This is a genomic window from Salinivibrio sp. IB574, assembly GCF_001996205.1.
Classification (GTDB): Bacteria; Pseudomonadota; Gammaproteobacteria; order Enterobacterales; family Vibrionaceae; genus Salinivibrio; species Salinivibrio proteolyticus.
In genome coordinates this window covers 1-57,671 of the sequence record NZ_MUFN01000005.1, presented here as the reverse complement: position 1 = coordinate 57,671, position 57,671 = coordinate 1, and the positions used below count along the sequence as shown (strand labels likewise).

At 52.1% G+C, this 57,671-nt stretch carries 55 protein-coding genes, 2 tRNA genes, 2 rRNA genes, 1 pseudogene and 1 riboswitch (1 of these 61 running past the window's edge); of the genes and pseudogenes, 16 read left to right on the top strand and 44 right to left on the bottom strand.

Annotated elements, in window-relative coordinates; translation table 11 throughout:
- Positions 1-3 carry the end of a DUF1145 domain-containing protein gene (locus tag BZJ17_RS03685; protein ID WP_069590257.1) on the top strand. Its footprint begins 264 nt before the window's first position, so 3 of the gene's 267 nt are visible here — the last part of the coding sequence; its start codon lies beyond the left edge, outside the window; the stop codon is at positions 1-3.
- A 1-nt stretch (position 4) separates the two neighbouring features.
- Here the strand turns inward: BZJ17_RS03685 and BZJ17_RS03680 are convergent, their stop codons facing one another.
- The 4 genes from BZJ17_RS03680 to BZJ17_RS03665 form a co-directional block, all read right to left on the bottom strand.
- A complete protein-coding gene (locus BZJ17_RS03680; RefSeq protein WP_077639814.1) occupies positions 5-307 on the bottom strand; it encodes a DUF2007 domain-containing protein in 303 nt (100 codons plus the stop codon).
- A 9-nt stretch (positions 308-316) separates the two neighbouring features.
- On the bottom strand, positions 317-946 hold the full coding sequence (locus BZJ17_RS03675) for a lysoplasmalogenase (protein WP_077454998.1): 630 nt from the start codon (positions 944-946) through the stop codon (positions 317-319).
- Between the two features lie 133 nt (positions 947-1,079).
- Positions 1,080-1,439, bottom strand: a complete 360-nt coding sequence (locus tag BZJ17_RS03670; protein WP_069590252.1) for a DUF4145 domain-containing protein — start codon at positions 1,437-1,439, stop codon at positions 1,080-1,082.
- A 133-nt stretch (positions 1,440-1,572) separates the two neighbouring features.
- Complete coding sequence (locus tag BZJ17_RS03665; protein WP_077639813.1) at positions 1,573-2,583, bottom strand: acyltransferase; 1,011 nt, start codon at positions 2,581-2,583, stop codon at positions 1,573-1,575.
- 252 nt (positions 2,584-2,835) lie between these two features.
- Here BZJ17_RS03665 and BZJ17_RS03660 point away from each other — a divergent pair, with 252 nt between their 5' ends.
- The 3 genes from BZJ17_RS03660 to BZJ17_RS03650 all read left to right on the top strand — a co-directional run bounded on the left by BZJ17_RS03660 (position 2,836) and on the right by BZJ17_RS03650 (position 6,496).
- The gene (locus tag BZJ17_RS03660; protein ID WP_077639812.1) at positions 2,836-4,434 is read left to right on the top strand and encodes an AbgT family transporter; all 1,599 of its coding nucleotides are present in this window, start codon (positions 2,836-2,838) and stop codon (positions 4,432-4,434) included.
- Between the two features lie 129 nt (positions 4,435-4,563).
- Positions 4,564-5,583, top strand: a complete 1,020-nt coding sequence (locus BZJ17_RS03655) for an alpha/beta fold hydrolase (protein WP_157893153.1) — start codon at positions 4,564-4,566, stop codon at positions 5,581-5,583.
- A gap of 103 nt (positions 5,584-5,686) precedes the next feature.
- Positions 5,687-6,496, top strand: a complete 810-nt coding sequence (locus tag BZJ17_RS03650; RefSeq protein ID WP_077639811.1) for a Cof-type HAD-IIB family hydrolase — start codon at positions 5,687-5,689, stop codon at positions 6,494-6,496.
- A gap of 30 nt (positions 6,497-6,526) precedes the next feature.
- Here the strand turns inward: BZJ17_RS03650 and BZJ17_RS03645 are convergent, their stop codons facing one another.
- A complete protein-coding gene (locus tag BZJ17_RS03645) occupies positions 6,527-6,997 on the bottom strand; it encodes an EVE domain-containing protein (protein WP_077639810.1) in 471 nt (156 codons plus the stop codon).
- A 99-nt stretch (positions 6,998-7,096) separates the two neighbouring features.
- Between BZJ17_RS03645 and BZJ17_RS03640 the strand changes: the two genes are divergently transcribed.
- Positions 7,097-8,602: a hypothetical protein gene (locus BZJ17_RS03640; RefSeq protein ID WP_077639809.1), complete on the top strand. Its 1,506-nt coding sequence runs from the start codon at positions 7,097-7,099 to the stop codon at positions 8,600-8,602.
- A gap of 87 nt (positions 8,603-8,689) precedes the next feature.
- On the top strand, positions 8,690-9,379 hold the full coding sequence (locus BZJ17_RS03635) for a DTW domain-containing protein (protein WP_077639808.1): 690 nt from the start codon (positions 8,690-8,692) through the stop codon (positions 9,377-9,379).
- A gap of 57 nt (positions 9,380-9,436) precedes the next feature.
- Here the strand turns inward: BZJ17_RS03635 and BZJ17_RS03630 are convergent, their stop codons facing one another.
- Positions 9,437-11,317, bottom strand: a complete 1,881-nt coding sequence (locus BZJ17_RS03630) for a methyl-accepting chemotaxis protein (RefSeq protein ID WP_077639807.1) — start codon at positions 11,315-11,317, stop codon at positions 9,437-9,439.
- 1,067 nt (positions 11,318-12,384) lie between these two features.
- Here BZJ17_RS03630 and BZJ17_RS03620 point away from each other — a divergent pair.
- Positions 12,385-12,801 carry a hypothetical protein gene (locus tag BZJ17_RS03620; protein ID WP_077639805.1) on the top strand — a complete coding sequence of 139 codons (417 nt, stop codon included), beginning with the start codon at positions 12,385-12,387 and terminating at the stop codon, positions 12,799-12,801.
- 397 nt (positions 12,802-13,198) lie between these two features.
- On the opposite strand, the gene BZJ17_RS03615 is transcribed toward BZJ17_RS03620, so the two are convergent.
- The 4 genes from BZJ17_RS03615 to ftnA all read right to left on the bottom strand — a co-directional run bounded on the left by BZJ17_RS03615 (position 13,199) and on the right by ftnA (position 16,606).
- Positions 13,199-14,383, bottom strand: coding sequence for an NAD(P)/FAD-dependent oxidoreductase (locus BZJ17_RS03615; protein WP_077639804.1), 1,185 nt, complete (start codon positions 14,381-14,383; stop codon positions 13,199-13,201).
- Between the two features lie 76 nt (positions 14,384-14,459).
- A complete protein-coding gene (locus BZJ17_RS03610; RefSeq protein ID WP_077639803.1) occupies positions 14,460-15,581 on the bottom strand; it encodes a mechanosensitive ion channel family protein in 1,122 nt (373 codons plus the stop codon).
- A 96-nt stretch (positions 15,582-15,677) separates the two neighbouring features.
- Entirely contained in the window at positions 15,678-16,025 is a 348-nt protein-coding gene (locus BZJ17_RS03605) for a hypothetical protein (protein ID WP_069590232.1), read from the bottom strand.
- Positions 16,026-16,075: 50 nt separating this feature from the next.
- A complete protein-coding gene (gene ftnA, locus BZJ17_RS03600) occupies positions 16,076-16,606 on the bottom strand; it encodes a non-heme ferritin (protein ID WP_069590230.1) in 531 nt (176 codons plus the stop codon).
- A gap of 221 nt (positions 16,607-16,827) precedes the next feature.
- Between ftnA and BZJ17_RS03595 the strand changes: the two genes are divergently transcribed.
- Positions 16,828-17,253: a universal stress protein gene (locus tag BZJ17_RS03595; RefSeq protein WP_077479558.1), complete on the top strand. Its 426-nt coding sequence runs from the start codon at positions 16,828-16,830 to the stop codon at positions 17,251-17,253.
- Positions 17,254-17,394: 141 nt separating this feature from the next.
- Positions 17,395-18,294 (top strand): carboxylate/amino acid/amine transporter, encoded by a 900-nt coding sequence (locus BZJ17_RS03590; protein ID WP_077639802.1) that lies wholly within the window; start codon positions 17,395-17,397, stop codon positions 18,292-18,294.
- An 87-nt stretch (positions 18,295-18,381) separates the two neighbouring features.
- On the opposite strand, the gene fre is transcribed toward BZJ17_RS03590, so the two are convergent.
- The 6 genes from fre to trxA form a co-directional block, all read right to left on the bottom strand.
- Complete coding sequence (gene fre / locus BZJ17_RS03585; protein WP_077639801.1) at positions 18,382-19,098, bottom strand: NAD(P)H-flavin reductase; 717 nt, start codon at positions 19,096-19,098, stop codon at positions 18,382-18,384.
- Between the two features lie 113 nt (positions 19,099-19,211).
- Positions 19,212-20,681: a 4-hydroxy-3-polyprenylbenzoate decarboxylase gene (gene ubiD / locus BZJ17_RS03580; protein WP_077456811.1), complete on the bottom strand. Its 1,470-nt coding sequence runs from the start codon at positions 20,679-20,681 to the stop codon at positions 19,212-19,214.
- Between the two features lie 74 nt (positions 20,682-20,755).
- On the bottom strand, positions 20,756-21,022 hold the full coding sequence (locus BZJ17_RS03575; RefSeq protein ID WP_131826795.1) for a hypothetical protein: 267 nt from the start codon (positions 21,020-21,022) through the stop codon (positions 20,756-20,758).
- Positions 21,023-21,053: 31 nt separating this feature from the next.
- Positions 21,054-21,704, bottom strand: a complete 651-nt coding sequence (locus BZJ17_RS03570) for a hypothetical protein (protein ID WP_077639799.1) — start codon at positions 21,702-21,704, stop codon at positions 21,054-21,056.
- A 188-nt stretch (positions 21,705-21,892) separates the two neighbouring features.
- Positions 21,893-23,158 (bottom strand): transcription termination factor Rho, encoded by a 1,266-nt coding sequence (rho, locus tag BZJ17_RS03565; RefSeq protein ID WP_069590220.1) that lies wholly within the window; start codon positions 23,156-23,158, stop codon positions 21,893-21,895.
- 183 nt (positions 23,159-23,341) lie between these two features.
- On the bottom strand, positions 23,342-23,668 hold the full coding sequence (gene trxA, locus BZJ17_RS03560) for a thioredoxin TrxA (RefSeq protein ID WP_069590219.1): 327 nt from the start codon (positions 23,666-23,668) through the stop codon (positions 23,342-23,344).
- A 112-nt stretch (positions 23,669-23,780) separates the two neighbouring features.
- Here trxA and rhlB point away from each other — a divergent pair, with 112 nt between their 5' ends.
- Both rhlB and gppA read left to right on the top strand, forming a co-directional pair.
- Positions 23,781-25,073, top strand: a complete 1,293-nt coding sequence (rhlB, locus tag BZJ17_RS03555; RefSeq protein WP_069590218.1) for an ATP-dependent RNA helicase RhlB — start codon at positions 23,781-23,783, stop codon at positions 25,071-25,073.
- A 30-nt stretch (positions 25,074-25,103) separates the two neighbouring features.
- Positions 25,104-26,621, top strand: a complete 1,518-nt coding sequence (gene gppA / locus BZJ17_RS03550) for a guanosine-5'-triphosphate,3'-diphosphate diphosphatase (protein WP_077639798.1) — start codon at positions 25,104-25,106, stop codon at positions 26,619-26,621.
- 75 nt (positions 26,622-26,696) lie between these two features.
- On the opposite strand, the gene prlC is transcribed toward gppA, so the two are convergent.
- The gene (gene prlC, locus BZJ17_RS03545; protein ID WP_077639797.1) at positions 26,697-28,736 is read right to left on the bottom strand and encodes an oligopeptidase A; all 2,040 of its coding nucleotides are present in this window, start codon (positions 28,734-28,736) and stop codon (positions 26,697-26,699) included.
- A 294-nt stretch (positions 28,737-29,030) separates the two neighbouring features.
- Between prlC and gorA the strand changes: the two genes are divergently transcribed.
- Positions 29,031-30,386, top strand: a complete 1,356-nt coding sequence (gorA, locus tag BZJ17_RS03540; RefSeq protein ID WP_077639796.1) for a glutathione-disulfide reductase — start codon at positions 29,031-29,033, stop codon at positions 30,384-30,386.
- 45 nt (positions 30,387-30,431) lie between these two features.
- Here gorA and BZJ17_RS03535 read toward each other — a convergent pair whose 3' ends face one another.
- From BZJ17_RS03535 to BZJ17_RS03520, 4 genes are all read right to left on the bottom strand, one after another.
- On the bottom strand, positions 30,432-30,791 hold the full coding sequence (locus tag BZJ17_RS03535; RefSeq protein WP_069588212.1) for an Hpt domain-containing protein: 360 nt from the start codon (positions 30,789-30,791) through the stop codon (positions 30,432-30,434).
- Positions 30,792-31,129: 338 nt separating this feature from the next.
- Positions 31,130-31,423: a hypothetical protein gene (locus BZJ17_RS03530; protein ID WP_077639795.1), complete on the bottom strand. Its 294-nt coding sequence runs from the start codon at positions 31,421-31,423 to the stop codon at positions 31,130-31,132.
- Positions 31,424-32,203, bottom strand: a complete 780-nt coding sequence (locus BZJ17_RS03525) for a class I SAM-dependent methyltransferase (protein WP_077639794.1) — start codon at positions 32,201-32,203, stop codon at positions 31,424-31,426.
- A 35-nt stretch (positions 32,204-32,238) separates the two neighbouring features.
- Positions 32,239-35,421 (bottom strand): ABC transporter substrate binding protein, encoded by a 3,183-nt coding sequence (locus tag BZJ17_RS03520; protein ID WP_241836750.1) that lies wholly within the window; start codon positions 35,419-35,421, stop codon positions 32,239-32,241.
- Between the two features lie 95 nt (positions 35,422-35,516).
- Here BZJ17_RS03520 and asnC point away from each other — a divergent pair, with 95 nt between their 5' ends.
- A complete protein-coding gene (gene asnC, locus BZJ17_RS03515; protein ID WP_069588218.1) occupies positions 35,517-35,978 on the top strand; it encodes a transcriptional regulator AsnC in 462 nt (153 codons plus the stop codon).
- Positions 35,979-36,088: 110 nt separating this feature from the next.
- Here the strand turns inward: asnC and hemB are convergent, their stop codons facing one another.
- The 9 genes and pseudogenes from hemB to rmuC form a co-directional block, all read right to left on the bottom strand.
- On the bottom strand, positions 36,089-37,141 hold the full coding sequence (gene hemB, locus BZJ17_RS03510) for a porphobilinogen synthase (protein WP_069588220.1): 1,053 nt from the start codon (positions 37,139-37,141) through the stop codon (positions 36,089-36,091).
- A gap of 69 nt (positions 37,142-37,210) precedes the next feature.
- Positions 37,211-37,993: a TatD family hydrolase gene (locus BZJ17_RS03505; RefSeq protein WP_077639793.1), complete on the bottom strand. Its 783-nt coding sequence runs from the start codon at positions 37,991-37,993 to the stop codon at positions 37,211-37,213.
- Positions 37,990-38,742, bottom strand: a complete 753-nt coding sequence (gene tatC, locus BZJ17_RS03500; RefSeq protein ID WP_077639792.1) for a twin-arginine translocase subunit TatC — start codon at positions 38,740-38,742, stop codon at positions 37,990-37,992. The genes BZJ17_RS03505 and tatC overlap by 4 nt, the downstream gene beginning before the upstream one ends.
- A 15-nt stretch (positions 38,743-38,757) precedes the next feature.
- Entirely contained in the window at positions 38,758-39,114 is a 357-nt protein-coding gene (gene tatB / locus BZJ17_RS03495) for a Sec-independent protein translocase protein TatB (protein ID WP_069588226.1), read from the bottom strand.
- A gap of 2 nt (positions 39,115-39,116) precedes the next feature.
- Complete coding sequence (gene tatA, locus BZJ17_RS03490; RefSeq protein WP_069588228.1) at positions 39,117-39,365, bottom strand: Sec-independent protein translocase subunit TatA; 249 nt, start codon at positions 39,363-39,365, stop codon at positions 39,117-39,119.
- A gap of 54 nt (positions 39,366-39,419) precedes the next feature.
- Positions 39,420-41,066, bottom strand: a complete 1,647-nt coding sequence (gene ubiB / locus BZJ17_RS03485; protein WP_077639791.1) for a ubiquinone biosynthesis regulatory protein kinase UbiB — start codon at positions 41,064-41,066, stop codon at positions 39,420-39,422.
- Positions 41,066-41,677, bottom strand: coding sequence for an SCP2 domain-containing protein (locus BZJ17_RS03480; RefSeq protein WP_069588232.1), 612 nt, complete (start codon positions 41,675-41,677; stop codon positions 41,066-41,068). The genes ubiB and BZJ17_RS03480 overlap by 1 nt, the downstream gene beginning before the upstream one ends.
- Positions 41,678-41,686: 9 nt before the next feature.
- Positions 41,687-42,454: a bifunctional demethylmenaquinone methyltransferase/2-methoxy-6-polyprenyl-1,4-benzoquinol methylase UbiE gene (gene ubiE / locus BZJ17_RS03475; RefSeq protein WP_069588234.1), complete on the bottom strand. Its 768-nt coding sequence runs from the start codon at positions 42,452-42,454 to the stop codon at positions 41,687-41,689.
- A gap of 158 nt (positions 42,455-42,612) precedes the next feature.
- Positions 42,613-44,067: pseudogene (rmuC, locus tag BZJ17_RS03470) on the bottom strand (DNA recombination protein RmuC); the annotation flags it as partial.
- 133 nt (positions 44,068-44,200) lie between these two features.
- Here rmuC and BZJ17_RS03465 point away from each other — a divergent pair.
- On the top strand, positions 44,201-45,112 hold the full coding sequence (locus BZJ17_RS03465) for a DMT family transporter (protein ID WP_069588236.1): 912 nt from the start codon (positions 44,201-44,203) through the stop codon (positions 45,110-45,112).
- Positions 45,113-45,177: 65 nt separating this feature from the next.
- Here BZJ17_RS03465 and BZJ17_RS03460 read toward each other — a convergent pair whose 3' ends face one another.
- Positions 45,178-45,471: a hypothetical protein gene (locus BZJ17_RS03460; protein WP_069588237.1), complete on the bottom strand. Its 294-nt coding sequence runs from the start codon at positions 45,469-45,471 to the stop codon at positions 45,178-45,180.
- A 208-nt stretch (positions 45,472-45,679) separates the two neighbouring features.
- On the bottom strand, positions 45,680-46,885 hold the full coding sequence (locus BZJ17_RS03455; protein WP_077639789.1) for a multidrug effflux MFS transporter: 1,206 nt from the start codon (positions 46,883-46,885) through the stop codon (positions 45,680-45,682).
- Positions 46,886-46,983: 98 nt separating this feature from the next.
- On the opposite strand from BZJ17_RS03455, the gene BZJ17_RS03450 reads away from it, so the two are divergent.
- Together BZJ17_RS03450 and BZJ17_RS03445 are read left to right on the top strand one after the other, a co-directional pair.
- The gene (locus tag BZJ17_RS03450; RefSeq protein WP_077639788.1) at positions 46,984-47,964 is read left to right on the top strand and encodes a LysR family transcriptional regulator; all 981 of its coding nucleotides are present in this window, start codon (positions 46,984-46,986) and stop codon (positions 47,962-47,964) included.
- 63 nt (positions 47,965-48,027) lie between these two features.
- Positions 48,028-49,815 (top strand): aminopeptidase P family protein, encoded by a 1,788-nt coding sequence (locus tag BZJ17_RS03445; protein WP_077639787.1) that lies wholly within the window; start codon positions 48,028-48,030, stop codon positions 49,813-49,815.
- Between the two features lie 53 nt (positions 49,816-49,868).
- Here BZJ17_RS03445 and BZJ17_RS03440 read toward each other — a convergent pair whose 3' ends face one another.
- The 12 genes from BZJ17_RS03440 to BZJ17_RS03380 all read right to left on the bottom strand — a co-directional run.
- On the bottom strand, positions 49,869-50,099 hold the full coding sequence (locus BZJ17_RS03440) for a glutaredoxin family protein (RefSeq protein WP_069361819.1): 231 nt from the start codon (positions 50,097-50,099) through the stop codon (positions 49,869-49,871).
- A gap of 13 nt (positions 50,100-50,112) precedes the next feature.
- Positions 50,113-51,264, bottom strand: coding sequence for a 2-iminoacetate synthase ThiH (gene thiH / locus BZJ17_RS03435; RefSeq protein WP_077606789.1), 1,152 nt, complete (start codon positions 51,262-51,264; stop codon positions 50,113-50,115).
- Positions 51,264-52,037 (bottom strand): thiazole synthase, encoded by a 774-nt coding sequence (locus BZJ17_RS03430; protein WP_077639786.1) that lies wholly within the window; start codon positions 52,035-52,037, stop codon positions 51,264-51,266. The genes thiH and BZJ17_RS03430 overlap by 1 nt, the downstream gene beginning before the upstream one ends.
- Positions 52,038-52,039: 2 nt before the next feature.
- Positions 52,040-52,240 (bottom strand): sulfur carrier protein ThiS, encoded by a 201-nt coding sequence (gene thiS, locus BZJ17_RS03425; RefSeq protein ID WP_077639785.1) that lies wholly within the window; start codon positions 52,238-52,240, stop codon positions 52,040-52,042.
- Positions 52,221-52,988, bottom strand: coding sequence for a HesA/MoeB/ThiF family protein (locus BZJ17_RS03420; protein WP_077639784.1), 768 nt, complete (start codon positions 52,986-52,988; stop codon positions 52,221-52,223). Before BZJ17_RS03420 ends, thiS begins: the two co-directional genes overlap by 20 nt.
- Positions 52,972-53,640, bottom strand: a complete 669-nt coding sequence (gene thiE / locus BZJ17_RS03415; RefSeq protein WP_077639783.1) for a thiamine phosphate synthase — start codon at positions 53,638-53,640, stop codon at positions 52,972-52,974. The genes BZJ17_RS03420 and thiE overlap by 17 nt, the downstream gene beginning before the upstream one ends.
- Positions 53,637-55,613 carry a phosphomethylpyrimidine synthase ThiC gene (thiC, locus tag BZJ17_RS03410; protein WP_069586807.1) on the bottom strand — a complete coding sequence of 659 codons (1,977 nt, stop codon included), beginning with the start codon at positions 55,611-55,613 and terminating at the stop codon, positions 53,637-53,639. Before thiC ends, thiE begins: the two co-directional genes overlap by 4 nt.
- A 93-nt stretch (positions 55,614-55,706) precedes the next feature.
- A riboswitch (TPP riboswitch) is annotated at positions 55,707-55,806 on the bottom strand.
- A 56-nt stretch (positions 55,807-55,862) separates the two neighbouring features.
- Positions 55,863-56,243, bottom strand: coding sequence for a fluoride efflux transporter CrcB (gene crcB, locus BZJ17_RS03405; RefSeq protein WP_069586806.1), 381 nt, complete (start codon positions 56,241-56,243; stop codon positions 55,863-55,865).
- Between the two features lie 455 nt (positions 56,244-56,698).
- Positions 56,699-56,775: transfer RNA gene (locus BZJ17_RS03400), tRNA-Trp, on the bottom strand.
- 147 nt (positions 56,776-56,922) lie between these two features.
- Positions 56,923-56,999: transfer RNA gene (locus BZJ17_RS03395), tRNA-Asp, on the bottom strand.
- 191 nt (positions 57,000-57,190) lie between these two features.
- Positions 57,191-57,306: ribosomal RNA gene (gene rrf, locus BZJ17_RS03385) — 5S ribosomal RNA — on the bottom strand.
- 87 nt (positions 57,307-57,393) lie between these two features.
- Positions 57,394-57,671 (bottom strand): 23S ribosomal RNA (locus tag BZJ17_RS03380); the annotation flags it as partial.

The window sequence follows — 57,671 nt, the reverse complement described above, 5'->3', positions numbered from 1 at the left end:
TGAGCTAGTCATCACGGTTGTGTTGGCATTGCCAGCACAACTCAAAACTGCCCGCATTAGCCTCACCACAATGACCGCACACCCAGCGCGTCTGGCTTTGTGTTTCGTACTCTTGGAGTAACACGCGCGCTTGATGGGTATGCTCTGGTGCCACCCACAGCGTGACACCTTGTACGTCGGTCGGCAGCTCACCGACTGCAGCGCTTAAGGCCTCACCTTTTAGCAAACACGGGATATTATGGCTCGCCAGTAACCCCTTCAGGCTGTGTGCTTCAAGTGTATTACTGGCTTGATAGACCTTTTCCATCCCGTCGCCTCACGATGCGTAAATCACTGACGCGGTGATCAGAGCTTGAGCCATAAAGTAGGTCGTCATCACCACTGCCTGAGAAGCACGAAATTCACCTTTAAAGCGTGAAAACGCCAACACCGTATCTGAGATCATAAACAAAATGGCCCCGCCAAATGCCAATGCTGCAGGCGTCGAGTGGGTATTGAGCCAATACTCGCCGGCCGCCCAAGCCATTTGTACGATCACGGCAATATAAACAGCCACTGGCAACGCTAACTTACCGAGGCTGGGCAGTAATAACAAAAAGACAATGATCCCGAGCCCGGAGAGCAAGGACGGCAACCACCACACAATATGGCCATCAAACTGATACCAGAACGCGACGGTATAGACGATATGGGCAAACAAAAAGCTGGTGAGCCCCTGCACAAACCGATCTTTGGGCAGCATTAAGAAGATGTCACCGACCAGCGAAAGCAGCAGCGCCGAGAGCACGAGCTGAGCGTAAGTCGACTCGGTAATCTGGGTACTGCCAATCAGTACCAGCAGCACTATAGTGAGCGGCTTAAACAGATAAAACTGCCAGCGAGGACCACGGTAGGCTGCGGAGATATGTAGCAGTCCAGAACAACAGACAGCGAACCAGCTCCACATGATTATCATTCCTTTCACGACAAGGACGCCAAGTCTATGCCGCGTTGGGCAGATGTCCAGCTACCCTTGGTGAGAACAAGATCCAGTTAGAAAAAATGATGGTAAGAGAAGGCAACGCCATTCGCCTTTGGTGTTAGCCACTCCACTGAGGCCATACTTGTGCATAAAACCAAAGCGCGCCGGCGGTAAAGAGAAAAATAAGACCGGCTGCCAGCCGCCAAATCAAACGATGACTGCGCGGGACCAGCTCCGCTTCACACGCTTTGCACACGGACACGAATTGGCGTAAGTCGTCCACTTCAAAGCCTTCTTCATGTACCACTTTGTTGCGGATCGTCGCCACAAAACGCAGCTTGCCGATCACATCATTGGGCAAACGTTTTTGGCAGCTATCGATAAGCTGATGCAAGCCTTTTCCATCCGCGTGGTAATGCTGACGCAGCAGGCTTTCTAAACGCCGACTGTGTTTGATCACCACTGCTACTTCATCCATGGTTTCTCCCTTCGCTGGTCACTAACCAGTTTATACAGTATGGCGGTTTTTGTGTCGATTGGATGGCGGGTCTATCACGATTGCGATCTTGACCAACAGATTAACCCTAAACGTCTGACCGCTTGGCCGCCCATCAAGGAACCAGCCAAGCAGTGCCTCGGTGGCGCTGCAGCCACGCCGTGACTAAGGCGGCGCCACTGAAGGCATACAAAGTGAGCACCGGGATCCACCACCACGCCGGCGATAACGTGGGCCAATAAGCACGTATTGGCCACAAAAATAGCGGATGGAGAAGGTAAATGCCCAAGCTATAACGACTCAGTTTCGCGAGCCATGCCGGACTTGCCCGCCCCGCCATCAACGTACGCACAGCCAGAAACACTGCGGCGCTGATTAAAACGGTATTCACCGTGGTGTATGACAGCCAACCTTGGGTGATATAGCGTTGATGGGCAAGGCTGGTCGCTAAAACCTGATACATGGTTGCACCCAGTGCCGCCACGCCCAAGCCCCACCACAACACCCGAGCACGCGGGTACTGATGCAACCAAAAACCTAGCCATAAATAGCCGCCATACAAGATGAAGTCGTTGCGCCACCAGCCTTGTCCTCCGGCTAAATACCAAGCCGTCACGCCAATCCACAGTAAACCGACCAGTGCGACAGCGGCAGACGGCAAACGGGCTAATGCTGGTCGCAACACCGGCACCCAAAGCAGCAAGGGAATGTAGTAATAGAAAAAGCCCAAGTGGTAATAGGTTTCATGCCATGGCGCCGCTTGTAGGGTCGAGAGCGTGGTCGCCAGGGAAAAGCCTTGCGGTGAAAGCCCCGCAATCATCGCAAACACGCCAGACCACACCACAAAAGGCACCACAACTTTCATCACCCGCCGACGCAAAAAGTGTGACCAGTTAAAGGGTTTACTCGCCGACAACAGCAGCAAGCCCGAGATCATGATAAACACCGGTACCGCCCAGCGGCTGACGGTATTGAGTCCCACCGCCACCAGCCAATCACTGTCTGGAATTTGACCCAGTTCCATACGATAGGGGCCCAATACATGAATCGCCACCACAAACAGGGCGGCGAGCACACGTAATCCATCGAGATAGTCGATATGCCCTTGGGAAGAATCATCCTGCATTTGTTAACACCTTTTTACGTTTCAGGCTGTCAGACGCTCCCAACATATTACGCGAACTTACGGTGAGATAACCGACAAATGCGCAAAGATACAGTCAAATATGTCAGTTTTTATCCATAAAACCAGTACACGGATCGGGTTATTGAGTTAAAAATTAGTGTTTAATCTTGCAATATAGTTAAAAAAACAATTAACATCCGGCCTCCTTTTCCCAGAGACGGGAAAATGCAGTTCAACCAAGGAGACGATGACATGCACTCAAGTACCACTGAACAACAAGGTGGGCCGCACAAGCGCACGCTGTTTACGCGCTTTCTCGATACCGTCGAATGGCTCGGCAACTTGCTTCCTCACCCAGTGACACTGTTCGCAATTTTCTGTGTCGCGATTCTACTCGCGTCCGGTATTGCCGGTTACTTTGATCTTGCCGTCGCCGACCCTCGCCCTGAGGGCGCGAAAGGACGTGCCGCTGATGGCATGATTTATGTGCAAAGCCTACTAAACGCCGAAGGCTTGCAAATGATAGTCACCAACTTGGTGAAAAACTTTACTGGCTTTGCCCCACTCGGCACCGTGCTGGTCGCCATGCTGGGTGTATCGGTCGCAGAGCATTCGGGGCTATTGTCGGCCTCGATGCGCGGGCTGGTGATGGGAGCATCGCGCCGTACCGTGACCTTTACCATCGTGTTTGCCGGTATCGTGTCGAATACGGCTGCGGAGCTAGGTTATGTCGTTCTGATCCCACTTGCCGCAATGATCTTCCACTCATTAGGTCGTCATCCATTGGCTGGCCTTGCCGCCGCGTTTGCAGGCGTATCCGGCGGTTACTCGGCGAATTTATTGTTAGGCACGGTCGACCCTTTATTGTCTGGGATCACCGAGTCGGCAGCACAAATGATTGACCCAGACTACAGTGTCGGCCCAGAGATGAACTGGTACTTCATGTTTGTCTCCACCTTCTTTATCGCCTTTGTCGGCGCGTGGATCACCGATAAAATTGTCGAGCCTAAGCTCGGTCAGTATGACCACAGCCAAGCCTCGGAAGATGTCACCGCTGCCTCTGCCAGCAAACTGAGTGAGGACGAGAAGCGCGGTCTTCGTAATGCCGGCATTTCGATGTTGATTGTCAGCGGTATCTTGGCCCTGACCATCGTCCCAGAGTGGGGACCACTTCGTCACCCAGAAACCGGTGAAGTAGCAGGGTCGCCGTTTTTGAAAGGCATTGTCGCCTTTATCATGGTGTTCTTTGCCGTTCCCGGTATTGTATTTGGTCGCACCGTCGGCACCATCAATAACGATCGCGACGTGATTGATTCAATGTCTAAGTCGATGAGCGCCATGGGCATGTACATCGTATTGGTGTTTTTCGCCGCCCAATTTGTCGCCTTCTTTAAGTGGACCCATTTCGGCCAAGTGATTGCGGTCGGCGGCGCTGACTTTTTACAGACCATCGGTTTAACCGGGCCAGCATTATTCTTTGCCTTCATCTTGATGTGTGGCCTGATTAACCTCTCGCTCGGCTCGGCGTCCGCGCAATGGGCTATCACCGCACCGATTTTTGTGCCTATGTTGATGCTGGTGGGGTATGCCCCAGAAACCATTCAGGCGGCGTATCGGATTGGCGACTCCGTCACCAACATTATTACGCCGATGATGAGCTACTTTGGCCTGATTCTGGCGGTCGCCTCCCGTTATGTGAAAAACCTCGGTATGGGCACCTTGATTGCGACCATGCTGCCCTACTCGATGATCTTTATGGTGGGATGGAGCATCTTGTTCTACGTCTGGGTCTTTGTGCTAGGTTTGCCTGTCGGCCCCGGCGCAGAAACGTATTACAACTTCAATCAGTAATTCCCCCAGTAGGATGATTTCGGCAAGCATGCAGTCATGCTTGCCTTTTTCTTTTCATTATCCCGTCATTTTCATCCCTACCCGAAGGCGGTTATAGTAGCTTTATCACAGCGATGGTAAGCAATGACAATGACAACCCCAGCTCATGCCGATAAACCGGCGGCCTTTGACCCTGACGCAATGGCGCGGGAAGCCCAATTTACCGATGCCTTTAAAGACGCCATTACCCCCTTTTGGCAACAGCGCGAACAAGGCACATTTCATGGCGAAGGCGGCCTGAGACTGCATTGGTGCAGTTTTACTCACCCCAAGCACACCAAAGCGGTGGTGGTGATTAATGGCCGGATTGAAAGCGTGATGAAATACCAAGAGATCTTCTACGATCTCTTTCAGATGGGCTATGACGTCTACAGCTTTGACCACCGCGGCCAAGGCTTGTCTCAACGCTTGGTCTTAAAACCACGCGATCTGGGCCATGTCGAACGCTTTGATGATTATGTCGCGGATGTGGCGACCTTTATGCAACAAGTCCGCGCCCACCGTCATTATGATGATTGGTTTATGCTCGGCCATTCAATGGGCGGGGCAATTGCCACCTTATACGCCCACCAGTATCCGGGGGCTGTGCAGGCTATCGCGCTGACGGCCCCCATGTTTGGTGTGCAAGTGAGCCCTTGGCTTGGACGTATCGCCCCTTGGTTATGTCGCTCCTTAGCGCGCTATCAACATCCTCCACGCTTTGGGCCCGGCCAAGTCGGCTATCGCCACGTACCCTTTGAGCAAAATCGTCTCACGCATTCTCGTGCCCGTTATGCGTGGTTTCGCCAGCTTTATATCAACCAACCACAGCTACAAATCGGTGGGCCCAGCGCGCGTTGGATAGCGGAAGAATTAGCCGCGGGGACGCGCTGTCTGGCCCTTGCTCCCTCGCTGACCACCCCGACGTTTATCTGCCAAGCGGGCGAAGAATTAATCGTTTCTAATCCAGCCATGTCACAATTTCACGCCGTGCGTAAACAAGCCGGTCAATCCAGCCAATGGCGAACGTTCGACGGTGCTCGGCATGAAATTTTATTCGAAACGGATAATCACAGAGTCACAGCACTGCGTGAGATTGATGCCTTTTTCTCGCGCTATGTTGGCGAGTAAAAGCGGAAAAAAGACAGTGATACTGTTCCCTTTTTAACCCCAATAAGTTGCAGTAGACTCAGAGCATACTGTGATTATGATCGCCTAAACCAATGAGGACATGATGTACAAACTCGTCGCTTCTGATTTGGACGGTACCTTGCTAACCCCCGAGCACCGTATCGCCCCCTATACCAAGCAGGTGCTGCAACAACTCCACCAGCAAGGCATTCACTTTGTGTTCGCCACCGGACGTCATCATGTTGATGTGGCAAGCATTCGTGAAACCGTGGGGATCCCTGCTTACATGATCACCTCTAACGGTGCCCGTGTACACGACAGCAATGACCAACTGGTGTATCAGCACAACGTTGATCCCGCGATCGTCGCAAGCCTGATTAACGAGGTGAAGCACGACCCAACCGTCACCATTCACCTATATCGCGATAATGATTGGCTGTTGAGCAAAATGGATGAAGAGCTCGCACGCTATCACCAAGACTCTGGCTTTAACGCCAAAGAGTTTGATGTGGAGAATCCACCGGTCGATAACATCGCGAAGATTTTCTTTATTCGTCATGATCACGACCACTTACTCAAATATGAGCATCAGTTTTTGTCGCAATACGGCGATAGCATCAGTATCGCTTTCTCGACTCCCTTCTGCTTGGAAGTGATGGGCAATGGGGTGTCCAAAGGAGCCGCACTCGAGGAAGTCGCGCGTCGTCATCAGCTCAATCTGGCCGACTGTGTCGCGTTTGGCGATGGCATGAACGATGTCGAGATGCTGCGCGCCGCCGGTCGAGGCTTGGTGATGGCTACCGCCCAAGCGCGCGTCAAAGCCACCTTGTCGGACAACGCGATTATTGGAAGCCACGCCGATGAGGCAGTCGCGCGCTACCTAAACGCGCACCTGCTCGCACCACAATCCTAAGCGGTTAGCTCACACTGTGAGCCAAGGATGTCACCTGACGATGCACGACTCCCCCGCCATCGTCAGAATGGCCTGCCATTGCGCTGCGGTAACCGGCATCACACTCAGCCGGTTACCTTTTTTCACCAACGGCATCTCAGCCAGCGCAGGGTTTTGCTTCATCTGCGCCAGCGTAATCAACGGTAAATGACGCTGATACGCCACATCCACCATAAACCAACGCGGGGCTTCTAGCGTGGCTTTAGGGTCAAAGTAGCCACTGTCTGGCTCAAATTGGGTATGGTCGGGATAACACTCGCGAGTCACGGTCGCCACACCAGCCACTCCAACATGCTTACAAGAGGAATGGTAAATCAACACCTGATCGCCTACCTTAACCTCATCACGCAACATATTACGCGCTTGATAATTGCGCACCCCTTCCCAGCATGAAACCTTTTGCTGCTTTAAGGTGTCTATCGAAAACGTATCTGGCTCTGTTTTAAATAACCAATAACCCATGTTGGCTCACTCTCACTCGATACAGTTGTCGGCAATCTTGCCCGTCAGTGTGTGTCGGTGCAAGTCTGGCACGAGCCCATTATTCACAAGGAGTGTCGTGTGCAACGTCCCCATCGCTTACTGGTGATCGCCACCGCTAGCCTACTCACGTTAGTCGGCTGTACCTCATCGAAAGGCCCTATTGAACTGGGGCATCGCAGTGACACGCTAGACTCAGGGCTCAGCCATACACCGGCCCCGTTTATGCTCAGTGGTATGGTCTCTGTCAGCCCTGAAACGGCCAGCTTCACACCCTGTGGCAGTCAAAAGCAATACTGGCTGAACTTAAGCCATGAGCAACGCACGGCACTCGATCAACTGGGTGGGCCTGTGTATGGTGAATTTGAAGGCTTCTTTACCCCAGTGGAAAGCCGCGGTTTTAGCGCGGACTACCCTGCGTCAGTCACCATGACGCGTATCAATCTAGTCACTACCGAACTCAATAGCTGCGCGCAACCCCGCCACGCCGTCTTGGCGGACGGACAATCACCACGCATGTGGTCCGCCGCCGTTGGCGAACATAATATGGCGTGGGAAAGCGACGGGGATAGCCAAGAGGTACCGCTGACAGGAAAGCAGATGGATGACAGCACCGCCCATTTCCGTGCGCGCAATGCCGCATTAACGCTAACCGCAACTGGCTGCCAGCAAAGTGATACCACCTTGTACGGTTGGCGCGCGACCCTGAAAACGTCCCAACGCACCTACCAAGGCTGTGCTCTGATGCCCTCGTATGATCACTCGCAGCATTGGGCGGGCGAATATCAAGGGCAAAGTCAAAGTCCCGGTCAGCCGGTTTTAACCACACAGCTTACCTTGCTGCCTGATCATAGCGCCATCACCACCTACCACCCGCAAGGGGAAACGGTGACTAAAGAAACCGGGGTTTGGCAGCCGGTCGGGGAGAATCAAGTCCAAGTGCTCACTACCCGCAGTGGTGAGCAAATGGTAGTGTCTGAGCGCATATATACACGCAACGGGTTTACCCTCACCGCCTCCGAGGAAACCTTTAATGGCAACACCTATTCACTGGGTCATGACGGGTTAACGCTAAGGCTCAAAGTCGGGGATGCCGTGGACGTATCGAACCAAACCGGCGTTAAAGGCAGCGCCGAGAAAAACCCACGCGTTGAACAAGCACTCAGAGACTACCTTCGCGATAACGGTCAAGCCGGCCCACTCACTTATCGCTGGCTTACCCACGACCTTAATCAAGACGGGCAACCTGAGCTATTGGTCTTAACCGACAGCTGTGGCAGTGGCGGCTGCACCTTATTGGTGTTTAAGGGCGAGGCGCAAGGCTGGCAGTTTAATAGCCGCATGACACTGGTGCATGTGCCCCTTTTATTAGCTCGCAGCCAAAGCCAGGGTTGGCATGATTTGGTCGTGCCGGTCGGTGGTGGCGGTGCGCCTGCCGGCCACCATGTGATGCGATTTGATGGGCAGCGTTATCCACTCAACCCGAGCTCCGCGCCTCGCGCGCCCAAACCGGATGGCTCAGACACCGCATTATTTGCCGATGGCATCTATGCCACCCAGCAAGGCGTGGTATTGGGAGAAGAATAACGCAGACGCGCGTGCCCGTGGCACGCGGGCTCGCATTCCTTGTCGGACTTGCGCACAATAGCAACCTGACACCTTGAGGAGAGTCTGATGGCCCGTTCGCCCTGCCGCCAGTGCGGTTTTACCTATCACTGTATCTGTCACTGCTATTGGCCGCTAGAAAGCCAATTGCAATGCGTGCTGGTGATGCACGAAAACGAAGCGGCGCGCCAATCCAACACCGGCAAACTGGTTAAAGCGGCGCTACCCCACACTCAGGTAGAGATTTGGCAACGCAAACAACCACCGCAAGCCTTGCTCGACAGCTGGGCGCGCGGTGATGTGTCACCTTGGTTGTTGTTTCCCAGTGACGATGCCGTCCCCGCCGATAGACTATTCGCTGACGCGGTTCGGTCTGTCTCTTGCGCGGATAGGTCAGTTTCTCGCGCGGAGGCGTTAGCCGCCACCAATGCACCTCGCGCGCCGTTACAGTTTGTGGTGCTGGATGCAACCTGGCAGCAGGCGCGAAAAATGCTCAATAAAAGCCCGTGGCTCCATCGTCTGCCGCGGGTCAGTTTGCCGTCGACTGCCGCCTCGCAATATACGCTTAGGCGCAACCAGCCACCGGGACACCTGTGTACCAGTGAAGCGGTGAGTGCATTACTACGAAGCCAAGGCGACGCAAACGCCGCCACGCAGCTGGACCATTTTCTTGCCCATTTTATGGAGAGCTACGAGGCCGATCGCCACCATCACACTACACCACTCCCCGCCCCCAAGGTGCTGACGCCAAACGCGTGAACAAAAAAACGCCGAGCACAGCGCGCTGCCATGCTCGGCGTTTACGTCGTTTATGGGCTACAGCTTAAAGCGGCTGATCTCTTGCTCGAGGCTATGAGAAAGCTCGGATAACGTCGCGGCTTGACGCGCGGCTTCATCCGCTTCGGTCGATAGCTCATTAGACACATCGCGAATGCCCTCTGAGTTACGGGTGATCTCCGCGGTGACGCTCGATTGCTCTTCCGCTGCCGAGGCAATTTGGGTGGCCATATCGCTAATTTGGCTCACCGCCGCGACAATCTGGCTCAAGCTTTCGTTCGCCGCGCTAGCATCTTCTACACTGGCATGAGCACGCTGCTGGCTGTCTTGCATCATGGTCACCGCGCGACCAGTCGCCTGCTGCAAGGTATCAATCATCTGCTGAATCTCGGTGGTTGAAGCATGGGTGCGCTGGCTCAGAATCCGTACCTCATCGGCCACTACCGCAAAGCCACGGCCATGCTCACCGGCGCGTGCTGCTTCAATCGCGGCATTCAACGCCAGCAGATTGGTTTGCTCGGCCACTTCTTGAATGGTCGACAAGATGCTAGTAATGCTATGCGCATGCTGGTCGAGCTCGCCAATCACACCGGTCGCCGCTTCCACTTCACGGGCAAGCTCGGTGATCGAGTGCTTACTTTGCTCCACTTGCTGACCGCCATCGTTGGCGACGCTTTCGGTCTCTTGGGCGGTGCGCGCGGTGTTATCGGCATTGCCGGCAATATCTTGGGTCGCCGAGGCCATTTCATGGATAGCGGTCGCTACCATATTGATTTCATCTTGCTGATGACCAATACGGGTAGAGCGCTCTTCGGCTTGTGCCGCGGTCAGCTCGGCTTGTTGTTTGAGCGAGCCAGACAACTGGCGCAAATGCGACACCATGGTGTGCATGTTGCCGACAAAGCGGTTGAAGTTGTTGGCGAGCTTACCAATTTCATCATTGCTGTGTGGCTCAAGGCGCTGGGTTAAGTCCCCTTCACCGGAGGCAATTTCTTCTAGCGCAGCGGACACATTGAGCAAGTCACGGAACAACACGTGCATCAACCACGTCACGGCACCGGCCACCAACAAAGTGATCACCACCGCGGTTAGCACCAGATTGAACAAGGTATCACGCTGGCTGGCGTATTCGGTGCGCTTATCCAGCTCAATGGCCAGTACCCAATCAGTGTTAGGAACCGAGGCAAAATAAAACAGTTTATCAACCCCATCGACAGGCAGTTCCACCAGCGATTGCTGTGCCAACGCCTGACGCACGCGGTTTTCATTCAGCTCAGGAGACAGGCTACGATACGGTTTTAGCAAGCGCGCTTTGTCTTTGTGGGCGAGAAAAGTGCCATCGGCGCCTAACAGCATCGCGTTCGCATTTTTGCCCACTTTTAATTGGGTCACGTCACGGATCAGCTGGTCAATCAACACATCTGCGCCCACCACACCGATTAATTCGCCGTTACGACGCACCGGCTCGGCCAAGGTCACCAGCATCGCACCGGTAATCGCATCACTGTAGGCGGTGGTAATAATCGGGCTACCTGCACTCACGGCTTGCTTGTACCACGGGCGGGCGCGAGGGTCATAATCATCGCGGTTGCGTTCTGGGCGCGAGCGATACATGGCGCCTTGGGGAGTACCATAATAGATATCGTCAAACCCACCGGCCTCACGCGCTTGCTGTAAATAGCTCACACGATGGCTACTGCTGGTGTAATCGGTAAAGGCACTGGTGATATCAGCACGGATTTGCACCCAACCGCTGATCGACTCGGTCGCCGCATCGGCGATACCACTGACGCGGCTATAGATGCTCGACTGGGTTTGGGCTTGAATTTGGCTTACAGCAAGCCAGGTGAGAAAGGCGGCCATCAGCAATACAGCAGATAAGCATGCCCCAATTAATTTTTGTTTTAGTGATAACTGCATGGGAACGGCTCTCAAAGCAACGACAGGTTAATTCCAAACTCCCCGATAACCGAGGTAGCAATAGTGAACAGCCGTCACCCCGTCCCTAGGGTACCGCGAGCCCATCCTGCGCGTCGCGGGTTCACAGCGCCGGATAATTTTTATCCGACATGGCAAGCGCGCGCTAATGTAACAGCGCGCAAGAAAGATTGCCATTTTTTAGACAAAAAACAGTCAACTAGAGAATATTTAGAATAAAGATCACATAAACCAACCATCGCTTATGATATGCAGTTTGTTGCAAACAACACAGAGAAGCAAAGCAGTCTATCGGCCTATCGCACAAAACCTCCACAACCAAGGTTGTAATCTCAACAACATTTTAAATTTAATCAACGTGCTATGATGGTCGTCAAACTCGTCGATGGCACTTTTAACCACCAACTGTCAACGACGTGTGACACTATGCTTTTCACTTTTTGAGGAACATATGAAATACAAAACACTAATCCTGCTCGCCTCCCTATCTTTAACGGCTTGCAAGTCTACTTATCAAGAGCAGCGTGAAGCAGCATTAGCTTCACGCCCCATGACAGTAGAGACAGTTCAAGAAATCATCGATACAACGACACATGTCAACGTCCAAGAAGATGCGTTTCAGGGTAAGGGGCAGTATCTTGATCAAGCTTTATATTCAGCTGCAAAGCAAATAATCGAACTACAGTTGGAGCCACGTTATCTATCTTTAGAGTTTAAACTGACACCTGAAATGTACTATGGAGACTGGGGAGGTTTCGTTGTCGCGCTGGATAGTCCTTGGCTTTTAGAAAAAGGGGCAATTGAACAGCCTCTAGAGGAGATTGCCGTCTTATCAACAAACAATCTTTATAACAGCCATATTTCTGATGACATAAGCTTCTCTAAATATAATCGACAAATTTTACGCGGAGTTGCCGTCGCAGCAATTGATACACCATTGTCAACAAAACATATAGCNGTTTGGTAGCTCACTGACCGAGAAACAAGACCTACTATTATCTACTGATTTTAGAGGGTTTACTGACAATGTAGAAAAAAATGTCTCTTTAATGTCAAGCCTTATTACAAACTACAACCCATACGGCTATAACGCTCAATTCTCGCATCATTCCGCGAATTCCAAGTTCGATCCGATCACTTATGCTCAAAAAGGATTAGGTGAAACGAAGCGCGCCGTGAGTTTTATTGCTGTTGACGCACAAGAAGCGCGAAATATGGTTGGCAAAAAATACCACTTCGTGTTCATCCCTGGGGCTGCATTTGAAGTAAAGAAAACCGGCCAAAAAATCGTTATTGCACAAACGCAATACACCGTCCTAATGGATAATAATTTTGAGCCAGTTCACCACACGTTAGTCGATATGACACCTATTTATATATGGTATGGCAAAGACTACGAAGAAGGTTTCACCGCTGAACACACCAAGCCGTTCATCAAAGCCGATAGAGGCGACGAGCCTTTTTAGTGTGAATATTAAGTAAAAGCCGGCCTTAATACGTTTGGAGCTAGTGCCGAGTGAATAACCAAGCATCGCAAAAGCTATCATTGACTCCGCACGGCTTCATAGGCAAATTCCCCTCGTAACCACCAAGCACAAATTGGTGGTTTTTCTTTTTTGCCCCTATGTGCAGCATCGAGCAAATACAATTTATAATCAGCGATGAGAATAAGCTCACAATCACGACATGTGTACAGAAACCCTCACCTCTTTCATTGACAACTGCTAGCAAGAAGAGTTGACGGAGAGGGTTCTACTCATACGAATCCCATTCTTTCAACGAATAGAGTCTATATCACGGCTAACAAGGAAAATGGTTCAACAATATCGAAAGTGGATATGTAGAACCAAAACAACAGCACATTCACACATACTGCCCAGCTACCCAGCCGGAGCTCCAGGCCCATTGGAAGTTATAGCCGCCGAGCCAGCCGGTGACATCTAGCACTTCACCGATAAAATACAGGCCGGGAATATCTCGCGCTTCAAGGGTTTTCGAGGAAATTGCGTGAGTATCTACCCCACCAAGCGTCACTTCTGCGGTGCGGTAACCTTCGGTGCCGTTTGGGGCAATTGACCACTGGTGAAAGTAGTGATGAAGCCTATCAAGCTGCTTGTCATCGAGCTGCTTGAGCGGTTTATCCGGCAAGCTATCGCGCGCAATCAAGACCTCGACCAAGCGTTTGGGGAATAGGCGAGACAGTGAGGTTTTTAAGGTTTGGTTGGGATGCTTATCACGCATCGCCACCAGCACGTCTTTTAGCGACTCACTAGGGAGTAAATCGATGGTGACCGCTTCGCCCGGCTGCCAAAACGAGGAGGTTTGCAATACCGCTGGCCCCGATAAGCCGCGGTGGGTAAAGAGCAGATTCTCGGTAAAGCACACCCCAGACTCAGTGGTGATCGAACATGGCACCGACACCCCGGAAATATCGGCAAAGCGCGTTTTGTCTTCTTGGTGCAAGGTATACGGCACCAAGGCGGCGCGAGTGGGCAGCACTTTTAGGCCAAATTGCTCGGCAAGCTGGTAACCAAAGGGGGTGGCGCCAAGCTTGGGCATCGAAAGGCCGCCCGTGGCGACCACCAACGACTGGCAGCGTACTGGCTCACCATTGAGTTTGAGGCGAAAGCCGGTTTCTTCTTGCTCGATATCATGCACTTCACAGCGATAGCGTTGACTGATGGTGGCTTGGTCGCATTCGGCCAATAGCAGGTTAACGATATCTTTAGCGCTGTCATCACAAAATAGCTGGCCGTGGTCACGCTCGTGATAGGCCACACCATGGGTGGCCACCAGACCAATAAAGTCCCATTGGGTGTATTGCGCCAATGCGGATTTGACGAAGTGCGGATTCTCACACAAGAAGTTATTGGCGGTGACGTCATAGTTGGTGAAATTGCAGCGCCCGCCGCCCGAGATCAGGATCTTGCGGCCCGGTTTTTTGGCATGGTCCACCACCAAAACACGGCGGCCACGTTGGCCAGCTTGTGCCGCACACATCAATCCTGCCGCACCGGCGCCAATCACAATTACATCATACTCAGTCACACGCTTACCTGTTTATTCTCTGCTCACCCTGTGGGAGCGGCATTGTAGCAGCCCGCACGTGAGCGGCAAGCGTGTTTTAACGCGCCTGCACCTCAGGCGGTGCCATCATGGCACCTGCGTGTTGCTCAATCATACCGGGGTCCATATGTAACGTACGGGTTGGGAAGGCAATATCCGCACCGTGCCGATGAATAATACCAATCACTTGCAGTAGTACGTCCTGCTTCACGCGGTGATAACGTTGCCAGTTCACCGTTTTGGTGAAGGTGTAAATAAAGAAATCGAGCGAGTGTGGCCCAAAGCTGTTGAAGTTCACAATCAAGGTTTGTCGGGTCTCGATGTCTGGGTGGGCTTCAAGCATGGCATAGACATCATCAATCACCGCGCTGATTTTATCGGCGTCTTGATAGCGCAGTCCGATGGTTTCATAAATGCGGCGATTCAGCATCCGCGAGGGGTTTTCCACCACTACGTTACTGAATACCGAGTTGGGCACGTATAAAGGGCGCAAATCAAAGGTGCGTACCACCGTCATGCGAATACCAATTTTTTCCACCGTGCCCTCAATGTTGCGATCGGGGGAGCGTACCCAGTCGCCCACTTTAAATGGGCGATCAAAGTAAATCATCACCCCACCAAAAAAGTTCGACAACAAGTCCTTGGCGGCAAAACCAACAATTAAACCCCCGACCCCACCAACGGTCAGTAGGCCGGAAACACTGACCCCGAGGCTTTGCAGCAGGGAAATAATCCCCACGCACACAAACAGCGCACGCAGCACATTACCCATGGTGTTGATGGTGGTGTGATCACGATTGCCGGTTTCAATCATGACTTCTTCACCACTGTTGACCAAGCGCAGCAAAATCCAAATGACCACCCACACCACCACCAAGTCTTGCACCAAGGTGAGCCAACTGAGCGAGACATCGCCAGCGGTATTGTCAATGATAATTTCAATGGAGTGCGAGGCAGGCCATAGCCAAATCAGCGTACTTAGCGGTGTATCGATAGCCGGCCAAATAATATCGTCCCAGCGGGTAATGGTCTTTTCCGCCAGCGCTTTAAGTCGCCCCACCAGTACATGCCAAATCGCCCACGCGATAGCACTAAAGCCAGTTAAAGTGACCACATCGGAAATCCATTCCCACGCGGCGGCTTGATGTAGGGTCTGCCACCAGTCAATCAGGCTTTGCATGCTTTCCTCAACAGACGGTTTTTCTCAGAATGTTGTCAGCCTAACAAAAAAAATGCTGACCTGAGTCAGCATTTTGTTGGATATGAGAGCGTTCGCTTACCAGCCCGCAAAAGCGACAAGAAAAAAGGTCGCGAGCAAGGCACCGGACAATGCCACATTGAGCATAAACAGGTGACGAACTTTGTTGCACTTACCCACAAACAGCTCGTCATGATGGTGCAAGTACTCTTGGCTACGAATGTACTGGTACAGGCGCTTTTGACGAGAAATATCGCCTTGGGGTGAGAGTGAGAAAAAGTTGTTATCTCCTCGACAAATTTGCTGATAAAGCAATGGATTGGCGTCGCGTAACATCACAACCAGTGCGCGTAGTGAAGACAAGTAGCGCGCAAAATTAACCAATGTGACGGTAAACACTGCCACAATTAGGATATCACCGTTCATATACATCTCCCTCCGCAACCCAGTGAGGCGGCCGAGGGAGAAAGATAAACTTACAGCCCTGCGGTGCCGTCCATCACTGACGATGAGTCCTCTTGAGCCATGGCAGACAAGTCTTTATCAATAAAGAACAAGGCTTTGCCATCTTCGCCCACCAACTCGATCTTATCGAGTATGCCTTTAAACAGCTTTTCTTCCTCGTGCTGCTCAGCCACGTACCACTGCAGGAAATTGAAGGTCGAGTAATCCTGAGTCGTAAACGCAACGTGCGCTAGGCTATTGATCTTTTCCGTGATTAAACGCTCGTGTTGATAGGTTTCACGGAACACTTCGCCCAATGATGCGAACTCGTGGCGCGGTGCGTCGATTGAGCCCAAAATAGGCATCGCACCAGTCTCGCTCACGTAGGTGAAAAGACGCTGCATATGCTGCATTTCTTCCTGCGCGTGCTTATGGAGGAATCGCGCAGCGCCTTCAAATCCTTTGTCTTCACACCAAGCACTCATTTGTAAGTATAGATTTGATGAGAAAAACTCCAAATTGATCTGCTCATTGAGCCTGTCAACCATGGCGGGTGCTAACATATAAAACGTCCTCTTTATTTGGGGTTAGCTGTCATTCTGACCAGCAGCACGTCCCTTTTCAAGCGGATATCGCCGACAAACGTGTGTGGTGCCGAGTCATCTGCCGAATTTATGACAAACATCATTGTCGAATTCTTAATCGGAATGCGATCGCAGTGACTGTTTTTAATACGCAAGCTCGCTAGACTGCGATGACAACCTCACATAAAAAGGATAACTCTATGTCATATAAGCATATTTTGGTTGCTGTTGATTTGTCGGAAGACAGCGAACGTTTGGTTGCCAAAGCCGATTCTCTTGCCCAAGCTGTCGGCGCGAAATTATCGCTGGTCCACATCGATGTGAATTACGCCGAGCTTTATACCGGACTTATCGATATTAATTTGGTCGAATCGCGTAACCGCGTCATTGAAGAAGCTCAGCACAAACTGAATCAACTGGCGGGCAACGCACAGGTGCCAGTGACTCATACCCTGGTTAGCAGCGGCGACCTTGCTGAAGAGATCACAGAATCGATTCAAAACATGGGAATTGATTTGGTTGTCGTTGGCCATCACCAAGACTTTTGGAGCTCACTGCTCTCATCGACCAAGCAGCTGCTCAACAAAACACCGGTCGATCTGTTGATGGTGCCGATCCGCGACTAGTCTCTGGTGTCACACATGGCGATGAAGGCGGTCACTCCGCCTTTTTTTTGACCTTATTGCACTGTGTTCAGCGAACCAATTGCGTCCCCGCGATGAAACAGTACACTGCCTTTTTATTTACGATATCGAAGGAACCGAGTCATGGGGTATCTTAGCGGGGTCACACTGCTGTGGGCCTTTTCATTTAGTTTGATTGGCGTGTATATCGCCGGCCAAGTGGACAGTTATTTCGCGGTCCTGATGCGGATTGTACTCGCCGGGCTGGTATTTTTACCCTTCTTGCGCCCTCGCCAAGTAAGACCGGCCTTTGCCGCTCAACTGATGCTGGTCGGGGCATGTCAGCTAGGCATCATGTACTGCTTCTTCTATCAGTCCTTCCTATTCTTGTCAGTGCCAGAAGTGCTGCTATTTACCGTCTTTACCCCGCTTTACGTCACCTTAATTTACGATGCCTTGAAGCGTCAGTTTAGCGCGTGGTATCTGGTCACCGCTGCGATAGCGGTGCTCGGCGCCGTGGTGATCCGCTACGCCACCGTCAATCCAGACTTTCTGGTTGGCTTTTTGGTGGTACAAGGTGCGAACCTTTGCTTTGCGATTGGCCAAGTCGGTTACAAATATCTGATTGAGAAGGAGCAAACGCCCCTTCCCCAACATGCGGTCTTCGGTTGGTTTTATCTTGGCGCCTTAGTGGTGGGCGTGCTGGCTTTTGCACTGTTGGGCAACAGCGACAAACTGCCTGCTACGCCAACCCAGTGGGGTGTATTAATTTATCTAGGCACTATCGCGTCAGGGCTGGGCTATTTCTTTTGGAACAAAGGCGCTACGCAGGTCAACTCGGGGGCACTCGCGGTGATGAACAATGCGCTGATCCCAGCCGGAATTGTGGTGAACGTGCTGATTTGGAACCGCGATGCGGATCTTCTGCCGCTACTCAGCGGTGGGATACTGATTTTAGCCGCGCTGTGGTTTAACCAAACCTGGGTAAAGCGCCGCGTCGAGGCACAGCGGGATGCCGCCCAGCGGGGTGCCGCCCAGCGGTAGGTAGGCCGTCCCAAGACCTCAGTCACCCAAGTACAAAACAGGCAGGGAAATCCCTGCCTGTTTACTTAGCCGATAAAGAAGGCTCAATCAGATAAAGGCAAACGCGTCTGAGTAGAGATGATCACGACTCACACCGCGCTCTTTACAGAACATGTCGCGTGCCACACCTGCCATTTCAAAACGGCCCGCGATATAAATGTCATAAGCGCCAAGGCTGACAAAATCTTCCATCACCGCTTCTAACACATTGCCTACTTTACCGCGCCACTCGCCTTCAGCTTGCTCCACGACAGGCATAAAGGTAATGTGCGGATGCTGTTCCGCCAATGCTTGCATCTCGTCATGGGCATAAAGCTGACAAGGGGTTCGGGCGCCCCAATAAATAAAGATCGGCGACTGTATCTTCTGGCTAATACAGTGATCGACCATGCTGCGCACGTAAGAAAAACCGGTCCCGCCAGCAATCAGTAGCAAGGGACGATCGCTCTCTCGCAGCCAAGCATCACCGGCAGGCTCAGTAATTTCAAAGCCCGCTTCGCCGCTTTCTAGTACGGCTTTGGCTTTCTCAACCACTTCTAACGCAAACGGATTCTCGTCCGCCGCACCAACGTGCAGCTCGAGTTCACCGCCATTTTGACGACAAGGGCTACTTGCCAGCGAAAACGGGCGCTTATCTTTCTCGTCCATCACCGCCATCACGTATTGCCCTGGCTGATAACGCACCGCTTGCTGCGGCTTCAGGACAATGCGGTAGGTGTGACACGCCAACGGCTCAACGGCTGTCACTTCACATAGTATCGACATTCTGTTCCTCTGTTCGTTTTGCTACAGCCGATGAGGTTATAAGAGGCGGCATCACTACCGCCTTGGGCTGTGTTTTTATCGTTAACGGTGAATGCTAGCGCATTCCAATAGGATTAGTCTAAGATCCCTAATTCATCCCAAATCGCGTCGATGCGCGCAACCACGTCTGGGTCTTTAGCAATGGGCGTGCCCCACTCGCGATCGGTTTCCCCTTGCCATTTGTTGGTGGCATCGAGGCCCATTTTCGAGCCCAGCCCCACCACAGGTGAAGCAAAGTCGAGCGAGTCGATAGGGGTATTTTCCACCATCACGGTATCGCGCGCGGGATCCATACGCGTGGTAATCGCCCAAATGACGTCATTCCAATCACGTGCGTTGACGTCATCGTCACACACTATCACAAACTTGGTGTACATAAACTGACGCAAAAACGACCACACGCCCATCATCACCCGCTTGGCATGACCGGGGTATTGTTTTTTCATGGTGACCACCGCCATGCGATATGAGCAGCCTTCAGGCGGTAGGTAGAAATCGACAATCTCTGGGAACTGCTTTTGCAAAATCGGCACAAACACTTCGTTAAGTGCCACGCCTAAAACGGCAGGTTCATCCGGTGGACGCCCCGTGTAGGTGCTATGGTAAATCGGTTTTTTGCGCATGGTCAGATGCGTCACAGTGAACACATGGTGACGCTCAACCTCATTGTAATAACCGGTATGATCGCCATACGGCCCTTCATCCGCATATTCATTGGGATCGATATAACCTTCCATCACGATTTCCGCACTGGCCGGCACATCCAAATCGTTGCTGATACACTTAGCCACTTCGGTTTTACTGCCGCGCAATAAGCCAGCAAACGCGTATTCCGATAAGGTATCAGGCACCGGTGTCACTGCCCCGAGAATGGTGGCAGGGTCAGCGCCATAAGCCACGGTCACCGGAAACGGTTCATTAGGATGGGTTTGCATCCAATCATGCAAGTCTAACGCGCCGCCGCGATGAGCCAACCAACGCATGATCACTTTGTTTTTGCCGATTTTTTGCTGACGATAAATGCCAAGGTTTTGTCGCTTTTTATTCGGTCCGCGGGTAATGGTCAGCCCCCAAGTCAGCAAGGGTGCCACATCACCGGGCCAGCAGCGCATCACCGGAATTTTATCCAGATCGACCTCATCGCCGCTCAGCACCACCTCTTGGCAACGCGGACGCCGCACGGTTTTCGCTGGCATATTGAGCACTTGACGAAACACGGGCAGTTTATCGAGCGCATCTCGAAAGCCTTTGGGCGGCTCAGGTTCTTTCAAGTAGGCAAGCAGTTTACCCACCTCTCGCAGCTCAAGCACATCCTCACGCCCCATGCCCATCGCAACGCGTTTTGGGGTTCCAAAGAGGTTGGCAAGCACGGGCATCTCATAGCCAATCGGGTTTTCGAACAATAACGCCGGACCGCCCGCTCGTAGGGTACGGTCGCATATCTCGGTGATCTCCTGATCAGGGTCCACCGGTTGGGCGATGCGTTTGAGCTCGCCTTGGGCTTCAAGATAATCGATAAAATCGCGCAGATCGGAAAATTTCATATCAGGCTCAACGGGTTAATAAACGCCTTAATGATACCAAGCAAACCGGTATCCGGATCGGTGAAGCGGTGACATTAGCGCGACGACAACGCAGATGCAATGTGCTGACGGCCTAGCGGACCCAACTCGGCTTGTAAGCCGGTTAGCCATTCCCCTTTACCCGCCCCGACGAGCAATTGCGCTACCTGATCACCTTGGCGCAATGACAACTGTGCCACGAGAAAATCAGCAACCGGCGCTGGCAACGGTGACAAGCTGGCAAGCTGGCGAATCGCAGTGTCGCGCAAAGAGGGATTTCTCGCCGCTGCCATCATTTGGCTCACCGAAAAGCTATCACTCACCTGTCCTTTCAAGGCATGTAAGGCCTCTAAGCTATACACGCCATAATCGGGCGTACAGTTCCGGATGCTGCGTTTTCTCAGCAAGCACCGCCAAGATCGCGTTGTCAGGCAGCCAGAGTAATCGTGGGTCATGCAGGTATTGCTCGGCCAAATAGGCCAAACCATTGGCCTCATAGTCACCAATCATCGCTACCAAGGCATCACGGCGCCGCGCATAATCTGCACCGTCAGGTTTCACCCAATCAGCAATCACCAACTGGCGATAGCTTAATAACATGCCGAGCTCTTGGGTCAGTTGCTCGTGCTGATAACGGTTTAATTGCTGACGTGCCGCGGCCGCATAGTGGAAAGCGGGGGTGGTAACCCAATAGCCGTCTTGCTGATGACGTAATAAAAAATGCGGTTGCTGGTGACTAAGATCGCGCAAGAAAGTGCGCCAATCGGGGTTATCCAAACGTGTGGGTGTGGAAAGGAGTCGGAACAAGGTCGCCTCTTGGATCAACGGCGACAGGCTTTGTAGGTGAGCACGCAATCCGTCAATATCATCAGCCATTTGTCGCTGAAACGCGATCGCCATGGCTTGCTGGGTAGAAGGCGTCTCTAATAAGCCATCAATAAACGCCTGCGTCACGATTTGTCCACTCGGCGTTGACGCCTCCGTGACCGCTGCGCGGCTGGGCATTGTGCCTACGACTAGGCATGCTATCAGCACTAACACGCGAAAACATCTTGCCATCCGTTGCAATCCTGTACCACTTGTAGCAATCCGGCTACATCCATGTAGGGTGAGACCATTGTGCGAAGTCAGCGTTCAATAGGCAATAAAAAAGCACTGCCCGCAGACAGTGCTTTTCACAATTACGATCCGGATCAGGAGTTTTGACGTCGCATGGCGTCAAAGAACTCATCATTGGTCTTCGACATGGCCAGCTTATCAATCAAGAATTCCATGCCTTCGATTTCCCCCATTGGGTGGACAATCTTACGCAGGATCCACATCTTCTGTAGTTCATCCGCTTTGGTCAGCAACTCTTCGCGACGGGTGCCAGAGCGCGTGAAGTCGATGGCTGGGAAGACACGTTTTTCAGCAATCTTACGTGACAGGTGCAGTTCCATGTTACCTGTCCCTTTAAATTCTTCGTAGATGACTTCGTCCATCTTCGAGCCTGTATCCACCAGCGCAGTCGCGATAATGGTCAAGCTACCACCTTCTTCCACGTTACGGGCCGCACCAAAGAAGCGCTTAGGACGGTGCAAGGCGTTGGCGTCGACACCACCAGTCAATACTTTACCGGAAGACGGTACAACTGTGTTGTAAGCACGCGCCAGACGAGTAATCGAGTCCAGCAGGATCACCACGTCTTTTTTGTGTTCGACCAAACGCTTGGCTTTTTCAATTACCATTTCGGCCACTTGTACGTGACGGCTTGCTGGCTCATCAAAGGTCGATGCCACCACTTCCCCTTTCACCAAGCGCTGCATCTCGGTCACTTCTTCCGGACGCTCATCGATCAACAGCACCATCAACTCACATTCTGGGTGGTTGTAAGCGATACTTTGCGCGATGTTTTGCAGCAGCATGGTTTTACCCGCTTTTGGCGGCGCAACAATCAAACCACGTTGACCTTTACCGATTGGCGAGGCTAAGTCGAGCACACGGGCAGTGATGTCTTCTGTCGAGCCGTTTCCGCGCTCCATCACCATACGTTCGCTGGCGTGCAAAGGGGTTAAGTTTTCGAAGAGGATTTTACTGCGGGCGTTGTCTGGTTTGTCGCTGTTAACTTGGTTAACTTTCAATAGCGCGAAGTAGCGCTCGCCGTCTTTAGGGGGACGAATTTTACCCGCGATGGTATCGCCTGTGCGCAAGTTAAAGCGACGAATTTGGCTTGGCGACACATAGATGTCATCAGGGCCGGCCAAATACGAGCTGTCTGCGCTACGCAGGAAGCCAAACCCGTCTTGAAGAATTTCCAGCACGCCATTGCCGAAAATGTCTTCACCGCTTTTTGCGTGCTGTTTGAGGATCGAGAAAATGATGTCCTGTTTACGCAAGCGAGCTAGGTTTTCGAGTCCCATGCTTTCGCCAAGCGCAACCAGCGTCGAGACGGGTTGAGTCTTCAGTTCGGTAAGATTCATAGTGGTGAGTGTCTTGTTTGTCAAAGTTGAGGTCTGAAATTAGTTAGCGTGTCGAGACCAGTGGCATGTTCGAGAGATGAACAGAAGTACAATTTCCGTGCAATAAGGTAGCACCAAAATGGGGTATCGTCTAGTTGACAGAAAAACAACCGCCACTGGGAGGCAGTGGCGGCCGTCTTAACATTATAGGTTAGCGTCAAGGAACTCTTTCAACTGAGTTTTTGACAATGCACCAACCTTAGTTGCTGCCACGCCGCCATCTTTAAATAGCAGCAATGTCGGGATACCACGGATGCCGAACTTAGGCGGTGTACCTGCGTTCTGGTCAATGTTCAGTTTTCCGATGGTGACTTTACCTTCGTACTCGTCGGCGATTTCGTCCAGGATTGGCGCGATCATTTTACATGGCCCACACCATTCTGCCCAAAAATCAACCAGTACAGGTCCTGCAGCATTTAAAACGTCTGCGTCAAAGCTGTCGTCGGTTAGCTGCAAAATTTTGTCGCTCATCTTCTACTCCAATACATGTTTTTGTTACTGGCTAAATTGCGACCAGTAAATAATGGCACTATTTGACTGGATTCGCTTCCGTATTGCAAGCCTAAGCTGATATTCTATCCGGATGAAAATGACGCATATCACAGAGCAGAAATTTGCCGAGCTCGGCTTGCACGCCGATGTTCTCAAGAGCTTGGAGGCCAAAGGGTTCACCCAATGTACGCCTATCCAAGCAAAGGCATTGCCGGTCCTGCTCACCGGCCAAGACATTGCAGGACAGGCGCAAACGGGGACAGGCAAAACCCTGGCGTTTCTGGCTGCGACGTTTCATCACTTGTTAACCACTGACGCACCAGCGTCACGGAAAACTAACCAACCACGGGCAATCATATTAGCTCCTACGCGCGAATTGGCCATTCAGATCTATAACGATGCGGAACCATTACTTGCGCATACTTCGATCACCGCAGGGCTTGCCTATGGCGGCGAAGGTTATGACAAACAGCAACAAACACTTGAGCAAGGCGTTGATATTTTAATCGGCACCTGCGGCCGTATCATCGACTTCTACAAGAAGAAAGTGATTGATTTACATGGCATTCAGGCAGTGGTGTTGGATGAAGCGGATCGCATGTTCGATTTAGGCTTTATCAAAGACATTCGCTTCTTGTTTAACCGTATGCCTGCGGCTAACAAGCGCTTGAACATGTTGTTTTCTGCCACCTTGTCTTATCGCGTTCAAGAACTGGCCTTCGAGCACATGACCAATCCTGAGCATGTGGTGATCGAGCCAGAACAAAAAACCGGCCATCGCATTAAAGAAGAGCTTTTCCAGCCTTCTAACAACGAAAAAATGCCCTTGCTGCAAACCTTGATCGAAGAAGACTGGCCGGAGCGCGCGATCATTTTTGCTAACACCAAGCATCGCTGCGAGTCAATTTGGGCCCACCTTGCGGCAGACGATCATCGCGTTGGTCTACTAACTGGTGACGTTCCGCAGAAAAAGCGGGTGAAAATCCTCGAGCAATTCACCAAAGGTGAGATTGATTTGTTGGTGGCCACCGATGTCGCTGCGCGCGGCTTGCATATTCCGCAAGTCACCCACGTGTTTAACTACGACTTGCCCGACGATGCTGAAGACTATGTGCACCGCATTGGCCGTACCGGTCGTGCTGGTGCCAGTGGTAGCTCCATCAGCTTTGCCTGTGAAGAATACGCCATCAATTTGCCCGCCATTGAAGAATACATTGAACACAGTATTCCAGTCAGCGAATTTGATCGCAGCGCACTGCTCACGGATTTACCGGCCCCGAAAAAGATAGCCAAACGTCAGGTGAACAGTCGTCGTAATACTGGCAAAAACAACAGCGGCAACAACCGCAACCGTCAACGTCGACGCCCACAAAAGTCGGCATAACATTCGGCAGTTATGAGGTAAGGTCGCGCCATGCGTCGTGATGGAACCACCGCTCACACATCGTCGCTTTATGCGGCGATTGATTTAGGCTCTAACAGCTTTCATATGCTGGTTGTGCGTCAAGTGGCTGGCAGTGTGCAAACACTGGCCAAAATTAAGCGCAAAGTCCGCCTAGCGGCGGGAATGAACGCACAACGCCAGCTCAGTGACGAAGCCATGCAGCGCGGCTGGGAATGCCTCGCGCTTTTCGCTGAACGCTTGCAAGACTTTGAAGCCGATCATATTCGGGTGGTGGCGACGGCCGCATTACGCCGAGCCTCGAACGCTGATGCGTTTCTCGCCAAAGCAAACCAGCTATTAGGCCACAACATCGAGATCATCTCTGGTGAAGAAGAAGCGCGCACCATCTACCAAGGGGTAGCCCACACCTCGGGCGGCCCAGGAAAACGCTTGGTGGTGGATATTGGTGGGGCCAGCACCGAGCTGATCATTGGCCAACAATTCGAGCCCGCGCTACTGCGAAGCCTTAATATGGGCTGCGTGACCTTCCTTGAAGACTACTTTGCCGACCGTGTTCTCAATCAAGCGGCTTTCGATGCCGCAATCGCCGGAGCTAAAGCGGAATTAGCGCCTCATATGGCCGCTTATCGCGCCCTCGGGTGGGATTGTTGCGTAGGCGCCAGCGGAACAGTGCAAGCCTTGCAAGAAATCATGGTCACGCAAGGCATGGACGAAGTCATCACGCTGGAAAAACTCCATCGTTTGCGCGACCAAGCCATTGCGTGCGGTCAAATGGATGCACTCGACATTGACGGCCTCACGCTTGAACGCGCCTTGGTTTTCCCAAGTGGCTTATCGATACTGATCGCCATTTTTGAATGCTTGGATGTCACCAGCATGACACTGGCTGGCGGCGCACTCCGTGAAGGTCTGGTGTATGAAATGATGACCGCGATGCGCCACAGCGATATACGCGCGCGCACCATCGCCAGTATTCAATCTCGCTATCAGCTCGATGAAGCGCATGGCATGACGGTGGCACAAACGGCGTTGGACTTACTTCACCAATGCCCGCCTGACTGGGTGCCAGAGCCCCACGCCAGTAGCTTGCTTCATGCCGCAGCCTGTGTGCACGAAATTGGCTTAAGCATTGGCTTTAAACAAGACGGCGACCATGCGGCCTATTTGATCACCCATCTCGACTTACCCGGCTTTACGCGCGCCCAAAAGCAGCTGATTGCCACCTTGCTTCGCTACTATCGTGAGCAACTGGTTCGCATTGATGGCCAACATGCTTTGTCAGCGCAAAGTGCCAATCGCCTCCTGCGTTTGCTGCGTTTGGCGGTGATTCTGTGCCACCGCCGAGACAGCCGCGTACGGCCACTCAGTCGCCTTTGTGCAGACGGTGATGCGCTCACCTTAACCTTAGACACCACGTTGCTGGATACCAGCCCATTGCTGAGTGCCGAGCTGGAGCAGGAAGCCTTGCGTCAATCCAGCCTTGGTCAACCGCTGGTCGTGATCACCCACGCCGATGGCGGTGCCTAAATCGCACTCACCCATCCCGTTGAGCACAAAAAAGCCCGCCTAGCGCGGGCTTTTACTTGGTCAATCGTCGCGTGACTACGCGGAAATACCACTGTGGCGCAGCAGCGCATCAGGGCTTGGCTCACGGCCACGGAAACGAACAAACAACGCCATCGGCGCTTCGCTTCCCCCACGACTGAGGATATGGTTGAGGAAATCTTCACCGGTTTCGCGATTAAAGATCCCTTCTTCTTCAAAGCGAGAGTAGGCATCGCTCGACAGCACTTCAGCCCATTTGTAGCTGTAATAACCTGCGCTGTAGCCACCCGCAAAGATGTGCCCAAACGCATGCGGGAAGCGATTCCACTCCGGCGTGGGCACCACAGAAACCTGCTCACGTACGGCGTTGAGCGTTTCCATGATCCTTGGACCCACCTCGGGGTCAAATTGACTGAACAAGCTAAAGTCGAACAAGCTGAATTCGAGCTGGCGCAACATCGCCATCGCTGAATTGAAGTTTTTCGCCGCCAGCATCTTCTCTAGCATATCGTCCGGCAAGGCTTCTCCGGTTTGATAGTGGCCCGAGATAAAGCTCAGCGCCTCTTGCTCCCAGCACCAGTTCTCCAAAAACTGACTCGGTAGCTCTACCGCATCCCAAGGCACACCGTTGATCCCCGAGACATCCGCCACTTCGACTTGTGTCAGCATGTGGTGAATGCCGTGACCGAATTCGTGGAACAGGGTTTCAACTTCGTCATGGGTAAACAGCGCAGGATCATCACCGACCGGTGGGTTGAAGTTACAGGTCAAGTACGCCACCGGCGTTTGTAACTCGCCATTTGTTTTACGGCGACGAACGCGACACTCATCCATCCATGCACCGCCACGCTTATTCTCACGTGCATACAAGTCTAAATAGAAGCTCCCGCGCAGCGTGCCCTGACTGTCGTGAATGTCATAAAAACGCACATCTTTATGCCATGTATCGACACCTTGGCGTTCGGTTACCGTCATGCCAAACACACGCTTCATGACTTCAAACAGGCCACTTAGCACGCGCGATTCTGGGAAGTAAGGACGTAGCGCTTCATCAGAAATCGCATAGCGCGCCTGCTTGAGTTTTTCGCTGTAGTAAGGGATATCCCAAGGCGCCAGCGTCTCCACCCCAAACTCTTGCTTGGCGTAAGCTTTTACTTCCGCGAACTCTCGCTCGCCTTGTGGACGGGCTTTGCTAACCAGCTCATTCAAAAAGCCCATCACCTGCTCGGGGCTCTCTGCCATTTTGGTCGCCAGCGACAACTCGCTGTAATTGTTAAAGCCCAACAAGCGCGCCAGTTCATATTTTAAACGTAGCGACTCGTTCATCAGCTCGGTGTTGTCCCACTGGCCGGCCTGCGGGCCACGATCAGAGGCTCGCGTTGAGAAAGCTTCATACATTTCTTGACGTAATGCTTGGTTATCGCAGTACATCATGACTGGTAAGTACGAAGGAATATCGAGGGTCAGTAAGTAACCTTGCTGAGATTTACTCTCAGCTTGCGCTTTCGCTGCGTTCAGCGCTGATTCGGGCAAGCCCGCTAACTCACTTTTATCACTGACCAGCTTGCTCCACCCCATGGTGGCATCCAGCACATTGTTGCTAAACGAAGAGGAAAGCTCCGACAAGCGTTTTTGAATTTCCCCAAAACGGTGTTGTTGATCGGCAGGCAGCGCAATGCCAGACAGCTCAAAATCACGCAGCGCATCAGTGATGGCTTTTTGCTGGGCCGTATCGAGTGATGAAAAGTCCGCGCTGTCTTTGATGGCTTTGTAGGCGTGATACAAGCCTTTGTGCTGACCGCGCCACGTCGAATATTCCGACAACAGCGGCAGACAGCTTTCGTAGGCTTCACGCAGTGGTTTGCTGTTAACTACCGCGTTCATATGGCTTACTGGCGACCATAAACGGCTGAGACGATCTTCGACTTCGGCGAGCGGAGCACAAACCGTCTCCCAACTTGGCGACGCTTGCTCAGCCGCCTGCTCGACTGCTTGGCGACAATCGGCAATTGCGGCGTCCACTGCCGGCTTAACATGCTCTGGATTGATCGCTGAAAATGGAGGTAAATCCTCAAACTGAAGTAGCGGGTTGGACATAATGCCTTCCTTTTTGCTGACGAGACGCCCGTGGTTCGCGCGTCTAAACGATAAGTGACCTCATGTATATGCCGTCTGAGAGAACGCTTTTCAATCCCCGCACTCCAACTTATACAGATTGCGACCGTTACAAAATGATTCTGAGACTGCCGCCACACCACAGGTTTGATAAGCTTACATTCACTCAACCTCAATGGTCAGCGCGGCGCCACTTTACAAGCGACCTGAAACGCGACAAGCTGACCACGAAACAAAAGCCAGAAGCACGCTCGTGCGTATAAGATGGAGAAAGACATGGCGAAGCATTTCGACTACATCTGTATCGGTGGCGGCAGCGGCGGTATTGCCTCTGCCAACCGTGCCGCGATGCACGGTGCCAAAGTCGCCCTGATTGAAGCAAAACACCTCGGTGGAACCTGTGTAAACGTGGGCTGTGTGCCCAAAAAAGTGATGTGGCATGGCGCGCAAGTAGCCGAAGCCCTCAATCTTTATGCCCCGGATTATGGGTTTGATGTTGAAGTGAAAGGCTTTGACTGGTCAACCTTGATCAATAACCGCGAAGCCTACATCGGCCGTATCCACAAAGCCTACGAAAACGTGTTGGGTAAAAACAACATTGATGTCATTCACGGCTTTGCGCGCTTTGTCGATAACAAAACCGTCGAGGTAGACGGCGAACACTACACCGCCGATCATATCTTGATTGCGGTTGGCGGCACCCCCACGATTCCGAACATTCCCGGTGCTGAACATGGCATCGACTCAGATGGTTTCTTTGCCCTTACCGAACAACCTAAGCGTGTCGCCGTGGTCGGTGCTGGCTATATTGCGGTTGAAATCGCAGGCGTACTGCATGCGCTAGGGTCCGATACCCACTTGTTTGTGCGCAAAGACCGTCCGCTGCGAAGCTTTGACCCCTTGGTGACTGACACCTTGGTCGAAGTGATGGAAAAAGAAGGCCCAACTCTGCATACCCAGTCGGTGCCTGTCTCTGTCACCAAAGAAAGCGACGGCAGCCTGACCCTTGCGTTCGAGAACGGCACCACGCATAACACAGACACACTGATCTGGGCGATTGGCCGCCATCCAACCACCGACAAGATCAATTTGGCCGCGACCGATGTACAAACCACCGCGGACGGCTACATTAAAGTAGACCCTTACCAAACCACCAGCGTGCCGGGCATTTACTGTGTCGGTGACATTATGGATGGTGGCATTGAGCTCACCCCTGTGGCGGTAAAAGCAGGTCGTCTGCTCTCGGAGCGCCTATTTAATGGCCAGAGCGAGGCAAAAATGGACTATGACCTCGTCCCAACCGTGGTATTTAGCCATCCGCCAATCGGCACCATTGGCTTGACCGAGCCCGAAGCGCGCGCCAAATATGGGGATGACAATATCAAGGTCTACACCTCGACGTTTGCTGCGATGTATACGGCCGTCACCCAGCACCGCCAACCTTGTAAAATGAAACTGGTGTGTGCCGGTGACGATGAAAAAGTCGTGGGCCTTCACGGTATCGGCTTCACCGTCGATGAAATGATCCAAGGATTTGCCGTGGCAATGAAGATGGGAGCGACAAAAGCAGATTTTGACAGTGTGGTCGCGATTCACCCGACCGGTTCAGAAGAATTTGTTACCATGCGCTAAACTCGGTATCGGTAAGAGCAACGCCGAGCACTGTGCTCGGCGTTTTTATTTACTCCACTGCGCGCAAAAACGTGCCAAGCCTTCTTTGATATCATCCAACAACACGGACGCGGCATCAGCATTATCCTGTTTTGCTGCCAGCTCCAAGGCTAACGCTTGTTGTTGCAGTTCAATCGCCGCTAGGTTACTGGCACTACCCTTTAGCTTGTGCGCTTCACGTGCCAAGTTAGCAAAATCTGCCGCTGCAATCTGTTGTGCCATGGCTGGAAGCTGCTCCTCAGTCTCTTCGACAAAGATGGTACAGGCTTCATCGAGCAAGGCTTGGCTATCCATCAACCGACTTAAGGCTTCCTCTTTGTCCCACACGCTTGCGTCGTGATCTGTCTTTCCGTGGCTGTCACTCATGCTCAATCCTTTTACTGAAAACGGTGATTCACCTACAAGCGACAAGGGCTTGTTGATTAGCTTGTCATCACCTTGTTTCTAATCGTTACTAAGCTTAACCGCCTGCGTCTAGCACATTGTGGATGTGGCAAAACTCAGGTCCAATCATGCTCGCTTTTCCCCCAATATCAATAATAGAAGTGAGTGCGAATCATGATGGATATGTTGCCTTGGTTAATCGTTTCTGGCCTGATCGTTTCCGTTATCACCGGTCTGTTGACCGTGTTGATGGTTAAAGGCCTCGATTAATCACCGCAGACTCCATGGGTAACCATGGAGTCTGTTCCTTTACCTTCAGGCTAGGCGTTTTTACTGGCTTTCGCCTTTTTCTTCTCTTTTTTGCTTTTTGCCGTCTTTTTGCCCTTTTTCAGGGCTTTTTTGGTTAGCTTTTCATCCTTGGCTTTTTTCTTCACCTTTTTCGTCACTGATTCAGACGATGCAGGCAAAGGCGTAGGCCGACACAGATAGCTTTTATCTCTGGCCACACGCGCACATTTACTGCACGCCACGCAAGGCGGCGAGACAATCGTCGCGAGCAGCTCTAACTCAGCATCCACGTCTCCGCGACGCCACTTACACAGCGACTTAGCCACCTAATGATCCACCGTAAGTGCTGCATTGATATACATATCAAAGCGGTTTTTCTTTGTCGCAATGCTCGAATGGGGGACCATGCCGGCTAACGGCTCAGCATAATCTGGGCGTTTGACCACCACACGACTACGTGCCAGTGCCAGTGCGGGATCTAACAGGCTATCCGCATCTGTATCCGCCCCGACTAAGGATTGAAAGACACGCATTTCTTTTTTGACTAACGCGGACTTTTTTTTATGCGGATACATGGGGTCAAGATAAACCACATCAGGCCGCTTTAGCCCGGGTGTTTGCGCCATCTCGGTGAGAGCCTGCGCACTGCTTGCATGCAACAAGGTCATGCGTGCGCGCATCCAAGTACCGATTTCTTCATCTTGATAAGCGCGCTGCAGTCCATCATCCAACAACGCAGCCACCACAGGATGACGTTCAATCAACTGTACCTCACAGCCAAGCGAGGCAAGAACAAACCCATCACGCCCAAGCCCAGCGGTGGCATCAAGAACACGCGGTGTCACGCCTTTATTTAATCCCACCGCTTTCGCGATCGCTTGGCCTTTGCCACCACCAAACTTACGGCGATGACCGACCGCCCCGTCGACAAAATCAACGTAGACCGCTCCTAATTTAGGCTCATCTTGTTTGCGAAGCTCCAACCGTGTCTCTGTCATCACCAGCGCAAACGGCGAATCATCCTCATGTGTGAGTGACCACTTACTTGTTAGCCTTTCAAATTCTTGTTGTTTCTCTGCGACATCACAGATAAGGGTCAGTTGCACGTTGGATCTCCACAGCCAATGATTGGCCGAGTATATCAGAGATGGATTTTTTCCTTCACGCTGTTCTGTGTCTCGGGCCAGCCTCTCACTTGCTGCTCCAGCGGCGCTGGTACACTAAAGTGATAACCTTGTGCGTAATCGACCCCGAGTAAACGCAATTTCTCTAAAATCTCGCTATTTTCAACAAACTCAGCCACGGTTTTTTTGCCCATTTGCTTGGCAAGGTCGTTAATGGCTTTCACCATCGCAAAATCGGTGTCGTCCTTGGCAATGTCACGCACAAATTGCCCATCAATTTTCACGATATCAACCGGTAAACGCTTCAAGTAACCAAACGATGAGATACCCGCACCAAAGTCATCGAGTGCAATAAAGCAGCCCAACGCTTTAAGACGTGAAAACAAATCCATCGCACTGGTCATGTTACTGATGGCGGCCGTTTCAGTGATCTCTAAGCAGATGCGTCGGCTGGGTATCACACTGTCTTTGATAGCGTGTACCAAAAATTGCACAAACTCTTTTTGCGCAATGGAGCGGCCGGATAGATTAATCGACACCATACCCAGCTTATCAACGTGCTCGGGATGCGCGGCGAACCAGCCCAAGGTTTTCTTCACCACCACCGTATCGAGTTGATGCGCCATGTTGTAGCGCTCTGCCGCGGGAATAAATAGCCCAGGTGAGATCCAGCCACCTTGGGTATCCCGCATCCGAACTAACACTTCCATATAAAGCTTACGCTGGGGTGCGCCGCTAATATTCACAATGCGCTGTGCATACACTTCAAAGCGGTCTGCGGCAATGGCTTCATGAATATGGCTGACATAGGCCATTTCTTGCTCGCGACGTTTCAATTCTTCATCGTCCGGATGATAAAGATGGAGCCGGTTACGCCCCTCATCTTTGGCGGCATAGCAGGCTGTATCAGCTTGGGCATGCACTTGCTGCGGAGAGCCGGCGGTGCGGTCCAGTAAGCGGATCCCTAAGGAACACTCCAACCGCATCCGGCTGTCATGCCAAAAGAACTCACTTCGCGCCAAGGCTGCCAGCAATGATTTCCCCCAACTCACCGCACGGGTAGCATCACAGTGATACACCAAAACGCCAAACTCATCGCCCCCAAGCCTTGATAGTACCGCGCCAGAAGGTAAGTGATGACTTACAATCAACGCCACTTGCTTTAACGCTTCATCCCCGGCTTCATGGCCTGCGGTGTCATTAATCAGCTTAAATTGGTCCATATCGATATAGAACATCGCATGGCACTGATCGTCTTCGCGGGCCTGAACCAAGGCATCGGCCAGCTTCTGTTCAAAATAACTGCGGTTATAGAGACCGGTTAAGTAGTCATGATGCGCTTGATACATCAGTTGGCTTTCCATCTCTCGGTGCGCAGTAATGTCTTCGCCAACCACCAGTATCTGTGCCTGAGTGTGCATGGCACGAACCGTTTCTCTCACCCACAAGGTCTGGCCCTTTTTAGAGCGATAAGGGATCTCTCGGCGCCAAAGTTGCTCGTCATTGTCTTGTGGGCGGCGCACCATTCGGTGGGGTGGCTCATGCTGCTCGGCATACAACTCAGTGATTTTATGGCCAAGGAGGCTTGATTTGTTGTAACCGAAAAGCTCTGCCGCATATTGGTTGATAGATTGGATCCGTGCTTGCTGATCGACGGTCAGCAAGATCACCGGTTGCTGTTCGTAAAGCATCCGGTATTCAATTTCACTGCGTTGCAGTTTCTCCTCGGTGTGCTTACGTTGGGTAATATCGCGCGCTTCAAACAGAATACGGGGTTGACCAGCTTCACCAGGAAAGCTTTTAACCGCCACATCCAAGATCACTTCGCGGTGCGCCTCACTCAAACACAGTTCAAAACGCCGGGGCTGGGTCGTTTCAGTTAACTTTAGGTGCGACTCTAAGCGTGCAGGGTTACGCCATATCGGCCAAAACCAGAGCGGTCTTGCCTGATATTGGCGAGTTACATCTACCAACTGATTAAAACTGGAATTGCCTGACAGCAGAATCCCATTGCCATCAAGCAAGGCGATAAACTGATTACTCTGGTCGAACACCCCTTTGAGCATGGCGCGGTGACGCATTAGTGCCGACTCACTACGACGCAGCTGACGCACATTGGCCCAAAGCATAACAATGATGCTACCCAACACCAGCACGGACAAAGACACCGCTTGTACGGTTATTTTGTGGGCCTGCCATAACGACTGCGGACGATTAGTGATCACCGCTGAACGTAGATCGCTAATATCCAAATCCCACCGTTTGACCAAAGGGTAATCAAACATGGTGACATTGGTGCTGTCGCGCTCAGCGGGCAGCTCACCCGCCAGCACTTTCAGTAGCAACTCACCTTGGTTCTTACCCTGCTCAACCCCATCAATCACCACACCGCCAATCACCCCGTGGCCGAGCATAAAACTCATCGCCCCATACACGGGAACGGGGGCTTCACCCACAATGGTTTCGAGGTATTCTTGACGGGTCATGAAGCCGCCTTGGTTGTCGCGAAAGTAAGAAAGATAAAAGACGCCCTCACCCTCATGCATCGCTTGGATACGGTCATGCAGTGCCTGAAACGATAAGTCTGATAGGCGAACCACTTCGATACCCGACAAATCACTGTGCGCTAGCTGCGCTTGTACCACATTCCAGTACTGACGACTTGAAAAGGTGTTGTCCAGCAACAGGTAAACACGTTCTAAATCAGGATGGAGGCGTTTCATCAACGCCAAGTTGCGAGGTAAGTCGACCTCTTCTTTCACTCCAGTCACACGCGGTAGCAGCGGGTAATGCTGGCGGCCAAAGTTATTCAGCCCCGCGTACACCACGGGCGTGTCTCCTACGTAGTCGTGGAGCTCGTGCATCAACCATAGCGCGGCGTTGTCTGTGGTTAAAATGGCATCGAAACGCTGGCTAGCGAGTTTTTGGATATAGAGTTTTTTCAGCTGTTCGCGATAGGCTTCTGATTGGTAACGCTTACTTTCTAAGTAAGTATGCTGAAAGTCGATATCGTGCCCTTGCGTCGCCGTATTTAATCCTTCGACCAACGCTTGATTCCAAAAGAACCCGGGATGATAGGAGTGCACGACCAAGACTTGTTGTTGAGCTGCACTCACGGCGCAGGTACACATCAGTATTAACACGCCAAAAAGGTATTTGATCCCCACGCCCACTTCCTGTTGGTTTATTGGTATCTTCATAGACAACGCGATACCCTACATTAGATGCTCAATTGACTGTCAAGCAACTGAGACAGCGGAAAACATGGCTTAGCTACAACTACAAGACGACAACAATGAACGATTTACCCAAACTGGATGATCTCGATCGTCGTATTCTGTCCACACTCCTCGACGATGCGCGCGTGCCTTACGCGGAAATGGCCAAGCAGTTCCAAGTGAGTCCCGCGACAGTTCACGTGCGCGTGGAGAAAATGAAAGCTGCTGGCATTATCGAAGGTACCGAAATATTGGTGAACACCAAAAAGCTTGGCTACGACGTGTGCTGCTTTATTGGCATCAACCTCAAAGCCGCGCGGGACTATCACTCTGCGCTTGATAAGCTGAATCAGCTTGATGAGGTCGTTGAGGCTTACTACACCACCGGCGCCTATAACATCTTTGTGAAACTGATGTGCCGCTCCATTGAAGAGTTACAGTTTGTGCTGATTGACAAGCTACAAGCCATCGATGAAGTCCAATCCACCGAAACGCTGATCTCACTACAGAACCCCATCAACCGCAACGTAATCCCCTAAATTTTGCGTGGTGATACGCTTTATCCCTGTATCTATCATGACGCAACCGCCACACAACCAAAAACGCCCTGACCAAATAGCCAGGGCGTGGTTGATCGCGCGGTCTTTTTTTATCCCACGGTCTCTTCAGGACGTGGCGGCAACGGCACACCTGCATCTTCAGCAAGCCACTCGGCAACTTGTTTAGCAAAGTAAGTCAAAATGCCGTCCGCACCCGCACGTTTAAAGCACAAGAGTGATTCCATCACTGTCTCGCGCTCTTTTAACCAGCCATTATCGATCGCCGCTTTGTGCATGGCGTACTCACCAGAGACTTGGTAAGCAAAGGTTGGCACTTTGAGTTCACTTTTCACGCGGCGCACCACATCCAAATACGGCATCCCCGGTTTAACCATGACGGTATCCGCCCCTTCAGCAATATCCATCGCCACTTCATGCAGCGCTTCGTCACTGTTGGCCGGATCCATTTGGTAATTGGCTTTATTGCCCCCTTTCAGGTTCGCCGCAGAACCTAACGCATCGCGGAACGGGCCATAATAGTTAGAGGCATACTTGGCAGAGTACGCCATGATTTGGGTATTGATGTGGCCGTTTTTCTCTAGTGCGTCTCGAATACGACCTATGCGCCCATCCATCATGTCTGACGGCGCAACAATATCCACACCCGCCTCGGCGTGTGACAAAGCTTGTTTGATCAGCACTTCGGTAGTGGGCTCGTTCATCACATAGCCGTCGTCATCAATGATCCCGTCTTGGCCGTGGATGGTGTAAGGGTCCAACGCCACATCAGTGATCACACCCATTTGTGGCACGTGCTCTTTGAGCAAGCGTACCGCGCGTGGCACCAGCCCTTCGGGGTTAAAGGCTTCAGAGGCACAGGCGGTTTTAAATTCCTTCGGGATCACCGGGAATAGTGCAATCGCCGGCACACCTAGCTTGGCCAAGTAATCCGCTTCATACAACAGCAGGTCAATCGACATCCGCTCAATACCGGGCATCGACTCCACCGGCTCACGACGATTTTTGCCCATCAAAATGAAAACAGGGTAAATCAAATCGCTCGCGGACAATGAATGTTCCGCCACCATACGGCGGCTAAAGTCAGTTTTGCGTGTACGACGCAGGCGTCGAGCAGGAAAGGCGCCTTGAATGGATACGCTCACTGTATCCTCCTTTATGTTGCAGACCTGGGCTTTGGGGCAGAAGACTGCCTCACTGGGTTGTTCACCCCGTCACTGAATCGAAAAACAGCGCAGGGTGTTTTTTGTTGTACAGTCAATAACATGTTCGACAGGCTGTTGGCGAAGCCGTGCTACAGTTTGTGCGATATGGGGCAAATATTTAGGCTCATTACGGCTGCTTTTCGGCCGAGGGCGTATATCGCGGGGCTGCAAATACGGCGCGTCAGTTTCTATCATCAGCCTATCATCTGGGATCCAACTAACCTGCTGCTGTAAGGCTTGTCCACGGCGCTCATCACACACCCATCCGGTGACGCCGATGTATAACCCAGCGTCCAAGCACTCACGTAATGCGCGATCATCGCCAGTAAAGCAATGCAGCACCGCTGCGGGCAGTTTATCGAGCCAAGGGCGTAAAATCGCGAACCAGCGATCGTGCGCATCGCGACAGTGCATAAATACAGGCATCGACAGCTCAGCCGCCAGCGCAAGCTGCGCGTCAAAGACCGCTTCTTGTTGCGGCCGTGGCGAGAAATCCCGATTAAAATCGAGGCCACACTCACCGATCGCCACTACCTCGGCGCGCTGCGCTAATTGCCGGATAACGGATAAATCCGTGGGGTCGGCAGACTTGGCATCATGCGGATGGACGCCAGCAGTGGCATAGGCAAACGCCGGATAATGGATGGCGAGATCCGCCGCCGCTTGGCTTTCTTCCAGATTAGTGCCTGTCAGCAGCATACCGGTGACGCCCGCTTGCTGCGCGCTCGCAACCACCGCGTCTCTGTCCTTATCAAACCGCGTGCTGGTCAAGTTCACGCCAATATCGATCATTCACTGGCCTCTTGCGATTCCGATGACGCACGTGGCACGTAAAAGCGCGATAGCAACACACCTAGCTCGAACAATAAACACATAGGAATCGCGAGCAAGGTTTGCGAAATCATATCCGGTGGCGTCAGCATCATACCAACTACGAACGCGGCGACGATAACGTATGGGCGTTTTTGACGCAGGCTTTGTGCACTGGTCGCGCCGGTCCAAACCAGCAAAATAATGGCGATGGGAATTTCAAACGCGATCCCAAACGCCAAAAACAGTGCCAAGATAAAATCGAGGTAACTAGCAATATCGGTCGCCACTTGCACCCCTTCGGGCGCTATCGAGGTGAAAAAGCCAAACACCAATGGCAGCACCACCCAGTACGCAAACGCGACCCCCGCGTAGAAAAGCAACGAACTCGATACCAATAAAGGTAACACTAACCGCTGTTCATGCTTATACAAACCGGGGGCTACAAACGCCCAAATTTGGTACAAAATCACCGGTACCGCCACGAACACCGATATCACTAACGTCAGCTTTATCGGCGTGAAAAACGGTGACGCCACATCCGTGGCGATCATGCTCGCGCCTTCTGGCAGCTTATCAATCAGCGGCTGTGCCACCACGCTGTAGATATCATTAGCAAAATAAACCAAGCCAATAAAAACGATGAGAATCGCAATGATCGCTCGCAACAAGCGGTTGCGCAGCTCCATCAAATGGCTAATTAGCGGTTGGGTATCATTTACGGAGGACATAGTAGCCTTGCTCGTTTATCGCTTATCGGTCGGCGACGGCTCTGAAGACGGTGCCTCAGGGCGCGGTGTCTCTGTCGACGATGCATAAGGGCGTTGGACATCCGCAGCATGCTGACGCAAGGTATCCACCGATTGCTGCAGCTCAGGGTCAAGGTCTTTCATGCCAGCCTGCTCGGCTTTGCGTAAGTTGTCTTGCAGCTCTTTAATTTTAAGCTCTTGCTCGAGCTCGTCTCGGACAGAGCCCGCCATACGCTTCGCTGCCCCCACCCAACGCGACACATTCCGTATCGCGACGGGCAGTCGCTCTGGGCCCAGTACCACTAAGCCAATCACGGCGATCAGCACAAGTTCCCAGAAACCTATATCAAACACGGTTATACCTGCTCTTTATCTTTACGTGCTTGCTCGTTTGTTGACGTCTCAGCCCCAGTATCATCAAGGGTCTTTTGCTGGAAGTCTGCGTCTTTGCCTTTTTGGCTGTCTTCGTCGTCGTTCATGGCTTTCTTAAAGCCTTTCACCGCTGAGCCTAAATCGCCGCCCATGTTACGAAGCTTTTTCGTGCCAAATAGCAATACCACAATCACTGCGATAATCAGTAACTGCCAAATACTAATTCCACCCATACTGGTTCCCTTCCACGTGTTGGTTTACATCAATTGAACGCAGCAGTGTAGCTGCTATTTATTACAGGTTTTATTACAAAGTCGCCAACCCCACAACCAAAAAATCACCGCGCCGCCGGCTGCGACCGAAGGTAAGACCTCTACCTGATTGGCAAACAGTATGGTTGCTGTCAGTAGCAAAGTGGCGCCAATACCGAGCATGTAAGTGGCGCGTGAATGACGTTGCCGTGTTTGCAAATAACCATGATAGTAAGCATCGAGCCGTTGGTTGATTTGTCGCCCTTGACGCAATCCGTCATACACCAGCTCTGGGATCTCGGGTAGCTTCTCAGCCCAAAATGGCGCTTTCTCTTTGACCGCAGCCCACACCGCTTGTGGCCCCACTTGCTGTTTCATCCACGACTCTAAAAACGGCTTGGCCGTGGTCCAGAGATCCAACTGCGGGTAGAGCTGACGCCCCAGTCCTTCGATGTAGAGCAAGGTTTTTTGTAACAGTACCAGCTGTGGCTGCACTTCCATATTAAAACGGCGCGCGGTGTTAAATAGGTTCAATAAAACATTACCGAACGAGATTTCGCACAGCGGTTTTTCGAAAATAGGCTCACATACGGTGCGGATGGCAAACTCAAAATCATCCACATTGGTGTCATGCGGCACCCAGCCAGAATCGACGTGCAACTCAGCGACTTTGCGATAATCACGGTTAAAGAACGCGATAAAGTTTTCCGCCAAATAGCGTTTATCGTCGCGATTTAAGGTACCGACAATTCCGCAGTCCAGTCCAATCCACTGCGGGTCATGCGGGTGTTCGTAGGAAACAAACACGTTGCCCGGGTGCATGTCCGCATGGAAAAAGCTATCTCGGAATACTTGGGTAAAGAAGACCTCAACCCCGCGCTCGGCGAGCAATTTCATATCAGTGCCATTCGCTTCCAGCGCTTCGATATCCGACACTTGAATACCATAGATACGCTCAGACACCATCACGTCTTTGCGGCAGTAGTCACTGAATACTTCAGGCACATACAGTGCGGAGTCGTTTTCAAAGTTGCGGCGCAGCTGAATGGTGTTGGCCGCTTCGCGCATTAAGTCCAGCTCATCAAGCAAGGTTTTTTCATACTCGCGGATCACTTCAACCGGCTTTAACCGACGAGCATCAGGCAGAAAACGCGCCACCAGCCGTGCCACGCGATACATCAAGCGCAAGTCAGCTTGAATCACCGGCAAGATATCAGGACGAATCACCTTCAGTACCACTTCACGCCCGTTCGATTTTAAGGTGGCAGTGTGCACTTGCGCGATCGACGCGGAGGCGAGTGGGTTAGGATCAAAGTCGCTGAACCAGGTCTCCAGTGGGCCACCCAGCGAGGCTTCGATTTGCGCCTTGGCTTTGTGGCCATCAAACGGCGCGACTTTATCTTGTAGCTGAGCCAACTCATTGGCGATATCGGCGGGAAAAAGATCACGGCGCGTCGACATCATCTGCCCAAGCTTCACCCACACCGGGCCCAAGCTTTGCAGCGCCAAACGTAGTCGCTCACCCACCGGCTTATCGGGGTGCTGGTTTTTCAACCAAAACAAAGACTGCCGCCCCAGGTGCGCTAAGCGGGTGATCGGCTGCTTAGGCAACAAGGCGTCTAACCCATAAAGCAGCAGGGTGCGAATAATAAAATATAAACGACGAATTTCACTGAGCGTCATTAGGACTCCATCCGTTCAGCCAACTGCTTAAAACGCGCCTCAAGTCTGGCAACATCACTGCGGATCTCATCGACTTGATCCGAAAAGTAAGCCACTTCCAATGGTCCCGGCGCCACGCGCCATTCTTCGGTTAATACCTCGCCAAGGTAGCGCTGCTGACGCGAGGCAAGTTGGTTCGCTTGCTGCCAGCGCTTTTGGGCGTGACTCACCACAGTATGTGCCATCACATCCCCCATATAGGGCGAGAGCCACTCGGCAATATCAAACTGCAACCCGCTGAGCAGTTGTGAGAATTGCTGGGCGACATCGATATCGCCATCAAGCGTCAGCTGATCGGCTTTGATCAGCGCGGTAATATTGGCTTTTTGTTGCAGTTTAGGCAGCGCGGCAAGCGAGAGAGAGAGTGCACAGTCAGGCTGTGCTTCGTAGTGGCTGAGCACATCCACACGTTGGCTGAACGCGAAGACAAATTGCTTATTCCACTCTTGCAAAGAAACGCGAATCGTACGGCCTTTGAGGCGCGCCAAACGGCGCTGGCTATCAGCATCGCGTGTGATCACGCCATTTAATGCTGTCTCCAAGGCGGCACACACGAGAGAATCAAAGGCCATACTGGCTCCTTAGAATTTAAATCCGCGGTGCAGGGCGACAATGCCACCGGTCAGGTTGTGGTAGCTGGTTTGTTCAAACCCGGCTTGTTCCATCATTCCTTTTAATGTTTCTTGATCAGGGTGCATGCGAATCGACTCGGCCAAGTAGCGGTAGCTATCTGGATCGTTGACAATAAGCTGGCCCATTTTCGGCAAGACGTGGAATGAGTAGGCGTCATACACTTTGGAAAGCGGCGCGACGACTGGTTTAGAGAATTCCAAGACCAACAGACGTCCCCCCGGCTTGAGCACACGGAACATCGAACGCAAGGCCGCATCTTTATCGGTGACATTACGCAGGCCAAACGCGATGGTGATGCAGTCAAAGTGATCATCGGGAAATGGCAACGCTTCTGCGTTCGCTTGTACGTAACTGACATTGCCTACAATGCCTTTATCACGCAGTTTGTCTCGGCCCACTTTCAGCATGGAGTTATTGATATCGGCGAGTACCACTTCTCCGCTCTCACCGACCAAACGCGAGAATTTGGCGGTTAAATCGCCCGTTCCACCGGCTAAGTCGAGAACTTTCTGCCCTGCGCGCACGCCACTGCAGTCAATGGTAAAACGCTTCCATATCCGATGGATGCCCATCGACATGACGTCGTTCATCAGATCATATTTTGCGGCCACCGAGTGAAATACATTGGCTACCATGCTTTCTTTTTCTTGGCGTTTAACTTGCTGAAAGCCAAAGTCGATGGTCTCTTGGTCCTGATGCGTTTGTTTATCTGTCATGTTAATCCCCTAACGTGTTGGCCCTAGTTTACTTTATCGCCCATCCGGACTCCAAGCGCGGGACCAAGTTTCTTCTATTTGTTCACAGACGAAATGTCAGACACCGGATCGTCTTCATCTGCGCCTTGGGGAGAAAAAGAGGTTAATGCCGCATTCGCAAGCGCTGGACTGATATCGCGCTTTACCTCGACGCCAAGGGCTTTAAAGCCCTCGGCTTGGCGAAGAATATTGCCTCGACCTTGGCTGAGCTTATTCATCGCGCCATGATAGCTGTCGTTCGCTTTACCCAATGCGCTCCCCAACCCTTCCATGTCGCTGACAAATAAACGTACCTTGTCGTAGAGCTTACTGGCTTTATCTGCAATTTGTTTGGCGTTCTGATTTTGATATTCGTAGCGCCAAAGGTTATTGATGGTACGCAACGCCACCAGCAAGGTGGTGGGGCTGACTAACATAATATTGTTATCCATCGCCTCACGAATCAGACTAGGATCGGCTTCAATGGCAATTTGGAACGCAGGCTCCACAGGGATAAACATCAACACATAATCCAGCGTCTTCACGCCATGCAGTTGGTGATAGTCTTTGCGTCCAAGGCCACGGATGTGGGCGCGGATCGCTTGCACGTGGTCTTTCAACGCCGCATCTTGCTCGACAATGGACTCCGCATTGTAATAACGCTCGTAGGCCACCAATGCCATCTTGGCATCGATCACCACATCTTTGTCTTGCGGTAATTTGACAATCACGTCCGGTTGATAGCGTTTGCCTTGCTCATTCTCAAGGTTCACTTGAGTATGGTATTCATGCCCTTCACGCAAACCGGATTCTTCTAACACTCGCGCCAACACCACTTCGCCCCAGTTACCTTGCTGTTTGTTATCCCCTTTAAGGGCTTGGGTAAGGTTATGGGCTTCGCGAGTCATATCTGCGTTTAATTGCTGCAGATTTTTGATTTCATGAATGAGGGTATGACGCTCTTTGGCTTGTTCGCCAAAACTGTCGGTTACTTGCTTTTTAAACCCTTCTAATTGCGATTTCAGCGGCCCGAGTAAGGTCTCGAGACTCATTTTATTTTGCTCGTCAACGGAGTGAACTTTTTGTTCAAACACTTGATTGGCCAGCTGTTCGAATTGGGCGCGTAAGCGTTCCTCTGCATTTTCGAGCAATGCTTGTTTTTCTTGCGCAGCGTGTAATTGTTGTTCTGCACTCGCTTTCACCTCACGAAGCTCAGCCAGTAATTCGGCCTTTTCGTCCCGCAAGCTATCAAGTTTTTGCTCCAAACTTTGGTTATGTTGACGCAGCTGCTCCAGCTGTCGCAATTTTTCGGCTGCCGACGTGAGCTTACCGTAGTAGTGGCGTAGCTCTTGGCTTAAACGATCACGCTCAACATCCAAGTTATCCAGCTCTTGCTGTTGATGTTCCTGTTGTTGTTGCCAGTGTTCGCGTTGTGCCTCAAAGGCTATTTGCTGCCGATCTTGCTGCGCCTGATACCAATGTTGGTATTGCGCGAGCACGCGTCGATGCACCGCATAACCGAGCACACAGGTACCGCCCGCCCCGAGTAAAAACGCAATAAAATGCAATGAGGTTAACGACAAGCCATCCAGCATAGCGAGGTCTCTATTTTACAGTCAGTTATGTCAGCAAAGGCTAATCGCACACTGGATAAATGTCCAGTCTATCTCAGAGACACGGGATCCCGTAGACTGCCTAAAAACACTGGCATAACCGCAAGGACGCAGCATGCATGATGAGCGCAAGGCGCTGATATTCGCCCTATCAGCCGTCTTACTTTGGTCGACCGTCGCCACCGCATTTAAGATAACGCTACGTTATATGTCGCCCATACAGATGCTGGCCGCCGCCAGTGTCGTCTCTGTGGTGATCCTACTCGTCATTGCCGCGCTCCAAGGCAAATTGGGCGCTATCTGGCCAACCTTTCGCGCGCGACCGGGTTACTACCTCGTATTGGGACTCGTCAATCCACTGATTTACTACTTAGTCCTGTTTAAAGCGTACGATCTATTACCTGCCTCATTAGCGCAGCCTTTAAATTACAGCTGGGCCATTACCTTAACGTTGATGGCAGCGCTTTTCTTAGGGCAGACGATTCGTCGTCAAGATTGGATTGCTGCGGCATTGGGGTATTTCGGCGTGGTGATTATTGCCACCAAGGGACAATTATTTTCGCTGCAATTTGATAGCCCATTAGGGATTGGGTTGGCATTATTATCGACACTACTATGGGCAGGGTACTGGATATTAAATACTAAAAACGCTGCCGATCCTGTAGTCGGGATATTATTAAGCTTTGTCCTTTCGCTACCCATTTCTCTTACTTTGGCGGGGCTAACCGCATCATGGCAAGGCATTCCATGGCAAGGGTGGCTCGCGGTGAGTTACGTCGGTCTTTTCGAAATGGGCGTGACATTTATGCTGTGGCTTAGCGCAATGAAATATACTCAGAATACCTCTCGGATCAGTAATCTGATATTTATATCACCGTTTATTTCGCTGCTATTACTCGCCACCATTATTGGTGAGACCATTCATCTAAGCACGTTAATTGGTTTGATGTGTATTGTGGTGGGATTATTAATTCAACAGCGCACAGGCAAGCGTGGCAAACCGTCCGCTGCCAGTGCGTCGTCATAGTCATTCATGTAAAGCTCAGTGGCGTCACCTTATGGGCGCCACAATCACACAGTGTGGACTAAGGGTTAGCCAACTTTACGCTGTGTCATGTACTGATAGAGCTCGTCAGCAGAGAGTCCATCTTGCAGTAAGCCTTGAGTGATTTCTTCAATGCGCTCAGAACGGCGCTCTTCAATCACAGAATTAAATTGGTAAACCAGTTCACGCAAGTATTTCAGTGGCACTTGACGTGCAGCACTGCGTACACGCTCTTCACTTTGGCTACCTAATTCTTGCAGTAATTTGCCAAACATGATTTTTTCTGGCGATTCCTCAAGTTGTTCGAGGACGCGCGCCATTTCGATTGTCGATAATGACATAGTGTGTAACTGACCTTTGAGATAAAAACGAAAAGGAATGAGCGTTAATTCGATTTGCTTAGTAAATATACTCCGAACCACGCACTTTTAGCAAAATAAAAAAACGCTGGCCGGAGCCAGCGAAAAGGGATGATGGGTTGTCGAGACCCCTGCGTTTTGCACGTCTTATTATACTTTGCCAACTGAGACGTTGTTTTTATTGATTTTCTTACCGTTTTGCCGTTGCTGCATGCCATTGCTTCCCAACTGGGGACCATAAAATCACGAGACCGGGCAACAAGAGCCACATATGCACTGTCATCAGATCGCTGGCCGATAACCCCAAGCGCTGGGTTAAGCTGACCAAAAGCCCTGCGCCACTCATTTGGAACAATCCCAGCAAGGCTGCCGCTGTGCCAGCACGGTCAGAAAATGGGGCTAAAGCGGCGCCGGCTGACGCGCCTAACACCCAAGCAAAGCCAAATGATGAGGTAAAAATCGGCAACATAAAGGCCCAAGGCGTCGCAATAGAGCTTAATGCCAACATCAGCCCACCCGAGCCTACCAGCATCATCAAGCCAATATTGAGCGCACGGCGGCTACCAAATTTTTCCATATAGCGCGGCGCTAACATCGCCGCGGCAATGTTTAGTGCCGCGTTAGCACCAAACCAAAAAGTGAAGCTGTTCATGGAAATACCGTATCTATCCATCAGTAATACAGGCGCGGAGGTGACATACGCTAAGATCACCGCCATGGCCAGCATGCAAAGGATGATGTGGTAGGTAAATGTTGGTACGCGTAGCACTTGCCAATAACGGCGTACGCTAAATAGGCGACCCGAGGTGTCCGTGTGCGCAGGGCGTGTCTCGGGCAAAAAGACCATAACTAATACCAACCCTAATACCGCATAACCGAGCATAAAGGTGAAGTTAGCGCGCCAGTCAAAGACTTGGGTAAGCCAGCTCCCCAATAGCGGCGCCAAGGCAGGAACAAAGCAAATCGCGCCATTAAGATAGCTAATCATATGGCCGCTGCGCTCAGCACCGAATCGGTCACGCACCGCTGCAAATGCACACACGGAAGTCGCGCACGCGCCAAAACCTTGCAGCAAACGCGCCACCAGCATCATATCCATCGAGGTGGCGAGCCACGCCATCAAAGAGCTCAGTCCATAGAGCAGTATGCCAATGACGGCTACAGGTTTGCGACCAAAGCGATCAGCCAACGGCCCAGCGAACAGCTGACCTAAGCCTAAGCTAAACATAAACCAAGTGATGGTGTCCTGTACCAACGTCGGGTTAACGTTAAAGTCCCCCGCCATATGCGGCAACGCCGGTAAATAAATATCAATCGCCATCGGGCTAAACAGCACCAGTAACACCATTAAGGCGACCAGTAAGCGATTCGATGTCGGTGAATCAGTGTGTGACATTGGTTACTCCTCTATACAGGCACGCAGTATAGTGGCTTCAGGATATGAACCATAATGGTTTATAGTAAAAGCAGTTATTCCTAAGGAGAATACCTGTAATGGATTTGGACCAGCTGCAGCGCACCGACCTTAATTTATTGGTGTGCTTACATGTATTGTTGGAAGAGTGTAATGTCACGGGGGCGGCAAAACGCCTGCATTTAAGCCAATCGGCAGTGAGTAAAAACTTAGCCCGACTAAGAGCGCAATTTAACGACCCGCTTTTTACGCGAGCGGCCCACGGGCTCAAACCCACCGTTCGGGCGCAAGCCTTACAGGCAAAATTACGGGCTTTACTCAATGATGTTGCGGCGATGACCGAGCCGGACCACTTTCAACCACACTTGAGTGATCGCTGTTTTCGCTTTGCCCTCGTCGAGAGCGCCTACCCATTGCTACTGCCACAGTTTATTGGCGATATGCTGGAAGCGGCTCCAGCTATCACCCTCAATACCGCTGCTTGGGATCAAACTACCTTTGATGGCCTCGCCCGCGGCAATATCGATTTTGGTATTACCGGTAAAGATTTAAATCCCGCCGATGCCATGCTGACCCTGATGCCGCCCAAAGGTGTACGCTACCAAGAGCTTTGCCAAGATCACCAGTGTGTGTTGATGCGCGCCGATCACCCGGCACTCAAGGGTCCATGGGATGAAGCGCGTTATCTTGGACTGCGACATGTACAGGTGAAGTGTGATGGGAATGACCGCTGGCTGTTGGACTATAAACTGGCAGAGCGTAATATTGAGCGTGACATTGCCATGTACGTGCCAGATTTCAACAGTGCGGCGAGCCTGTGTACCTATACCGACCTGGTGTTTACTTCACCAAGCCAGTTTGCGCATTATATTGCCGCGTCGCTCAATTTGGTGGTAAGGCCGTTACCGACGCCAATACCGCCGATGGCGTACACCTTGTTTTGGCATCAAAATCAAGAAAATGACCCGGGGCATCAATGGCTGAAAGCCTTGATTATTTCACGCTGTCAGCAATTTAGCCCAGCAAAATTGCAGCCTATCGCCAATCGCGCTAGGGTCTAACCCACTGGTTTTTTGCGCGTGGCCGAACATGGCAAGTTCACCCCATACAAAGAAGGAAGAATAATGGACGCGACCCTTACCAAGCGTATTGAGCAGCTAAGACACTGGCTGGCTCAACACGATTATGACGCCCTACTCATCCCCCATGAAGACGAATACCTCGGTGAGTATGTGCCTGAGCACAACGAACGCCTCCACTGGGCGACCGGCTTTACCGGCTCAGCAGGCGCCGCGGTGATCACCCGCGACAAGGCAGCGATTTTTGTTGATGGCCGCTATGTGGTTCAAGTCCGTAAGCAAGTTCCCGCTGGCCTGTTTGACTACTGCCACCTGATTGATGAGCCACCGGTGCAATGGGCCCAGCAACAATTGCCAAAAGGTGCCAAGCTGGCTATCGACGCTCGCATGCATAGCGCTGCTTGGTACAAACGTACCCAACGCGCGTTGGATGGGGCTTTGACATTGGTGAGTGTTGAGCAAAACCCGATTGAAAGCTTGTGGGACGATCGTCCCGCCCCGCTTAATAGCCCTGCCATTTTACTGGGTGAAGAGAAAACCGGCCGCGCCAGCTTAGATAAACGTCAAACCATTGGCCAGCAGTTAGCCGATCAGAATCTTGATGCCGCGGTACTCACTCAACCAGATGCCGTCTGTTGGCTGCTCAATATCCGTGGTCGCGATATCCCACGTTTGCCCGTGGTACTGACCCAAGCGATTATCAAGCAATCCGGTGACGTCACCGTGTTTATCGACCCTGACCGTCTCCCCGAAGGCTTTGATGCACACGTGGGCCAAGGCGTGAGTGTCGCGCCCCCTGATAGCCTGGTTGATGCCCTGCAAGTGCTGAGCGGTCAACGTGTATTGGTCGACCCAAACGGTGCCAATGCGTGGACACTGGACACGCTCCAACAAGCGCAAGTCACCGTGGTGGAAGCGCAAGACCCATGTGCGCTTGAAAAAGCGGCCAAGAACCCGCAAGAAATCGCCGGTATGCGTGCCTGTCACGTGCGCGATGGTGTTGCCGTGACCCGCTTCTTGGCGTGGTTTGACCGTCAAGTCGACGCCGGTGAACGCCCTGATGAAGCCGTGCTCGCGGACACCCTGTATCAATTCCGCCAACAAGACGATCAACTGGTCGACTTAAGCTTTGATACCATTTCCGCCGCCGGTGGCAATGCGGCCATGTGTCACTATAACCACAACAATCAGCCTAAACCGAGCGTGATTGAGAGCAACAACGTCTACTTGGTCGACTCAGGCGGTCAATACTATGACGGCACCACCGACATTACCCGTACCGTGCCGGTGGGCGAATGCAGCGCTGAGATCAAAAAGGCCTTCACGCTGGTGCTTAAAGGGCATATTGCGCTGGCCACTGCGCTGTTCCCGAAAGGCACCTCAGGCAGCCAGCTTGATGCCTTAGCACGCCAGTATTTGTGGCAACACGGCTATGATTTTGACCATGGCACCGGTCACGGTGTCGGGCATTTCTTGGACGTGCACGAAGGTCCGCAGCGCATTTCCAAAGCGCCCAATAGCGTCGCGCTATTGCCAGGCATGGTGGTGTCAAACGAGCCGGGCTACTATCGCGCCGACGCGTTTGGGATCCGGATTGAAAACCTCGAGTTGATTGAAGAAAAGCCCACCGAGGGTGACATGACAATGCTCGGATTTGCCTCACTCACGCGTGCACCGATCGATCGTCGTTTGGTCGATGTGAGCTTACTCAGCGAGGCGGAAATCCAGTGGTGGAATCGCTATCATCAAACCGTGTGGGATGAAATCAGCCCGCACCTCGATGATCAAGACCAAGCTTGGTTAAAACAAGCGACCGCGCCACTAAGCCGTTAAGTCGCGTCTTCACCGAGTATGAAAAACAAAAAGCGTCCGATTGGACGCTTTTTTTATTCCCCTTTCAGGGCTTTCTCGACCGCTTTGGGCGAAAAGCCGCGCAAGGTGGTATCGCCAATGCAAATCACCGGGACACCCCGCGACCCTGTTGCTGCCAGCAGCTTCTTGCCTTTGGGCGTGGCTGTATCGACAACACGATAACGCAGCCCTTTTTTATCCAAGTAAGCTTTGGCCGCCTCACAGTGAGGACAGCGTGGACCTACATATACAGTAATACGTTTCATGCCCGCATTGTCGCTAACCCACTGCCGTTTGTGAAGCCATTTGCGCCTGACGCGCGATATCGTAGATGTTATCCCAATCTTTCCATACCACCTCAAAACCGAGGGCTCGGACGCTGGCGGCCACCTCTGCCGCGCTACGTTCATCACTGATGGCAAACTGCTCTAATTGTGGCTCAGGGTTCGCATAGCCGCCCGGTTGGGTTTTTGACGCCGCGGATAGGCTCGTGACGCCAAGGGGTAACACATTGTCGCGAAAGTGGGGGGACTCTCGTGTCGATAGCGACAGCTCTACCTGCGGATTCCACAACCGATAGGCACAAATCAGCTGAACCAGCTGCTTGTCCGTCATCACCGATTTCGGCTGTAACGCCCCCGCGCAAGGACGTAAGCGCGGAAAAGATAGCGAATAGCGGCTTTGCCAGTATTGCTTTTCCAGATAATCCAGATGCTGGGCGGTAAAAAAGCTGTCGGTGCGCCAGTCCTCAAGGCCAATCAAGGCGCCGAGACCGATCTTATCGACCCCTGCTTGTGCCAACCTATCTGGGGTTTGCAGCCGGTAGTGAAAGTCGGTTTTATTCCCGCGCTTGTGGTGTTTCCCATAGGTTGGAGCGTGGTAGGTTTCTTGGTAAACCATCACCGCATCCACACCCTGTGCCACCAAGGCGCGATATGCCTCGGTATCCAGCGGCTGCACCTCCATCGCCACATGATGAAAGTATCGCTTCACCAAGGGTAAGGCGCGGAGAAAATACTCGAGCCCTACCTTGGTTTCATGCTCACCGGTCACCAATAGCACACTGTCAAAGCCCATTTTTTTGATCGCTTCACACTCGGCGGCGATCTCGGCTTCATCCAGCGTGCGCCGTTTGATTCGGTTTTCCATCGAAAAACCGCAATAGGTACACACGTTGGCGCATAAATTGGAGAGATACAGCGGAATATAAAACCCCATGGTGTAGCCAAACCGCTGCCGCGTCAGCGCCGCAGATTGCTGAGCCATGGCCTCAAGGTAGGCTTCAGCGGCAGGACTTATCAGGGCAGCGAAGTCGTCCAAATTGCGCGAAGATTTAGCCAGCGCCCGCTCGACATCTTGGCGCGTTTTGCTGTAAATCGAAAGGCGATGATGATCCCAATCGAGTGCCGCCCACCGCTCAGAAAAGCTCATCACGCCTCCTTAGCGTCAAGAAACGCGGTTAAGGGGCTAGACGCGTGGGCGTGATTGTGTGTGCCCGCCAGCCCAGCGCGATACGCACAGCGTCCTGCTTCAACCGCTTGTTTAAACGCTGCGCCCATGGCAATCGGATCGCCAGCCGCGGCAATGGCGGTGTTGACCAATACCGCATCAGCGCCGCGCTCCATCGCTAACGCCGCATCTGACGGTGCACCAATGCCGGCATCAATGATCACCGGCACGCGAGCTTGCTCGATAATGATGTCGAGAAACGCCATTGAGGCCAGCCCTTGGTTGGATCCAATCGGTGAGCCAAGGGGCATCACCGCCGCGCATCCCACCTCTTCCAAACGCTTACACAGCACAGGATCGGCATGACAATATGGCAGCACCACAAACCCCTCATCCACAAGCGTTTTCGCCGCTTGAAGGGTTTCAATCGGGTCAGGCATCAAATATTTGGGGTCGGGGTGAATTTCCAGCTTCACCCAATGCGTTCCCAATGCTTCTCGGGCAAGACGCGCGGCAAAGACCGCTTCTTGCGCATTTTTCGCCCCTGAGGTATTGGGCAGCAGGCGTACACCGAGCTCGCGCAGCGGCGTTAGAATATCGTCTTGTGTGGCATGCACATCGACTCGCTTTAGCGCCATGGTGACCAGTTCAGTACCACTGGCCGCCAGTGATTCGGCCATGGTCTTGCGACTGGCAAACTTGCCGGTGCCGGTTAACAGCCGAGATGAAAACGTCGTATCCGCAATGGTTAACATAATTATCCTCCGGCAATCGCTTGAAAGACCGCCAAGCTATCGCCAGCGGTGAGTGACGTGGATGACCAAGCATCACGCGCAATAATGGTCTGATTTAGCGCGACAGCGACCGATTGGGCCGGCACCTTCATCTCCTCAATCAGTTGCGCGACGGTCTTGGCATTGACCTCTGTAGGCGTGTCATTAATGATTAACCGCATCATTTACCTCCCGCATTGGCTGACAAACCGCACAGTGCGGATGAACGGGCAGCGAAAAGTGCTGCCATGTCATGGCTTGTCCATCCAGTCGTGACAAGCGATTGGTACCGACCGCCTGCCCTAATAACAGTTTTATTCCTTCCAACGCTTGCGCGGTGGCCATCATACCGACCACAGGTCCCATTACCCCAGCTTCAGAACAGCGCGTGGGTTCAGAAAGCGTCACGTCTGCGAAGGCGCACGCATAACATGCGCTATGCGGTTGATAAACCAATAACTGGCCTTGCCAACCGATCGCCGCTGCGCTCACCAAGGGTGTACCAGCCTCTACACAGGCTTGATTGACTGCATGGCGAGTAGCGAGATTATCACTGCAATCAAGGACCACATCCGCCATCGCCACTTCAAGCGCCAGACGCTCACCTTCTAGATAGGCATTGATGGCTCGGCACTGGCAATGTGGATTCAGCGCGACCAAGTTAGCGGCTAGCGCTGCGGCTTTATCGGTGCCAATTTGCTCATCCCGATACGCTACCTGACGCGCCAAATTAGATAGCTCAACGTGGTCCGAGTCAGCAATCGCTAACTGACCCACGCCAGCGCCTGCAAGATAGAGGCCCGCGGTGGTTCCAAGCCCACCGGCACCGACCATTAACACGCGCGCCTTGCTCAGTGCCTGCTGCCCGCACTCTCCAACTTCTGGCAGCATGATTTGCCGGCTATAACGCAGGTATTCACTGTCCGATAGCATCACGCCCTCCTTGCTGTCTTGATGGATTAAGACAGCGGTTAAATGCGTCAATGCGCGCCGCTAAATCAGGCGCTTGCGTCACGGCGCGGACCACCGCAATGGCCTCCACACCAGTGCGCCAAACGTCAGGGGCTCGGTTGAGATCAATACCGCCAATCGCCACCGTCGGGAAGCGGCCATCCACAGTCGCCACCTGCTGCGCTAACGCAGAAATGCCTTGCGGCGGCTCGGCGAGCTGTTTGGTAGTGGTGGGAAAAATATGGCCGATGGCGAGATAACTGGGCGAGAGTTCAACCGCTGCAGCGAGCTGTTCGGGACTGCGCGTCGAGACGCCAAGGCGCACGCCTTGTCGTGCGAGCCGATCAAGATCCGCCTCTTGTAAGTCTTGCTGCCCCAGATGAACGCCATAGGCGCCAGCCTCAAGCGCGAGCTGCCAGTGATCGTTGATAAACACCTGCGCATGGTGCGCGCGGCCCAATGCCACCGCACGCTGTATCCAATCTAGCAATTGTGGATGCGCTGGCTGCTTCACACGCAATTGCACGGTTTTCACCCCCAAGCAAAGCAAGCGTTCGAGCAAATCCACATCGTCCACTACCGGATATAATGGGCCTATACCTTCAGACATAGGCGCAAATGGGGTCAGGCTCATGACTCCACCTTATCGCTGTCCGCTACCTCAGCGCCTTGTGGTGACGAATGATGGGATTTTTGCAGGTAGAGCTCACTGCCCTTTTCTCGAAACTCTTGCGATTTTTGCTGCATGCCTGCTAACGGGTCTTCCAGCATAGTGACATCAATCGCTTCACCCGCGGCGGCATAGCCATTTTCTTTGGCATAATCTCGGACTTCTTGGCTGATTTTCATGGAGCAGAATTTCGGCCCACACATGGAGCAAAAATGCGCGACCTTGCCGGACTCTTGAGGCAGTGTTTCATCGTGATAAGCACGCGCCGTCACCGGATCTAAAGCAAGGTTGAACTGATCTTCCCAGCGGAATTCAAAGCGCGCTTTGGAAATGGCGTTATCTCGCACCTGCGCGCCCGGATGTCCTTTGGCTAAGTCGGCGGCGTGCGCGCACAACTTGTAAGTAATCAGTCCGGTTTTAACATCCTCTTTATTGGGCAGACCCAGATGCTCTTTGGGCGTGACATAGCAAAGCATCGCACACCCAAACCAGCCAATCATCGCCGCACCAATCCCGGAGGTGATATGGTCGTAACCAGGCGCGATATCAGTAGTCAGCGGGCCTAAAGTATAAAAAGGCGCTTCATGGCAATGGGTGAGCTGCTCGTCCATGTTCTCTTTGATCATGTGCATGGGCACATGGCCGGGGCCTTCAATCATCACCTGCACATCGTATTCCCATGCCACCTTGGTAAGCTCGCCCAGAGTACGTAGCTCACTGAATTGCGCTTCGTCGTTCGCGTCAGCCACTGAGCCGGGACGTAACCCGTCGCCTAGTGACAGCGATACATCATAGGCGGCACAAATCTCGCAGATTTCACGAAAATGGGTATAGAGGAAGCTTTCTTGATGATGCGCCAAGCACCATTTGGCGATAATCGACCCACCACGCGAGACAATCCCAGTCACGCGATTGGCGGTCATGGGCACATAGTGCAAACGCACTCCAGCGTGAATGGTAAAATAATCGACCCCTTGCTCGGCTTGCTCTATCAAGGTATCGCGCATCACTTCCCAAGTCAGGTCTTCGGCAATGCCATTCACTTTCTCAAGCGCCTGATACATAGGCACAGTGCCAATCGGGACTGGGCTATTACGTAAAATCCACTCGCGAGTTTCGTGGATATTGCGTCCGGTCGACAAATCCATCACCGTATCCGCGCCCCAACGCGTCGCCCACACTAATTTTTCAGTTTCTTCTTCAATGGAGGAGCTCACCGCCGAGTTACCAATATTGGCATTCACTTTCACCAGAAAGTTACGCCCAATGATCATCGGCTCCGCTTCTGGGTGGTTAATGTTGGCAGGAATAATCGCACGCCCTTCAGCAACTTCTTGGCGCACAAATTCGGGAGTGATGTTTGATGGCAAGTGAGCACCAAAGCTTTCTCCTGGATGCTGGCGGTTTAGTTGCTCTTCACGATACTGCTGGCGACCCATATTTTCCCGAATAGCGATAAATTCCATCTCTGGAGTGATAATGCCTTGGCGTGCGTAGTGAAGTTGGGTCACACACTGGTTAGGTTTCGCCCGACGGATAGACGGTAAGGCACTAAAGCGAAGATCATCCAAGGTTTCATCACTAAGGCGAGTCTTTGCATAGTCTGAGCTCACTGCATCAAGAAACTCTGTATCGGCACGTTCATCAATCCAGGCTTTGCGCACTGGAGCTAAGCCTTGGTAAATATCGATAGCACTCTGTGGGTCGGTATAAGGCCCTGATGTGTCATAAACCCGAATGGATTCATTGGCTTCATACTGCGGATTATCTTTACTCCCGCCTACAAAAGTTGGAGACAGATGGATTTCTCGCATGCCTACGCGAATATCGGGTCGCGATCCCTCGACATAGACTTTTTCCGAGTTAGGGTAGGTTTGCGCAGAGAGGGAATCGATAAAAGATTTGGCCTCAAGACGGGCCTGTTTACGGGTCGACATAGCATTACTCCGGTGTTCATTATGGGAATTAATGCTTGCCGGAAAACGCTGAATTGAGATGTGAGCAAACTGGCAGACGCGTACGGTCTGTGATCTGATGCATCTCTTGTTCCCTTCGCTGGTCCTAACCAGATCAGGTTCAACGGATCCCACTTCACGTGGTCTCAGCCAATTGGCACTCCGACAAGTTCAACGCCAGTATAAGAAATCACCGCCGCAACAACAAGCGACGTAATGGCATGTTTTTACCTACCCAGTAATGCGTCCTAGCAACCAAGCCCCCATCGCGGCCGCTCCTAAGCATAACGCAAGGTTGAGACCCACGTTTAACAAGGCTTTCACCGTCTCACCATGTTGAAAAAGAAGCAAGGTATCCACTGAAAAGGTCGAGAAGGTGGTGAACGCGCCCAAAAAGCCAATCGCAATCAGTTGACGCCAAGGCACTGGGGCAATCAGCTCTTGGCTCATCGCCGCTAAAAAGACCCCCATCGCTAATGAGCCCAGGACATTAACCATGAGAGTGCCGTAAGGAAATCCTCGACCAAACACCGCGACGCTCCACTCTGAAACTAAAAAACGCGAAGACGCCCCTAATGCGCCACCAAGTCCTACCCACAATATGCTTACCACTGGGTGCTCCTTTCGATTGGTAAAAAGTCATCATACCGCGACATGTGAACAAGAAACAGGAGGAAGAAAAAGGGAAGAGGGTTAGGAGTGCTAGAAGCTTGATGATTCACATACAAAAAAGCATCGACAATGTCGATGCTTTGGTATTTGGCAGGGGTAGAGGGATTCGACCGGGCTGGCGACCCAGCCCCCAACACGCCTTTTTTGTCGTTTGCATGTTCACATCGACCCTTAATCGGGTGACGAGAAGCTTGATGATTCACATACAAAAAAAGCACCGACGATGTCGATGCTTTGATGTTTGGCAGGGGTAGATGGATTCGACCGGGCTGGCGACCCAGCCCCCAACACGCTTTTTTGTCGTTTGTATGTTCACACCTACCCTTAATCGGGTTACGAGAAGCTTGATGATTCACATACAAAAAAAGCACCGACGATGTCGATGCTTTGGTATTTGGCAGGGGTAGAGGGATTCGAACCCCCAACACGCGGATTTGGAATCCGCTGCTCTGCCAATTGGAGCTATACCCCTGTAGATAGGTGCCTATTGTAGCGATCCCGCGACAAATTACCACCACCAATTACGCTTCAGACGTTTGATCGCTTATTTATAAAGCAAACCGCCCCAACGACCCAATAACAAAAAAACCCTACTAAAATTAGCAGGGTTTCTAAGTAGTGGCGGAGTGGACGGGACTCGAACCCGCGACCCCCGGCGTGACAGGCCGGTATTCTAACCAACTGAACTACCACTCCGCACCAATTCTGTATGATTAAAGGCTTATATCTCTTTGCTTTAATCAATTGTATTCAAAGCCTGGCGATGTCCTANAACCCGCGACCCCCGGCGTGACAGGCCGGTATTCTAACCAACTGAACTACCACTCCGCACCAATTCTGTATGATTAAAGGCTTATATCTCTTTGCTTTAATCAATTGTATTCAAAGCCTGGCGATGTCCTACTCTCACATGGGGAGACCCCACACTACCATCGGCGCTGCTTCGTTTCACTACTGAGTTCGGCATGGAATCAGGTGGGTCCAAAGCGCTATGGTCGCCAAGCAAATTCGGTAATCTAGAAAGCTGTTCGTTCTCGCCACAATCAACTGGCTTTATTTCAAGTCCAACCCAAAACCTCTTGGGTGTTGTATGGTTAAGCCTCACGGGCAATTAGTACAGGTTAGCTCAACGCCTCACAGCGCTTACACACCCTGCCTATCAACGTCGTCGTCTACGACAACCCTTTAGAGAGCTCGAAGCTCTAGGGATGACTCATCTCGGGGCCAGCTTCGCGCTTAGATGCTTTCAGCGCTTATCTGTGCCGAACTTAGCTACCGGGCAATGCGTCTGGCGACACAACCCGAACACCAGCGGTTCGTCCACTCCGGTCCTCTCGTACTAGGAGCAGCTCCCCTCAATCATCCAAC

Bases quoted from the DNA above. Each gene is read 5' to 3' on its own strand.
- BZJ17_RS03420 (WP_077639784.1), bottom strand. From the start codon at position 52,988: ATGCTATCGGACAGTGAATACCTGCGTTATAGCCGGCAAATCATGCTG.
- gppA (WP_077639798.1), top strand. From the start codon at position 25,104: ATGCGTCGTGATGGAACCACCGCTCACACATCGTCGCTTTATGCGGCG.
- BZJ17_RS03440 (WP_069361819.1), bottom strand. From the start codon at position 50,099: ATGAAACGTATTACTGTATATGTAGGTCCACGCTGTCCTCACTGTGAG.
- BZJ17_RS03460 (WP_069588237.1), bottom strand. From the start codon at position 45,471: ATGTCATTATCGACAATCGAAATGGCGCGCGTCCTCGAACAACTTGAG.
- BZJ17_RS03595 (WP_077479558.1), top strand. From the start codon at position 16,828: ATGTCATATAAGCATATTTTGGTTGCTGTTGATTTGTCGGAAGACAGC.
- BZJ17_RS03670 (WP_069590252.1), bottom strand. From the start codon at position 1,439: ATGGATGAAGTAGCAGTGGTGATCAAACACAGTCGGCGTTTAGAAAGC.
- thiE (WP_077639783.1), bottom strand. From the start codon at position 53,640: ATGAGCCTGACCCCATTTGCGCCTATGTCTGAAGGTATAGGCCCATTA.
- BZJ17_RS03590 (WP_077639802.1), top strand. From the start codon at position 17,395: ATGGGGTATCTTAGCGGGGTCACACTGCTGTGGGCCTTTTCATTTAGT.
- BZJ17_RS03605 (WP_069590232.1), bottom strand. From the start codon at position 16,025: ATGAACGGTGATATCCTAATTGTGGCAGTGTTTACCGTCACATTGGTT.
- BZJ17_RS03645 (WP_077639810.1), bottom strand. From the start codon at position 6,997: ATGGGTTATTGGTTATTTAAAACAGAGCCAGATACGTTTTCGATAGAC.
- trxA (WP_069590219.1), bottom strand. From the start codon at position 23,668: ATGAGCGACAAAATTTTGCAGCTAACCGACGACAGCTTTGACGCAGAC.
- ubiE (WP_069588234.1), bottom strand. From the start codon at position 42,454: ATGACAGATAAACAAACGCATCAGGACCAAGAGACCATCGACTTTGGC.
- BZJ17_RS03610 (WP_077639803.1), bottom strand. From the start codon at position 15,581: ATGCAAAGCCTGATTGACTGGTGGCAGACCCTACATCAAGCCGCCGCG.
- asnC (WP_069588218.1), top strand. From the start codon at position 35,517: ATGAACGATTTACCCAAACTGGATGATCTCGATCGTCGTATTCTGTCC.
- BZJ17_RS03620 (WP_077639805.1), top strand. From the start codon at position 12,385: ATGTCAAGCCTTATTACAAACTACAACCCATACGGCTATAACGCTCAA.
- fre (WP_077639801.1), bottom strand. From the start codon at position 19,098: ATGTCGATACTATGTGAAGTGACAGCCGTTGAGCCGTTGGCGTGTCAC.
- BZJ17_RS03635 (WP_077639808.1), top strand. From the start codon at position 8,690: ATGGCCCGTTCGCCCTGCCGCCAGTGCGGTTTTACCTATCACTGTATC.
- tatC (WP_077639792.1), bottom strand. From the start codon at position 38,742: ATGTCCTCCGTAAATGATACCCAACCGCTAATTAGCCATTTGATGGAG.
- thiC (WP_069586807.1), bottom strand. From the start codon at position 55,613: ATGTCGACCCGTAAACAGGCCCGTCTTGAGGCCAAATCTTTTATCGAT.
- BZJ17_RS03675 (WP_077454998.1), bottom strand. From the start codon at position 946: ATGTGGAGCTGGTTCGCTGTCTGTTGTTCTGGACTGCTACATATCTCC.
- thiS (WP_077639785.1), bottom strand. From the start codon at position 52,240: ATGATGCGGTTAATCATTAATGACACGCCTACAGAGGTCAATGCCAAG.
- thiH (WP_077606789.1), bottom strand. From the start codon at position 51,264: ATGAGCTTTTCTGAGCGGTGGGCGGCACTCGATTGGGATCATCATCGC.
- BZJ17_RS03655 (WP_157893153.1), top strand. From the start codon at position 4,564: ATGACAACCCCAGCTCATGCCGATAAACCGGCGGCCTTTGACCCTGAC.
- BZJ17_RS03520 (WP_241836750.1), bottom strand. From the start codon at position 35,421: ATGAAGATACCAATAAACCAACAGGAAGTGGGCGTGGGGATCAAATAC.
- BZJ17_RS03660 (WP_077639812.1), top strand. From the start codon at position 2,836: ATGCACTCAAGTACCACTGAACAACAAGGTGGGCCGCACAAGCGCACG.
- BZJ17_RS03570 (WP_077639799.1), bottom strand. From the start codon at position 21,704: ATGCCCAGCCGCGCAGCGGTCACGGAGGCGTCAACGCCGAGTGGACAA.
- BZJ17_RS03455 (WP_077639789.1), bottom strand. From the start codon at position 46,885: ATGTCACACACTGATTCACCGACATCGAATCGCTTACTGGTCGCCTTA.
- BZJ17_RS03630 (WP_077639807.1), bottom strand. From the start codon at position 11,317: ATGCAGTTATCACTAAAACAAAAATTAATTGGGGCATGCTTATCTGCT.
- BZJ17_RS03465 (WP_069588236.1), top strand. From the start codon at position 44,201: ATGCATGATGAGCGCAAGGCGCTGATATTCGCCCTATCAGCCGTCTTA.
- ftnA (WP_069590230.1), bottom strand. From the start codon at position 16,606: ATGTTAGCACCCGCCATGGTTGACAGGCTCAATGAGCAGATCAATTTG.
- gorA (WP_077639796.1), top strand. From the start codon at position 29,031: ATGGCGAAGCATTTCGACTACATCTGTATCGGTGGCGGCAGCGGCGGT.
- BZJ17_RS03505 (WP_077639793.1), bottom strand. From the start codon at position 37,993: ATGATCGATATTGGCGTGAACTTGACCAGCACGCGGTTTGATAAGGAC.
- BZJ17_RS03445 (WP_077639787.1), top strand. From the start codon at position 48,028: ATGGACGCGACCCTTACCAAGCGTATTGAGCAGCTAAGACACTGGCTG.
- BZJ17_RS03650 (WP_077639811.1), top strand. From the start codon at position 5,687: ATGTACAAACTCGTCGCTTCTGATTTGGACGGTACCTTGCTAACCCCC.
- BZJ17_RS03480 (WP_069588232.1), bottom strand. From the start codon at position 41,677: ATGGCCTTTGATTCTCTCGTGTGTGCCGCCTTGGAGACAGCATTAAAT.
- rho (WP_069590220.1), bottom strand. From the start codon at position 23,158: ATGAATCTTACCGAACTGAAGACTCAACCCGTCTCGACGCTGGTTGCG.
- ubiD (WP_077456811.1), bottom strand. From the start codon at position 20,681: ATGAAATTTTCCGATCTGCGCGATTTTATCGATTATCTTGAAGCCCAA.
- BZJ17_RS03665 (WP_077639813.1), bottom strand. From the start codon at position 2,583: ATGCAGGATGATTCTTCCCAAGGGCATATCGACTATCTCGATGGATTA.
- prlC (WP_077639797.1), bottom strand. From the start codon at position 28,736: ATGTCCAACCCGCTACTTCAGTTTGAGGATTTACCTCCATTTTCAGCG.
- BZJ17_RS03430 (WP_077639786.1), bottom strand. From the start codon at position 52,037: ATGTTAACCATTGCGGATACGACGTTTTCATCTCGGCTGTTAACCGGC.
- ubiB (WP_077639791.1), bottom strand. From the start codon at position 41,066: ATGACGCTCAGTGAAATTCGTCGTTTATATTTTATTATTCGCACCCTG.
- BZJ17_RS03450 (WP_077639788.1), top strand. From the start codon at position 46,984: ATGGATTTGGACCAGCTGCAGCGCACCGACCTTAATTTATTGGTGTGC.
- tatA (WP_069588228.1), bottom strand. From the start codon at position 39,365: ATGGGTGGAATTAGTATTTGGCAGTTACTGATTATCGCAGTGATTGTG.
- BZJ17_RS03680 (WP_077639814.1), bottom strand. From the start codon at position 307: ATGGAAAAGGTCTATCAAGCCAGTAATACACTTGAAGCACACAGCCTG.
- BZJ17_RS03535 (WP_069588212.1), bottom strand. From the start codon at position 30,791: ATGAGTGACAGCCACGGAAAGACAGATCACGACGCAAGCGTGTGGGAC.
- rhlB (WP_069590218.1), top strand. From the start codon at position 23,781: ATGAAAATGACGCATATCACAGAGCAGAAATTTGCCGAGCTCGGCTTG.